General features: G+C 61.1%; 46 protein-coding genes, 4 tRNA genes and 1 riboswitch. Of the genes, 23 read left to right on the top strand and 27 right to left on the bottom strand.

The window, feature by feature from the left end:
* Nucleotides 1-312: 312 nt before the first annotated feature.
* Both ACP151_RS01540 and ACP151_RS01535 read right to left on the bottom strand, forming a co-directional pair.
* Nucleotides 313-388: transfer RNA gene (locus tag ACP151_RS01540), tRNA-Thr, on the bottom strand.
* Between the two features lie 327 nt (nucleotides 389-715).
* Nucleotides 716-1,201, bottom strand: a complete 486-nt coding sequence (locus tag ACP151_RS01535; protein WP_424977057.1) for a hypothetical protein — start codon at nucleotides 1,199-1,201, stop codon at nucleotides 716-718.
* A 165-nt stretch (nucleotides 1,202-1,366) separates the two neighbouring features.
* Between ACP151_RS01535 and ACP151_RS01530 the strand changes: the two genes are divergently transcribed.
* Nucleotides 1,367-2,356 (top strand): hypothetical protein, encoded by a 990-nt coding sequence (locus ACP151_RS01530; protein WP_424977056.1) that lies wholly within the window; start codon nucleotides 1,367-1,369, stop codon nucleotides 2,354-2,356.
* A 118-nt stretch (nucleotides 2,357-2,474) separates the two neighbouring features.
* Here the strand turns inward: ACP151_RS01530 and thiD are convergent, their stop codons facing one another.
* The 7 genes from thiD to thiC are packed head-to-tail and all read right to left on the bottom strand — an operon-like array spanning nucleotide 2,475 to nucleotide 8,451.
* Complete coding sequence (gene thiD, locus ACP151_RS01525) at nucleotides 2,475-3,179, bottom strand: bifunctional hydroxymethylpyrimidine kinase/phosphomethylpyrimidine kinase (RefSeq protein ID WP_424977055.1); 705 nt, start codon at nucleotides 3,177-3,179, stop codon at nucleotides 2,475-2,477.
* Complete coding sequence (locus ACP151_RS01520; RefSeq protein ID WP_424977054.1) at nucleotides 3,176-4,144, bottom strand: ThiF family adenylyltransferase; 969 nt, start codon at nucleotides 4,142-4,144, stop codon at nucleotides 3,176-3,178. The genes thiD and ACP151_RS01520 overlap by 4 nt, the downstream gene beginning before the upstream one ends.
* Nucleotides 4,141-4,746, bottom strand: coding sequence for a thiamine phosphate synthase (locus ACP151_RS01515; protein ID WP_424977074.1), 606 nt, complete (start codon nucleotides 4,744-4,746; stop codon nucleotides 4,141-4,143). Before ACP151_RS01515 ends, ACP151_RS01520 begins: the two co-directional genes overlap by 4 nt.
* On the bottom strand, nucleotides 4,746-5,513 hold the full coding sequence (locus ACP151_RS01510) for a thiazole synthase (RefSeq protein ID WP_424977053.1): 768 nt from the start codon (nucleotides 5,511-5,513) through the stop codon (nucleotides 4,746-4,748). The genes ACP151_RS01515 and ACP151_RS01510 overlap by 1 nt, the downstream gene beginning before the upstream one ends.
* A 1-nt stretch (nucleotide 5,514) precedes the next feature.
* Nucleotides 5,515-5,712: a sulfur carrier protein ThiS gene (gene thiS / locus ACP151_RS01505; protein ID WP_424977052.1), complete on the bottom strand. Its 198-nt coding sequence runs from the start codon at nucleotides 5,710-5,712 to the stop codon at nucleotides 5,515-5,517.
* Nucleotides 5,681-6,649, bottom strand: a complete 969-nt coding sequence (locus ACP151_RS01500) for an FAD-dependent oxidoreductase (protein WP_424977051.1) — start codon at nucleotides 6,647-6,649, stop codon at nucleotides 5,681-5,683. Before ACP151_RS01500 ends, thiS begins: the two co-directional genes overlap by 32 nt.
* On the bottom strand, nucleotides 6,646-8,451 hold the full coding sequence (gene thiC, locus ACP151_RS01495) for a phosphomethylpyrimidine synthase ThiC (RefSeq protein WP_424977050.1): 1,806 nt from the start codon (nucleotides 8,449-8,451) through the stop codon (nucleotides 6,646-6,648). The genes ACP151_RS01500 and thiC overlap by 4 nt, the downstream gene beginning before the upstream one ends.
* Before the next feature lie 121 nt (nucleotides 8,452-8,572).
* Nucleotides 8,573-8,701: riboswitch (TPP riboswitch) on the bottom strand.
* A 213-nt stretch (nucleotides 8,702-8,914) separates the two neighbouring features.
* On the opposite strand from thiC, the gene bioB reads away from it, so the two are divergent.
* From bioB to ACP151_RS01435, 12 genes are all read left to right on the top strand, one after another.
* Nucleotides 8,915-9,892 carry a biotin synthase BioB gene (gene bioB, locus ACP151_RS01490; RefSeq protein ID WP_424977049.1) on the top strand — a complete coding sequence of 326 codons (978 nt, stop codon included), beginning with the start codon at nucleotides 8,915-8,917 and terminating at the stop codon, nucleotides 9,890-9,892.
* Nucleotides 9,892-11,031: an 8-amino-7-oxononanoate synthase gene (locus tag ACP151_RS01485; protein WP_424977048.1), complete on the top strand. Its 1,140-nt coding sequence runs from the start codon at nucleotides 9,892-9,894 to the stop codon at nucleotides 11,029-11,031. Before bioB ends, ACP151_RS01485 begins: the two co-directional genes overlap by 1 nt.
* Nucleotides 11,028-11,669, top strand: a complete 642-nt coding sequence (gene bioD, locus ACP151_RS01480; RefSeq protein ID WP_424977047.1) for a dethiobiotin synthase — start codon at nucleotides 11,028-11,030, stop codon at nucleotides 11,667-11,669. Before ACP151_RS01485 ends, bioD begins: the two co-directional genes overlap by 4 nt.
* Nucleotides 11,666-12,964, top strand: coding sequence for an adenosylmethionine--8-amino-7-oxononanoate transaminase (gene bioA, locus ACP151_RS01475; protein ID WP_424977046.1), 1,299 nt, complete (start codon nucleotides 11,666-11,668; stop codon nucleotides 12,962-12,964). Before bioD ends, bioA begins: the two co-directional genes overlap by 4 nt.
* 2 nt (nucleotides 12,965-12,966) lie before the next feature.
* Nucleotides 12,967-13,581: a pimeloyl-ACP methyl esterase BioG family protein gene (locus tag ACP151_RS01470; protein ID WP_424977045.1), complete on the top strand. Its 615-nt coding sequence runs from the start codon at nucleotides 12,967-12,969 to the stop codon at nucleotides 13,579-13,581.
* Complete coding sequence (gene bioC / locus ACP151_RS01465) at nucleotides 13,581-14,378, top strand: malonyl-ACP O-methyltransferase BioC (protein ID WP_424977044.1); 798 nt, start codon at nucleotides 13,581-13,583, stop codon at nucleotides 14,376-14,378. Before ACP151_RS01470 ends, bioC begins: the two co-directional genes overlap by 1 nt.
* 189 nt (nucleotides 14,379-14,567) lie before the next feature.
* Nucleotides 14,568-15,536, top strand: coding sequence for an ABC transporter substrate-binding protein (locus ACP151_RS01460; RefSeq protein ID WP_424977043.1), 969 nt, complete (start codon nucleotides 14,568-14,570; stop codon nucleotides 15,534-15,536).
* A gap of 395 nt (nucleotides 15,537-15,931) precedes the next feature.
* Entirely contained in the window at nucleotides 15,932-16,897 is a 966-nt protein-coding gene (locus tag ACP151_RS01455) for an ABC transporter substrate-binding protein (RefSeq protein ID WP_424977042.1), read from the top strand.
* Nucleotides 16,898-16,907: 10 nt separating this feature from the next.
* On the top strand, nucleotides 16,908-17,960 hold the full coding sequence (locus tag ACP151_RS01450; RefSeq protein ID WP_424977041.1) for a quaternary amine ABC transporter ATP-binding protein: 1,053 nt from the start codon (nucleotides 16,908-16,910) through the stop codon (nucleotides 17,958-17,960).
* Complete coding sequence (locus tag ACP151_RS01445; RefSeq protein ID WP_424977040.1) at nucleotides 17,960-19,996, top strand: ABC transporter permease; 2,037 nt, start codon at nucleotides 17,960-17,962, stop codon at nucleotides 19,994-19,996. The genes ACP151_RS01450 and ACP151_RS01445 overlap by 1 nt, the downstream gene beginning before the upstream one ends.
* A 122-nt stretch (nucleotides 19,997-20,118) precedes the next feature.
* Complete coding sequence (locus tag ACP151_RS01440) at nucleotides 20,119-20,781, top strand: NnrU family protein (protein ID WP_424977039.1); 663 nt, start codon at nucleotides 20,119-20,121, stop codon at nucleotides 20,779-20,781.
* A gap of 62 nt (nucleotides 20,782-20,843) precedes the next feature.
* Nucleotides 20,844-21,362, top strand: a complete 519-nt coding sequence (locus ACP151_RS01435) for a DUF2478 domain-containing protein (protein WP_424977073.1) — start codon at nucleotides 20,844-20,846, stop codon at nucleotides 21,360-21,362.
* 133 nt (nucleotides 21,363-21,495) lie between these two features.
* Here the strand turns inward: ACP151_RS01435 and ACP151_RS01430 are convergent.
* A tRNA-Tyr gene (locus tag ACP151_RS01430) sits at nucleotides 21,496-21,579 on the bottom strand.
* A gap of 120 nt (nucleotides 21,580-21,699) precedes the next feature.
* Here ACP151_RS01430 and rlmB point away from each other — a divergent pair.
* From rlmB to ACP151_RS01415, 3 genes are all read left to right on the top strand, one after another.
* Nucleotides 21,700-22,476, top strand: coding sequence for a 23S rRNA (guanosine(2251)-2'-O)-methyltransferase RlmB (gene rlmB, locus ACP151_RS01425; protein WP_424977038.1), 777 nt, complete (start codon nucleotides 21,700-21,702; stop codon nucleotides 22,474-22,476).
* A gap of 102 nt (nucleotides 22,477-22,578) precedes the next feature.
* The gene (locus ACP151_RS01420) at nucleotides 22,579-23,028 is read left to right on the top strand and encodes a YHS domain-containing (seleno)protein (protein WP_424977037.1); all 450 of its coding nucleotides are present in this window, start codon (nucleotides 22,579-22,581) and stop codon (nucleotides 23,026-23,028) included.
* Nucleotides 23,029-23,232: 204 nt separating this feature from the next.
* Entirely contained in the window at nucleotides 23,233-23,703 is a 471-nt protein-coding gene (locus tag ACP151_RS01415; protein WP_424977036.1) for a CoA-binding protein, read from the top strand.
* A gap of 215 nt (nucleotides 23,704-23,918) precedes the next feature.
* Here the strand turns inward: ACP151_RS01415 and ACP151_RS01410 are convergent, their stop codons facing one another.
* The 3 genes from ACP151_RS01410 to ACP151_RS01400 all read right to left on the bottom strand — a co-directional run bounded on the left by ACP151_RS01410 (nucleotide 23,919) and on the right by ACP151_RS01400 (nucleotide 25,509).
* A complete protein-coding gene (locus ACP151_RS01410) occupies nucleotides 23,919-24,236 on the bottom strand; it encodes a phosphoribosyl-ATP diphosphatase (RefSeq protein ID WP_424977035.1) in 318 nt (105 codons plus the stop codon).
* Between the two features lie 11 nt (nucleotides 24,237-24,247).
* Complete coding sequence (hisF, locus tag ACP151_RS01405) at nucleotides 24,248-25,009, bottom strand: imidazole glycerol phosphate synthase subunit HisF (RefSeq protein ID WP_424977034.1); 762 nt, start codon at nucleotides 25,007-25,009, stop codon at nucleotides 24,248-24,250.
* 104 nt (nucleotides 25,010-25,113) lie between these two features.
* Nucleotides 25,114-25,509, bottom strand: a complete 396-nt coding sequence (locus tag ACP151_RS01400) for a hypothetical protein (protein ID WP_424977033.1) — start codon at nucleotides 25,507-25,509, stop codon at nucleotides 25,114-25,116.
* Between the two features lie 235 nt (nucleotides 25,510-25,744).
* Between ACP151_RS01400 and ACP151_RS01395 the strand changes: the two genes are divergently transcribed.
* Nucleotides 25,745-26,191, top strand: coding sequence for a DUF302 domain-containing protein (locus ACP151_RS01395; RefSeq protein ID WP_424977032.1), 447 nt, complete (start codon nucleotides 25,745-25,747; stop codon nucleotides 26,189-26,191).
* Nucleotides 26,192-26,258: 67 nt separating this feature from the next.
* On the opposite strand, the gene ACP151_RS01390 is transcribed toward ACP151_RS01395, so the two are convergent.
* Nucleotides 26,259-26,432 carry a hypothetical protein gene (locus ACP151_RS01390; protein WP_424977031.1) on the bottom strand — a complete coding sequence of 58 codons (174 nt, stop codon included), beginning with the start codon at nucleotides 26,430-26,432 and terminating at the stop codon, nucleotides 26,259-26,261.
* Nucleotides 26,433-26,523: 91 nt separating this feature from the next.
* The gene (hisA, locus tag ACP151_RS01385; protein WP_424977030.1) at nucleotides 26,524-27,246 is read right to left on the bottom strand and encodes a 1-(5-phosphoribosyl)-5-[(5-phosphoribosylamino)methylideneamino]imidazole-4-carboxamide isomerase; all 723 of its coding nucleotides are present in this window, start codon (nucleotides 27,244-27,246) and stop codon (nucleotides 26,524-26,526) included.
* Between the two features lie 135 nt (nucleotides 27,247-27,381).
* Between hisA and ACP151_RS01380 the strand changes: the two genes are divergently transcribed.
* Nucleotides 27,382-27,768, top strand: coding sequence for a DUF2147 domain-containing protein (locus ACP151_RS01380; protein WP_424977029.1), 387 nt, complete (start codon nucleotides 27,382-27,384; stop codon nucleotides 27,766-27,768).
* Nucleotides 27,769-27,787: 19 nt separating this feature from the next.
* Here the strand turns inward: ACP151_RS01380 and ACP151_RS01375 are convergent, their stop codons facing one another.
* Nucleotides 27,788-28,039, bottom strand: coding sequence for a WGR domain-containing protein (locus ACP151_RS01375; RefSeq protein WP_424977028.1), 252 nt, complete (start codon nucleotides 28,037-28,039; stop codon nucleotides 27,788-27,790).
* 108 nt (nucleotides 28,040-28,147) lie between these two features.
* On the bottom strand, nucleotides 28,148-28,684 hold the full coding sequence (locus ACP151_RS01370) for a peroxiredoxin-like family protein (RefSeq protein WP_424977027.1): 537 nt from the start codon (nucleotides 28,682-28,684) through the stop codon (nucleotides 28,148-28,150).
* Nucleotides 28,685-28,787: 103 nt separating this feature from the next.
* Here ACP151_RS01370 and ACP151_RS01365 point away from each other — a divergent pair, with 103 nt between their 5' ends.
* Nucleotides 28,788-29,516: an AraC family transcriptional regulator gene (locus ACP151_RS01365; RefSeq protein WP_424977072.1), complete on the top strand. Its 729-nt coding sequence runs from the start codon at nucleotides 28,788-28,790 to the stop codon at nucleotides 29,514-29,516.
* Nucleotides 29,517-29,582: 66 nt separating this feature from the next.
* On the opposite strand, the gene hisH is transcribed toward ACP151_RS01365, so the two are convergent.
* Both hisH and hisB read right to left on the bottom strand, forming a co-directional pair.
* Nucleotides 29,583-30,221, bottom strand: coding sequence for an imidazole glycerol phosphate synthase subunit HisH (gene hisH, locus ACP151_RS01360; protein ID WP_424977026.1), 639 nt, complete (start codon nucleotides 30,219-30,221; stop codon nucleotides 29,583-29,585).
* Nucleotides 30,222-30,223: 2 nt separating this feature from the next.
* The gene (gene hisB / locus ACP151_RS01355; protein ID WP_424977025.1) at nucleotides 30,224-30,811 is read right to left on the bottom strand and encodes an imidazoleglycerol-phosphate dehydratase HisB; all 588 of its coding nucleotides are present in this window, start codon (nucleotides 30,809-30,811) and stop codon (nucleotides 30,224-30,226) included.
* A gap of 203 nt (nucleotides 30,812-31,014) precedes the next feature.
* On the opposite strand from hisB, the gene ACP151_RS01350 reads away from it, so the two are divergent.
* Complete coding sequence (locus tag ACP151_RS01350; RefSeq protein WP_424977024.1) at nucleotides 31,015-31,254, top strand: Lrp/AsnC family transcriptional regulator; 240 nt, start codon at nucleotides 31,015-31,017, stop codon at nucleotides 31,252-31,254.
* A gap of 135 nt (nucleotides 31,255-31,389) precedes the next feature.
* Nucleotides 31,390-31,794, top strand: a complete 405-nt coding sequence (gene fosX, locus ACP151_RS01345; RefSeq protein ID WP_424977023.1) for a FosX/FosE/FosI family fosfomycin resistance hydrolase — start codon at nucleotides 31,390-31,392, stop codon at nucleotides 31,792-31,794.
* Nucleotides 31,795-31,952: 158 nt separating this feature from the next.
* Here the strand turns inward: fosX and ACP151_RS01340 are convergent, their stop codons facing one another.
* The 5 genes from ACP151_RS01340 to ACP151_RS01320 form a co-directional block, all read right to left on the bottom strand.
* Complete coding sequence (locus ACP151_RS01340; protein WP_424977022.1) at nucleotides 31,953-33,305, bottom strand: aminotransferase; 1,353 nt, start codon at nucleotides 33,303-33,305, stop codon at nucleotides 31,953-31,955.
* A 156-nt stretch (nucleotides 33,306-33,461) separates the two neighbouring features.
* Nucleotides 33,462-33,536: transfer RNA gene (locus ACP151_RS01335), tRNA-Gly, on the bottom strand.
* 266 nt (nucleotides 33,537-33,802) lie between these two features.
* Nucleotides 33,803-34,705 carry a NaeI family type II restriction endonuclease gene (locus ACP151_RS01330; protein WP_424977021.1) on the bottom strand — a complete coding sequence of 301 codons (903 nt, stop codon included), beginning with the start codon at nucleotides 34,703-34,705 and terminating at the stop codon, nucleotides 33,803-33,805.
* 114 nt (nucleotides 34,706-34,819) lie between these two features.
* Nucleotides 34,820-35,779 carry a DNA cytosine methyltransferase gene (locus ACP151_RS01325; RefSeq protein ID WP_424977020.1) on the bottom strand — a complete coding sequence of 320 codons (960 nt, stop codon included), beginning with the start codon at nucleotides 35,777-35,779 and terminating at the stop codon, nucleotides 34,820-34,822.
* 143 nt (nucleotides 35,780-35,922) lie between these two features.
* Nucleotides 35,923-35,997: transfer RNA gene (locus ACP151_RS01320), tRNA-Gly, on the bottom strand.
* Between the two features lie 157 nt (nucleotides 35,998-36,154).
* Here ACP151_RS01320 and ACP151_RS01315 point away from each other — a divergent pair.
* A complete protein-coding gene (locus ACP151_RS01315) occupies nucleotides 36,155-36,340 on the top strand; it encodes a hypothetical protein (RefSeq protein WP_424977019.1) in 186 nt (61 codons plus the stop codon).
* A gap of 204 nt (nucleotides 36,341-36,544) precedes the next feature.
* Here ACP151_RS01315 and ACP151_RS01310 read toward each other — a convergent pair whose 3' ends face one another.
* From ACP151_RS01310 to ACP151_RS01300, 3 genes are all read right to left on the bottom strand, one after another.
* Entirely contained in the window at nucleotides 36,545-39,988 is a 3,444-nt protein-coding gene (locus tag ACP151_RS01310; RefSeq protein ID WP_424977018.1) for a pyruvate carboxylase, read from the bottom strand.
* Between the two features lie 322 nt (nucleotides 39,989-40,310).
* Complete coding sequence (locus tag ACP151_RS01305; RefSeq protein WP_424977017.1) at nucleotides 40,311-41,456, bottom strand: alpha-hydroxy acid oxidase; 1,146 nt, start codon at nucleotides 41,454-41,456, stop codon at nucleotides 40,311-40,313.
* An 81-nt stretch (nucleotides 41,457-41,537) separates the two neighbouring features.
* Entirely contained in the window at nucleotides 41,538-43,325 is a 1,788-nt protein-coding gene (locus ACP151_RS01300) for a sensor domain-containing diguanylate cyclase (protein ID WP_424977016.1), read from the bottom strand.
* 239 nt (nucleotides 43,326-43,564) lie between these two features.
* Between ACP151_RS01300 and ACP151_RS01295 the strand changes: the two genes are divergently transcribed.
* Nucleotides 43,565-45,922 (top strand): ATP-dependent helicase, encoded by a 2,358-nt coding sequence (locus tag ACP151_RS01295; protein WP_424977015.1) that lies wholly within the window; start codon nucleotides 43,565-43,567, stop codon nucleotides 45,920-45,922.
* Nucleotides 45,923-46,047 lie beyond the last annotated feature (125 nt).

The raw sequence follows: 46,047 nt of genomic DNA, 5'->3' as shown, positions 1-46,047 counted from the left end.
GAAGTGATGCGTTATAGTTGGACCAGTTCGTTGTTCGATAGCGGGAAGAGGCAGGCTTCGGCATGCCGCCGATCTAACCTACGGGATTCGCAAAGTGAATCCTCTACGGCCTTTGTGCAACAACGCCCCCGCCCAGCGCGGAGCTTTCTCTTTCATGGGGCCATGATTCCGCACCCAGCAACTGGCGGCAGGACCATCCCGGACCATCGCGGAATGCCAAGGTATCGAAAATCAAAGATGGGGCGTTTAGTGGGTTCAGAAAAATTGTCGCCAGCCTAAGGCGCTGATCTATATGGGTATTTCTAAACAAATTGGTGCCCCCACACGGACTCGAACCGCGGACCTACTGATTACAAATCAGTTGCTCTACCAGCTGAGCTATAGGGGCGCCGAGCTGTGAAACTGCGATTAGCATCCTTCGCAGGTGGGTCGCAAGGGGTCTTTTTCGACAAAATGCCAGTTCTGCAAACTTGCTGCAATGAACCTCGCGGAATGGCTGTTGCGGGCATGTGAATGAACAGGGGCGTCCGCCCCCAAAACCGCTTAGGAGCACGTGTGTGAAGAAGGGCGGAACATTCCGGAAAGCACCAAGGAATGGGGCGGTGGAGAGCGCACGCAGCGGAGGGCGACTGCGTGCGACCCGGTGGAATACCTTGGGCCGCACGCAGTCTGCCGCGCCTGATTGACTGTAAAAAAGGGGCAGTGAAGCTCTTGCCTATTGCAGCGGCTGGCCGTTGCGGCCGACTGTCAGCTGTTCGACTGTCAGGTCATCATAAGTCACTTCGACAGAGACCTGCTGGATGGAGTCCAGCGGATAGCCGCGGTAGGGTAGGCCGTCCTCCTCCTGGATCATGTTGGGAAAACCCTCCTCCAGATGGCAGTCCGGCAGCGGCCAGACTTCAGGCGCAGCACCGTTTACGCTCAGCTTGATCTGGGCCAACCCGCAGCGCCAGGACCACAGATGAGTCACATAGAGCAGGTCCTGACCGTCGAATTCGCGCACATGAATCCAATTGGCCTGGGTCGCCGCCAGGATCGGTTTGACCTCCAGCGCAGTGGTGAATCGGCCGGTGGCCTCCTGCGGTTCTGCCGTCAGCGCGGTTTGCGTGGGCTGCTTCGTGGGCGCCTGCACTGCCAGACCGTCTGTGCCGTCTCCGGGCGGCACGGAGGCGGCAAGAATCGCCAGGATCACATCAAACATCGTCTTTCTCCACTCATGGCGCCTTTTGCGTCACAAGGCGCCCAGATTTTCCAATGGCCGGTTGCGCGCTATCCTGTCGGCTTATACCTACCTTAGCAGGCAGTTCTCTTTGCGGCCTTAATGGCAGTCTTAACCGCGCGGCAGAGACGGAAAACGGGGAAAACAATGGCAAATGCCCCATTCAACGTGATGATTGTCGGCCAGGCCGGCCGGCTGCAGTATGAGGCGCTGTTGTTTGCAGCCTCCTTGCGGCATTGCTCTCCGGGCTTTGCCGGACGGCTGTTTGTTGCGGTGCCACAGCCTGGACCGCTGTGGGACAAGGACCCCAGTATCGGCAACCGGGACGTCTTGCAGGCACTGGCGGATCTGGGCGCGGAGATCCTGCCATTTGAAAGCAACGCCTTTGGCGCGGCATACCCCTATGGCAACAAGATCGAGGCGCTGCAGGCCCTGCCGGAGGGCGAACCCTTTGTGTTCTTTGATTCAGATACGTTGATCACCGGCGAACTGTCTGACGTGCCGTTTGATTTTTCTCGTCCCTCAGCGTCGCTGCGGGTTGAGGGCACCTGGCCCAAGCCGACACTCTATGGGCCGGGGTACGCGAGGATCTGGAAGGCGCTCTATGACCGCTTCGGTCTGGATTTTCCGTCCAGCCTTGATCTCAGTCAGCCGGATGAGTTCTGGAAACGTTACCTGTATTTCAACGCAGGTTTTTTCTACGGCGCCTGTCCGCGGGCCTTTGGCTCTCGGTTTCTGGATTATGCCCAGTCGGTCAGAAACGATCCGCCGCAGGAGCTGGCTGGGCAGAGCCTCGACCCTTGGCTGGACCAGATCGTGCTGCCCTTGGTGATCCATTCCTTTGGCGGCGGCCGCGATGCCTTGCCCGCTGGATATCTGGACGGTGCCACCAGCTGCCATTATCGGCTGTTCCCGCTGCTTTATGCGCGTGAAAGCGATCGTGTGGTGGAAGTGCTGCACGAGGTTGCCGCGCCGAACCGGATCAAAAAAGTGCTGAAGGGCTATGAACCGGCCAAGCGCATGATCTTTCAGGGGCGTGGCGAAAAGGTGCGGGCGTTGTTTGACCGCGAAAACCTGCCGCGCCGCGAACAGGCGATCCGCAACCGGATCAAGTCCGAAGGCTTCTGGATGCGCTGAAGCAGGTTTAGACCTGAACCGCCCGTTTTGCACCTCCTGGCCGCTTCGTTTCCGTGCGCGCGGTTTGGTCAGCGGGCAGGACAGTGATCTTGGTCATGCAGCAGGCCTGCGGTTTCACTCAGCAGCGCAGCCAGCGGTGCACGTCCCGCTTGGCGCTGCGGCAGGCGTCCGGCAGGGGGGCGCCTTTGGCCAAATGGCAGGCTATGGCGGTGGCAAGACTGCATCCCGTGCCGCGTTTGGAGACGGCCAGCCGCGATGCCGCAAACGGCGTGACCGTGCCTTTCGCCTCGAACAGCAGGTCAATGCTGTCGTCGCCGGTGCCGTGGCCGCCTTTGACCAGAACGGCCTGCAGACCCTGCGCCAGCAGTGCTGCTGCCTGGGTTTCGGCAGTTTCTCCCGTGCCTGCCAGAACCGCCAGTTCTGCCAGGTTGGGCGTGACCAGCGCGGCGCGGCGCAACAGGGGACCAAACCCGCCGGCCTCCATCAATGTGCCGCCGGATGTGGCCTTTAGTACCGGGTCCAGAACAATTGGCAGCCCGGCAGGCAAAGCCGTGTTTACGGCCTTTGCCGTTGCAGCGGAGCCCAGCATGCCGATCTTCGCGGCCCCGGGCGCCGGGAATATTGAAAGAGCAGCATGGGCCTGTGCCGCCACAGTCTGCGCTGGGCAGGGGTGAATGCGCAGAACAGTTTCGTCGGTCTGGACGGTGACGGCTGTCACCACTGGGCGCAGATGGATAGCCAGCTCGGCCGCCATCGCGGCATCCCGCGTAAGGCCCGCACCGCCGCTGCTGTCGGTGCCGCCGATGGCCAGAATGGCCGTCATACGCTGTCACCTGCCGCAAGCAAAGCCACATTGCCGTACCCTGCCTGCCGCAGATCCTGCGCCGCGCCCCAGGCCCGCAGGCCGCTGTGGCAGCACAATACAATCCGCCCCTGGCGCGGCAGTCCGGTGCCGGGCAGGTCTTGGCGGGCAATCCGCTTGGCCTGCGGCGCTGGCAGCTGCGGTGCTTCGGCTGCAGCACGCAGATCGATCACAGTATCCTGTGCCAAAATCTGAGAGGCGGCAATGAAGGGCAGGGTGTCCTCTGGTTCCTCAGCTCCGTCGAACCGGAACGTGCTTGCCTGCAGCTCTGCGAGCCGGAACACAAACAGCTGCCCTTGCGGCGATGGCTCATGACCCAGCAGTGCCTTTAGGGCTAGCTGGGCCTGAAGGGCGCCGATCATGCCAACGGCAGGACCCATCACTCCGGCGGTCGCACAGGTCGCGGTGCGCGTAGGCAGATCCGGGAACACCGCGCGCAAGGAAGGCGCTCCCCCGCAGAACCCACCAGCATAGCCCGACTGCCCCAGGGCGGAGGCCGAAATCAGCGTCTTACCCTGCCTGAGACATTCATCCGACAGGATATAAGACACCGCAAAACTGTCCGCCGCATCCACCACCAGATCGGCGTCAGCCACCATTTGCACTGCATTGGCGGCATCGAGACGCTGAACCAGTGCTGTGATTTGCAGGTCAGGATTGGCGGCGCGCAAATGCTGCCGGGCTGCTTTTGCTTTGGGCAGGCCGAGGTCTGCCATGGAATAGAGAACCTGCCGGTGCAGGTTGCTCTCCTCCACCGTGTCGCCGTCCACCACGGTGATCCGGCCCACTCCGGCACCGCCCAGGTATTGCAAAACCGGGCAGCCAAGGCCGCCAGCCCCTACCACCAGCACATGGGCGCGCGCCAGCCGGTTTTGCCCGCTTGCCCCCACCTCAGGCAGGATCATTTGGCGCGCATAGCGTTTCATGAAGCTTCCTTGACGCGGCAGGCCTCAGCCCAGTCTCGGGTGCGGGCTTCCGGGTCGTCAGCCAGCTGGATGTCGGTGACCACTGCGGCGCTGTCTGCGCCTGCCGCAAACACGTCTGGCAGCCGCTCCGGCGTCAGGCCTCCGATCGCGACAAGCGGTGTCTTCCCGGCCATCTGCTTCCAGCGCGTGACCCGCTCCAGCCCTTGCGGCTCCCATTTCATCTTCTTCAAAAGCGTTGGGTAAACCGGACCCAGCGCCACATATTCCGGCGCAAGGGACAAGGCGCGGTCCAGTTCTGCCTCGTCATGGGTCGATAGGCCAAAACGCACCCCTTTTCGGCGCAACGCGGCAAAGTCGGCGGTGTCCATGTCTTCCTGGCCAAGGTGGACAAAATTGCAGTTCAGATCCAGCGCTGCCTGCCAATGATCATTCACCACCAGCTGTGCGCCATATACCGCGCAGAAATCCCGTGCCCTGGCAATCTGGCGGCGGATTTCTGCATCCGCTTCGTCCTTGATCCGCAACTGCACCAGCTTGGCGCCTTGGGGCACCAGCAGCTCCAGCCGTCCCACGTGGCCCACAATCAGATAGAACCTTTCCATCATGCGAACTCCGCCATTCCAAGGACAGGTGTCGAGGGCACAGCCATATCGCGGCGTTCCATCGGGTCGGCCTTGTATCCCGCCCGTCCGGCCGCAATTGCCATCGCCATCGCTCGGGCCATTCCAGCCGGATCCCCGGCCTTGGCCACGGCAGTGTTCAGCAGTACCGCATCCATGCCCAGCTCCATCGCCTGTGCCGCATCCGATGGTCGCCCGATGCCCGCGTCCACAATCAGCGGCACCTCTGGGAAATGCGCCCGCATCGTCTGCAGCGCATCCGGGGTGCGCAGCCCCTGGCCAGAGCCGATCGGCGCGCCCCAGGGCATCAGCACTTCACAGCCTGCCTCCAGCAGTTTCTCCCCCACCACCAGATCATCGGTGGTGTAAGGGAAGACCTGAAAACCGTCCGCGGACAGGATGCGCGCGGCTTCTACCAGCCCGAACACATCCGGCTGCAACGTGTCGCAATGGCCGATAACTTCCAGCTTGATCCAAGGCGTATCAAACAGCTCCCGCGCCATACGGGCGGTGGTTACGGCTTCCTGCACCGAATGGCAGCCGGCGGTATTGGGCAGGATGCGGCAGCCGGTCTGCCGCAGGTGCTCCCAAAAGCCGGTGCCGGAGCCGTCGGAGGTTTCCCGGCGCAAGGAGACGGTGATGATCTCTGTGCGGCTTGCTCGCACCGCCTCGGCCAGAATGGCGGGGGAGGGGTACTGCGCCGTGCCCAGCAACAGCCGGGATGTGATGTCTGTTCCGTAAATCTGCATTTCAGCCTCCCTGCATCGGAGCAAGCACTTCCAGCCGGTCGCCTTCGGCCAGCTGCGCATCGCCGCGATTGGCCCGCGCCACAAAGGCGCCGTTCAATGCGGTTGCAACGGCTGGGCTGGTAAACCCCAGCTCCTGCAGTGCGGCTTCCAGGGTGTTGCCTGCGATGTCATGCGGTTTGGCGTTCACGATGATCTTCATCTGTTGTCTCCGGTATCAATCGGGCAGCGGCTTGTTGCGCCATCGCGGGCGCCAGCAGGAAGCCGTGCCGGTAGAGGCCATTCAGGTAAAGCGTGCCGTCCTGTTCGGTCAGCCGCGGCAGGTTGTCGGCAAATGCGGGGCGCAGACCTGCACCGGTTTCCGCTACGCTGGCCTCGGCAAAGGCGGGGTGCAGGGTGAAGGCCGCATTCAGCAGCTCGCTGAGCGAGCGCAGGGTCACTGGGCGGTCCGAGCTGCTCTCGATCATGGTGGCGCCGATCATGAAATGCCCGTCGCCGCGTGGCACAAGATAGAGCGGCATCCGGGGGTGCAGCAGCCGCAACGTGCGGCTGATGTCCACATCCGGGCAGTGCAGGACCGCCATTTCGCCGCGCACCGGACGCAGGCCGGGCAGGGGCGCCGTCATGCCGGTGCAGTCCAGCGTGACGCGGATAGGGGCAGGGGTGCCATAGCGGATCTGTGCCCCCATCGCCTGAACCTTGGCACTGAGGTCGCGCAATGCGCGGCGCGGATCCAGATGTGCCTCCTCTGCAAAGAACAACCCTTGCGCAAACCGCCCCGCCAGGGCCGGTTCCATTGTCGAAATCTCCGCAGTGTCCACACAGCGGTGACCGGATGTGCGGCGGGCGAAACGGGTCAGCTCCGCCCGGTCGCGGGCAGGCGCCACCACCAGCGTGCCGCGCCTGTGGACCGGGGTGATCTTGGACCACCAGTCCGAGGCGCGGCTGCCGAGGGTGATCACTTGCTCTTCGGCGCTTTCGCGTTCGCACCATGGCGCCAGCATGCCGCCGGCAAAACGCGCGACACTGCTGTCTCCGGGGATCTCGCCCCGCTCATAGACGGTGACCGCCGCCCCGCGCTGCGCCAACTCGAAGGCGCAGGCGAGACCGGCAAGGCCTGCGCCGGCGATGGTGATCACTCGGCTGGTTCCACTTTTTTGGCAGGCATGTACAGCTCGCCGCCTTCCCGGAACTTGGCGGCCATCGCCTCCATGCCTTCTTTCTGTGCCTCGGCGCGGATGTCGTGGGAAATCCGCATCGAGCAGAACTTCGGCCCGCACATGGAGCAGAAATGCGCCACCTTATGCGCCTCTTTCGGCAGGGTCTGGTCGTGGTAGTCGCGGGCGGTTTCCGGATCCAGCGCCAGGTTGAACTGGTCTTCCCAGCGGAATTCAAACCGCGCCCGCGAGATCGCATCGTCGCGCCGCTGTGCGCCCGGCAGGCCCTTGGCCAGATCCGCTGCATGGGCCGCGATCTTGTAGGTGATCACACCCACCTTCACGTCGTCTCGGTCAGGCAGGCCCAGATGCTCCTTGGGAGTCACGTAGCACAGCATGGCGCAGCCGAACCAGCCGATCATCGCAGCCCCGATGCCAGAGGTGATGTGGTCATAGCCCGGCGCGATATCGGTGGTCAGCGGCCCCAGAGTGTAAAACGGCGCCTCGTGGCAGCACTCCAGCTGCTTGTCCATGTTCTCCTTGATCTTGTGCATGGCGACATGGCCCGGCCCTTCGATCATTACCTGGCAGTCCTTGGCCCAAGCGATTTTGGTCAGCTCGCCCAAAGTCTCCAGCTCAGCAAACTGTGCCTCGTCATTGGCGTCGGCAATCGAACCCGGGCGCAAACCGTCGCCAAGGGAGAAGGCCACGTCATACTTGCGGCAGATGTCGCAGATCTCGTCGAAATGCGTGTAGAGGAAGCTTTCCTTGTGGTGGTGCAAGCACCACTGCGCAATGATCGAGCCGCCGCGCGAGACGATGCCCGTCACCCGCTTCACCGTCATCGGCACCATGTGCAGGCGCACACCGGCATGGATGGTGAAATAGTCGACGCCCTGTTCCGCCTGCTCGATCAGCGTGTCGCGGAACACTTCCCAGGTCAGGTCCTCGGCGATGCCGTTCACCTTTTCCAGCGCCTGATACAGCGGCACGGTGCCGATCGGCACCGGCGAATTGCGCACGATCCATTCGCGGGTGTTGTGGATGTTGCGGCCGGTAGACAGATCCATCACCGTGTCGGCGCCCCAGCGGATCGACCAGACCAGCTTGTCGACTTCCTCTTCCATCGAGGAGGTGACAGCCGAAGTGCCCATATTGGCGTTGATCTTGACCAGGAAATTGCGGCCGATGATCATCGGCTCGCTTTCCGGGTGGTTGATATTGTTCGGAATGATGGCGCGGCCTGCGGCGATCTCATCCCGGACGAATTCCGGGGTGACGTAATCGGGGATATTGGCCCCCCAGTCGTGGCCGTCGCGCGCGGGCGCCACAGCTTCGCGCAGCTGGTTTTCGCGGATCGCGATAAACTCCATTTCCGGTGTCACGATACCTGCGCGGGCATAGGCCAGCTGGGTCACCGCCTTGCCATCCTTGGCACGCAGCGGGCGCGGCTTTACCGGGAATTCCGGCACCAGACGCGCGCCGCTGGCAAAGCCGTTGTCCTCGGGCTGCACGTCACGGCCATCGTATTCCTCAACATCGCCGCGGTCCAGAATCCACTGGCGACGTAAGCCAGGCAAGCCCTGGCGGATGTCGGTCAGCACCGCCGGGTCGGTGTAGGGACCAGAGCTGTCATAGACCGGCAGCGGTGCCTCGCCTGCGGTGGGGTGTGTGGAGATTTCCCGCATCGGCACGCGGATATCGGGAAACCGTTCACCGCTCACGTAGATCTTACGCGATGCAGGCAATCCGCCTGTGGTGATCTTGGGGTTGGGGACGTTCATTTTGGTGCTCCTCGAAGCCTAAACTTAGAAAAGACACCAGATGAGGTTTGGCTCGGGAAACAGGGGCTGTACCAGGCCCCTTGTTCAGTTTCGCACAGCCGGCGGGATGTACGGGCCCCTTGGCAATGCGCACCTAGCTTCCTACGCCAGTATCAACTGGGTCAGGTTCAAAGGGTCGCGCCGCCGGCTTGGGTTGCCCCGCACCTAAACGCCTCTCAGTCCCCTTGGCGGGACTCCCCTGCGTGCCTATAGGGCTAGGGGAGGTGCCGCCCTCCCGTCAACCGGAATCTTTGTAGATTATTTTTTTATTTTAAAATCAAGATTATAAGACATTTACCGGCAGGTGGTCGGGGCAAATCGCTGCAGCGCAGCTTTGGCGCTTGATCGGCGTGGGGTAAATTATCTATAAAATCGCCAACGCCATCCGCGCATGGCCAACAGGTATACGAGAACAGGAGACAGCATGCTGGACGCTGCACCCATCCGCACCGACTGGACCCGCGAGGAAGCGGAAGAGATTTACAACAAGCCCTTCATGGACTTGCTGTTTCAGGCGCACACTGTGCACCGGCAGTATTTCGACCCCAATCAGGTGCAGAAATCCAAGCTGCTCAGCATCAAGACAGGCGGCTGTGCCGAGGATTGCGCCTATTGCTCGCAATCGGCGCGCAACGGCGCGCAGCTGTCGGCCTCCAAGCTGATCGAGGTGCAGCGGGTGATCGCCGAGGCCAGGAAAGCCAAGGAAGGCGGCGCAACGCGCTATTGCATGGGGGCTGCCTGGCGCTCGCCCAAGGACCGCGATATGGCTGCACTCGAAGCTATGGTGCAGGGCGTCAAGGATCTGGGCATGGAAACCTGCATGACCCTGGGCATGCTGGACGAGGAACAGGTGTTCCGCCTGCGCGACGCTGGTCTGGACTACTACAACCACAACATCGACACCTCCGAGCGCTACTACTCGGAAATCATCACCACCCGCACCTTTGCCGACCGCATTGACACCCTGAACCGGGTGCGCGAAGCGGGCATCAAGGTCTGCTCGGGCGGTATCGTCGGCATGGGCGAGCAGCAGCTGGACCGTATCGACATGATGTTGGCGCTGGCGACGCTGGAAGTGCATCCCGACTCGGTGCCGGTGAACATGCTGATCCCGATCGCCGACACGCCGCTTGCCAATGTCGAGAAGCTGGACCCGATCGAATTCGTCCGCTCTGTGGCGCTGGCCCGCATCCTGATGCCGAAATCGCATGTGCGCCTGTCTGCAGGCCGCACCGATATGTCGGACGAAATGCAGGCGATGTGCTTCTTTGCCGGGGCCAACTCAATCTTTGTGGGCGACACGCTGCTGACTGCTGACAACCCCGAAGAGGACAAGGACCAGCAGCTGTTCGACCGTCTGGGCATCACCGCCATGGCGGTGGGATGTGACGGCAGCCGCTGATGGCGGGCGCCTTCCCGAGGCATGAGAAATCGCTGGAAGCGCTGCGCACGCGCGGGCGCTACCGGCAGCTGATGCCGCGGGACGGGCACGACTTTGCCTCTAACGACTATCTTGGTCTGGCGGGCAGCGATGTGCTGCGCACCGCCGCCGCAGATGCGCTGGCGCGCGGGGTGCCGGTCGGGGCAGGCGGTTCGCGCCTGTTGCGCGGCAATGATGCCGAACATCAGCGGCTCGAAGCCGAGGCGGCTGCGTTCTTCGGCACCGAGGCAGCGCTGTTCATGGGCGGTGGTTTCACTGCCAATCAGGCGATCTTTTCCACGCTGCCGCAGCAGGGCGACCTGGTTCTGTATGACGCCTTGATCCATGCCAGCACCCACGACGGGATGCGGCTGGGCCGGGCTGAGACCCGCAGCTTTGCGCATGGCGATGTCGAAGACGCCGCACGGGTGCTGGCGGACTGGCGCGCTGCTGGTGGCACCGGCCAGGTCTGGATCGCGGTTGAGGCGGTCTATTCGATGGACGGCGATCTTGCTCCGCTGGATGCGTTGATGTCCTTGGCACATTCCGAAGGTGCTGTGCTGGTAGCGGACGAGGCGCATTCCTCTGGCGTGTTTGGCGATCTGGGGCGCGGGTTGGCACATGACATTGCGCACCACCCTAACGTCCTGAGCCTGCATACGTGTGGCAAGGCGCTGGGCGCGTCGGGTGCGCTGATCTGCGGCCAGAACGTGCTGATCGAAACACTGATCAACAAGGCGCGCGGGTTCATCTTTGCCACCGCGCCGTCGCCGCTGAATGCGGCACTGGTGCGGGCGGCCCTGCAGGAACTGCAGCAGAATCCGGGCCGCCGCGAACAGGCCTGGCAGGGGATCACCCATGCCCAGGGCGAGGCCAAACGCCTGTGCGGGCTGGAGAGGGGCCAAAGCCAGATCTTGCCGGTGGTGATTGGCGACGACAAGCGCACCATGGCACTAGCCGCTGCAATGCAGGCCCGCGGCTATGATATCCGCGGCATCCGCCCGCCGACTGTGCCGCGCGGCACAGCGCGGCTGCGGCTGTCGATCACGTTGAATACAGGGGCAGGGGTCATCACTGCGATGTTTGAAGACCTCGCCCGGGAAATGGAGGCCGCCGCATGAGCGCGCTGATCGTGACCGGAACCGATACCGGCATCGGCAAAACCATCTTTTCCGCAGGTCTGGTGCAGGCCCTAGGCGCCACCTATTGGAAGCCGGTGCAATCCGGGCTGGAAGAGGAAACCGACAGCCAAATCGTCGCCCGCTTGTCGGGCCGCCCTGCCTTGCCGGAGGGGTACCTGCTGCAGCTGCCTGCCTCGCCGCATCTGTCGGCCGAGGCCGAGGGGGTGAAAATCGACCCGGATACGCTGGCTTTGCCCGAAGTTGACGGCGTGCTGGTGGCCGAAGGGGCAGGCGGGTTGATGGTGCCGCTGAATCGCGAGGTTCTGTACCTTGATCTGTTTGCCCGCTGGCGTGCGCCGGTGATCCTTTGCGCCCGCACCCAGCTGGGCACGATCAATCACACGCTGCTGTCGCTGAAAGCCCTGCGCGATGCAGGCTGCCCGGTGGTCGGCGTGGCCTTCATTGGTGATGCAGAGCCGGCAGTAGAGGAAACTATCTGCCAGTTCGGCCAGGCGGCGCACCTGGGACGGTTGCCGGTGCTGGGCGAGCTGACCTCTGACGCGCTGGCGGTGGCCTTTCAGGCCAGCATCCGGGTGGATCTGATCAAGGCGGCCCTGGCCCAAGGAGAGATGGCATGAGCGCTGCAGACCTCACCCAGCTGGAGTTCGACCAGCAGCACCTCTGGCATCCTTACACGAACGTCACCAAACCCGGTCCGACATTCGTGGTGAAGGAAAGCGAGGGCATGTATATCACCCTGGACGATGGCACCCGGCTGATCGACGCCATGTCGTCCTGGTGGTGCATGATGCATGGGCATAAAAACCCGGCGATCACCCAGGCTATTCACGACCAGCTGGATACCCTGCCGCATGTGATGTTCGGCGGGCTGACCCATGACCCGGCCATCGACCTGGGCCGAAAACTGCTGGAGATCACCCCCGAAAGCCTCACCCGGATCTTTTATTGCGATTCCGGGTCGGTCTCCGTCGAGGTGGCAATGAAGATGGCAGTGCAATACCAGCACGCTATCGGTCAGCCAGAGCGTAAGGAGTTTGCCACCATCCGCTCCGGCTATCACGGTGACACCTGGAAAGCGATGAGCGTCTGCGACCCGGACACCGGCATGCATCATCTGTTTCAGGGCGCGCTGAGCGTGCAGCATTTTGTCTCCCGCCCGCCGGTTCGCATCAACGAGGACTGGGTGGATGATCCGGCTCGCAACGGGCTGGGCGAGCTGCGCGCAGTGCTGGAAGCCAATGCGCAAAAGATCGCTGCCTTTATCCTGGAACCCGTCGTGCAGGGCACCGGCGGCATGTATTTCTATCACCCGGAATATTTGAACCAGGCGCGGGCGCTGTGCGATGAGCTGGGCATCCTGCTGATCTTCGACGAGATAGCGACCGGCTTTGGCCGCACGGGTGAGCTGTTTGCCACCGATTTCTGCACTGTCGAACCGGATATCATCTGCCTGGGCAAGGGGCTGACTGGCGGCCATATCTCATTCGCTTGCACCATGACCAGTGACCGGGTGGCCGAAGGCATTGGCGGCGGCAATCCCGGACTCTTCATGCATGGCCCCACCTATATGGCCAATCCGCTGGCCTGTGCTGCGGCCAAGGCTTCGCTGGATCTGTTGACCGGACAGGACTGGCGCGGCACGGTGGCGGCCATTGACGAGCAGATGCAGGCAGAGCTGGCTTTGGCGCGCGATTTGCCCAATGTGGCGGATGTACGGGTGCTGGGCGCCATTGGCGTTATCGAAATGAAGCACCGGGTCTCAGCGGATGCAGCCCACGCCCGCGCCCATGAAATGGGCGTGTTCCTGCGCCCCTTCGGCACCAACATCTACACCATGCCGCCCTTTATCACCTCAGCGGATCAGCTGAGCAAGATCACCGCAGGCATGCTGCGGCTGGCGCGGGAGCTGTAAAGATGGAATTCCGCTGGCTCAAACAGAACAATGCGGCAGAAGCCATTGTGGTCTTTGGCGGCTGGGCTGTGGGGCCAGAGGTGTTCTGGCACCTGGACGGCCCGCGGGATGTTCTGTTTGCCAGCGAATACACTGACCTTGATGCTGATCTGCCGGACTTGTCCAGCTATGGGCAGATCAGCCTGTTGGCCTGGTCTTTTGGTGTTGCTTCTTATGCCCATTGGCAACAGGGGCGTCCTGACCCATTCAGGCGGAAAGTGGCTGTGAACGGCAGCCTGCAGCCAGTGAACCGGGGGGCGGGTATTCCGCCGACTGTGTTCCGTCGCACCGTGGAAACGCTGAGTCTGGAAAACTACCAGCAGTTTCTGGCCCGGGTGTTCGGCGCTCCGCAGGACGCCGAGGCACTGGATGTGGAAGCCCGGCGCGCAGAACTTCTGGCGGTCGAGCGTCGTGCCGATGCGCCGCAGATGCGTTTTGACAGGGTTTGGATCAGCTCAGGTGACAAGATTTTTCCGCCTGCCAATCTGGCGCGTGCCTGGGCCGGTCAGAATGTTTCGCATCTGGACGCGCCACATGCGCCGTTTGACCGTTTTGCCCGGTGGGAGGAGCTGTTCTGATGAAAGATATGGCCCCTTTTAACTTTCAGGCCGACCAGAACCGTATCTGCCAAAGTTTCCGGCGCGGGCTGGCAAGCTACCACCGCAGCGCCTCTGTACAGGCGGGGATTGCCGCGCAGCTGGTCCGGTTGCTGCAGCAGCAGGGGGCGCCTGACCGGTTCCAGTCGGTGTTTGAGTTCGGCTGCGGGACAGGGCATCTGACACATCGTTTGCTGGAAAGCTTCAATGTCTCCAAGCTTGTCTTGAATGACCTAGTGCCCGAGGCTGCCGCTGCCTTGCGGCCCGTCCTGGACCGGGCTCCAGTCAAATTCCGGTTTAAGCCCGGCCCGGTTGAGACCTTGCCGCTGCCGCAACAGTTGGATCTGGTTGTGTCAGCTTCAACTGTGCAGTGGATCCAGGATCTGCCGGGGCTGATGGAACGGCTGGCCGCGCAGCTGGAACCCGGAGGCTGGCTGGCCGTTTCGGGCTTTGGCCGTAGCCAGTTTCACGAGCTTGCGGCCTTGGGGTCGCAGGCGGCGGCTCCGAGCTATCTTGATGCGGCGGAGTGGCCGCAGCTCCTGCCGGACGGTCTGACCCTGATGGCAATCATTCAGGAACCGGTGGTGCTTGAGTTCACCAGTGCCGTGGAGTTGCTGAAACATTTGCGCCTGACAGGTGTGAATGGGCAGTCCCGTCAATCCTGGAACCGCAGTCGGCTTCAGGAATTTGAGACGCAGTATCGCAGCCGGTTTGGCCGGAATGGGATGCTGCCGCTGACTTATGATCCTGTGCTGTTGGTGGCGCGCAAGGAAGGCTGAGCCGAACTCGGCGTTCAGATTCCGGGAATGTGTTATGCGCCTTTGAGGCGAGTTTTACGTTTTTTTCTATTCGTAATGCATCATCACCCGCTGTGGCGTTAATCTTTGTCAACACTCGCCTGATATCCCGGATGAAGAGCTGCGCCGACTGCGCGGCATGGGGAATATTGGCAGTACGGGAGTGACGCCATGACATTCAAAGCGTTTGCAGCAGCGCTGGGCGCGCTGGTTGTTTCAGGGGCAGTGCAGGCAGCCGACATGGGCGACGTCGGAACACCAATCCGGCTGTCACTCAACAACTGGACCGGGCAGCATCTGTCAACTTACATTGCTGGCGGCATGCTGGAAGAGGCGGGTTACACAGTTGAGTATGTGAAGGCGGACCCGAACGAGATGTTCGAGGACATTGCCGAGGGCAATGTGCATGCTGCCATGGAGGTCTGGACGACCAGCCGCCCAAAGCCCTACTTCGATGCGCTGGAGGCTGGCGGGGTCGTTGAAATCGGCGACATGGGGCTTGATGCCCGCAATGGGGTGGTGTTCCCGCCATATGTTGCACAGATGTGCCCCGGCTTGCCCAATTGGGAGGCGCTGCGTGACTGCGCGGGCATTTTCTCCAAGGATGGCAAGGGGAAGCGCGGTATCTACTTGGCTTACCCGGAATCCTGGGGCTCGCCTGGCGCCGATCGGATTCTGGCGCTTGGGCTGCCGTTTGATGTCGTGGCGGCTGACTCAGAGGCGGCAATGATCGAAGCCTTCCAGGAGGCTTATCGGGAAAAACGTCCGATCATCTCGACATTCTGGGCACCGCATTGGGCGATGTCCTCTTATGCACTGCAGTTCGTGCGCTTACCCAAGCCGGAACCGGCGTGCTACACGGACCCCGCCTGGGGGCCGAACCCGAACGCCACTGGCGATTGCGACTTTGCGCGCGGGGAAGTGAAGAAAGCGGCCTGGAAAGATTTTGCTGCGCGTTGGCCTGCGGCCTATGAAATCCTGGAGAATTTCCAGCTGAGCATCTGGGATCAGCAGCCCCTTATAGGTCTTGTGGATGCCAGGGGCGAATCCCCGCAGGGCGCCGCCCGCGGCTGGCTGGCAGTGAACCGGGCCAAATGGATGCCGGTCGTCGAAGAGGCCACCGGCAAAGGGCGCTCCTGACACAGGTTCTCACTCATTTTCGCCTTCAGGCGTTCCCGCAGTGCGGGAACGCCTTTTTCATTTACCGGCAGGCTTGAAGCTTTGGGCAAGGCTGCGGTATGGCGGCCCAGAACCCAGTGCTGGCCAGGCGGGGGGCGATTTTGAAACTTGTCCGTTTGCACAAGAATTTGTACCGTCAATTAAAAAAATTCACTTCCATCGCCGCTATTGCTCGACAAAGCGTCGCAAAATGTTCCAGTACTTGCATTATCCCCGGCCACACTTGGCCCATGGGCACGAGTCTGCCAGAACGAGTACGGCCATAAGGTCGGGCAGGTGCTATGAACCGCCGGGTTCCAAAGCCGCGCCAAAGCCGGAAAATGGGCGGCGCAAAAACAATGACAGGGAGTATTGATATGATTTTTAAAGCATATGCGCTGGCACTGGGCGCTGCATCAATAACAGCTGCTGCGGGTATCGCCTCGGCAGCTGAGCTGGGCGATACCAGCAAACCGATAAAACTGGCGGTCAATGAATGGACCGGTCAGCATGTCACCACCCATATCGCGGGCGAGATGCTGAAGGCCGCAGGCTATGACGTGGAATTCGTATCCGCTGGCATGATGAACCAGTTTCAGGCGATTGCCGATGGCGATATCCATGCAACGCTGGAAATCTGGTCTTCCAACGTCTCCGATGAATACGCCAAGAAGGTCGAAGAAGGCACTGTTGTCGAATTGGGGGATCTGGAACTGAATGCCCGCGAAGGCATCGCCTATCCGGCGCATGTGGCGGAACTCTGCCCGGGCCTGCCGGCCTGGGAAGCGCTGAAGGATTGCGCGATGCAATTCGCCACTGCCGAAACCCTTCCGAATGGCCGTTTGGTGGACTATCCAGCGGATTGGGGTACCCCGGGAGCCGACCGCATGACCGGTCTGGAACTTCCTTTCAAGGCTGTGCCTGCTGGCTCTGAGGCGGCACTGATCGTCGAACTGCGCGCTGCGACAGAGCGCAAAACGCCACTGCTGATCACCTTCTGGCAGCCGCATTGGGCGATGTCGGCCTATGACGTACAGTTTGTTGACCTGCCGGCTGGTGAAGACGCCTGTTTCAGTGACCCGGCTTGGGGTCCGAACCCAAATGCGGTCAACGACTGCGACTTCTCGCCGTCCCGCATCTTCAAAGCCGCCTGGTCGGGCACCGCGGAAACCTGGCCCGCAGCCTTTGAGATCCTGTCGAACTACACCCTGGCGGTAGAAGACCAGCAGCCGATGATGGGTGCGGTCGATGTGGATGGTGGCAAGGTCGAGGAGGTCGTTGCCGAATGGATGGCCGCCAACGAGGACAAATGGCGCCCGGTTGTTGACGCCGCCATCAAGTGAGCTTTGCCCTGTGACCGGCTCTGAAACGCCTGCCATCACCTGCCGGAATGTCTGGCAGGTGTTTGGCACCAATGCGGGCAGCGCTTTGAAGGACGCGCTGTCCAGCTATGACGCTGCGGATGATGTGGAGGCTGAGCTGCGCGGCAAAGGGCTGATCCCCGCAGTTCAGAACGCTTCCTTTGACGTCAAGGAAGGCGAGCTGTTTGTGATCATGGGCCTGTCCGGTTCCGGCAAGTCCACCCTGATCCGCTGTATCTCGCACTTGCTGCATGCCACCGGCGGCGAAATCCGCATCGATGGCGAAAACATCGTCGAGGCCAGCCCCAAACGATTGATCGAACTGCGCCGCAAGAAGCTGGGCATGGTGTTCCAGCACTTTGGCCTGTTTCCGCATATGACCGTGGCCGAAAACGTCGCCTACCCGTTGCGGGTGCAGGGGATGAAGAAAAAGCAGCGGCTGGCCAAAGCACAGGAGGTGATCGACCTTGTCGGCCTTGGCGGCCGTGAAACCAATTACCCGCGCGAGCTGTCCGGCGGTCAGCGCCAGCGCGTCGGCATTGCCCGCTCACTGGTTGCGGATTGTTCGGTCTGGTTCCTGGATGAACCGTTCTCGGCGCTGGATCCGCTGATCCGGCGGCAGCTGCAGGATGAATTCCTGGAGATCCAGGCCAAGCTGAAAACCACCATCGTCTTTATCACCCATGACATCAACGAGGCGCTGAAACTGGCTGACCGCATCGCCATCATGCGCGACGGCAAAGTCGTGCAGATCGGCACCCCCGCCGACATCGTACTGCGCCCGGTTGACGACTACGTGCGTGAATTCTCCAAGGATGTGGCCAAGGGCCAGCATGCGCATGTGTCTTCTGTCATGCAGTCCGGGGCACATCATGTCTATGGGGCCGATGATCCTGGGCTGCGCCAGGATATGACGCTTGATGCCGCACTCGCGCGTTGCATGAAGCTTTATGAACCTGTTCCGGTCCGCTCGCCTGACGGTACACTGGTCGGTGTGGTGAACCCTGCAGACCTCGCTGCGGCGTTGCAGGTGGAGCAGGGGTGATGGCAAGTCTTTCGAAAGGCTCCATCGCGGCGTTGATTGCGGCCTTTGTGGGCGCTCTGTGCCTGCTGCTGGAAAGCAACCTGCCGTGGCTGGTGAAATTTCCCGCCGCCTGGGTTTTGCCCGCGACCGACTGGGTCGGGGCCTTTATGGAATGGTTTCTGGCGCTGATCAAACCCGCCGCGCGCAGTTTTTCTGCGTTGATGTTCTATCCGATGGAGGCCGCGAATTATGTGCTGAGCCGCACGCCATGGCCGCTGGTCATCTGCGCCACTACGGCGCTGGCCTGGACATTGGGGGGGATGCGGATGGCGCTCATGTCAGTTGTGGGCCTGGGCTTTGTGCTGGCTTCAGGATATTGGCCCGAAAGCATGAATACCCTGGCGCTGGTCGCGGTTTCGGTGCCGTTGGCGCTGATCATCGGCGGCGGTATCGGCATCCTTGCCAATGAATACCCTCGTATTCGCCAGCCGGTGCAGGCGCTGCTGGACATTATGCAGACTGTGCCGACCTTTGCCTATCTCACCCCGTTACTGGTGCTGTTCGGATTCGGGCCGGTGGTGGGGCTGATCGCCTCTGCCATCTATGCTGCGCCCCCGATGGCACGCAATGTTCTGCTGGGGCTCGAACGGGTGGAGCCGGAGATCAAGGAGGCGGCCATCATGGCCGGCGGCACCCGCCTGCAGCAGCTGTTCCAGTGTGAGATCCCGTCCGCAGGCCAGCAAATTATGGTGGGCGTCAATCAATGCCTGATGGCGGCGCTGTCGATGGTGATCATTGCCGCCGTGATTGGCGGTTTTGACGATATTGGCTGGGAAGTCCTGCTGACCATGCGCAAAGCCCAGTTCGGGCAAAGCCTTCTGGCAGGGTCGGTCATCGTGGTCTTTGCGATCCTGATCGACCGGATGAGCGGCACTTTGACCGAAGACCGGCGCGCCAAACACGACCCGCGTGTCGCCTGGGGTATCCTGGCGTTTGGCGTCGCGGCCAGTGCCGCTTTCTGGGGGAGCGTTCAGGCGCCCGGTTCATACAGCTTGTTCAATCCAGTAGCGGACAGTCTCGACTCTGGCCTGTCGGCCTTCACCAGCGCCAATGCTGAGATTCTGACTGCATTCAAGAATAACGTGCTGTTCTATGTGCTGCTGCCAATTCGCATTGGTCTTGATCAAGCCGTGCTGCCCTTTACCTGGGGTTTTGCCTGGACCCCGGTGATGAGCCTGTGGCTGTTTGCAGCAGGCGCGGCTGCGGGGGCAGTCTTTGCAATCCGTGGTCGTATGGCGCTGGGCGTGATGCTGCTGATTGCAGCGGGTATGCTGGAAACCGGCGTCTCGCAACTGCCCTGGCCCTTTGTTCTGGTCGGGGCAGGAGGGCTTGCATGGGTCGCGGACGGCCGTGGTCTGGCCGCTCTGACGGTGGTGCTGCTGGGTACTATCCTGCTGTCGGGCCTGTGGGAGCGGGCGCTCCTGTCGCTTTACCTCTCCGGCGCGGCTGTCTTTGCCTGCGCGGTGATGGGCGGAGCGATCGGCCTTGCCTCGGCGGTCTCTCCGGGTGTCTGGCGTGTGGTGCGCCCGGTCTGCGACATGCTGCAGACCATCCCGCTGTTCGTGTTCCTGATCCCGGTTCTGATGGTGTTTCAGATCGGAGAATTCTCGGCCTTTCTGGCGATCATCGCCTATGCCATCGTGCCGATGATCCGCTACACCCGGCACGGGCTGGTCTCGACACCTGACGAGATGATCGAGGCGGCCACCGCCTCTGGCGCGACCATATGGCAAATGCTCAAGGATATCCGCGCGCCCTATGCAGCCCCCTCGATCCTGCTGGGGCTGAACCAGACCATTCTCTATGCCTTTGCGATGTTGGTGATCGCGGCGCTGATCGGCACCACCGGCCTTGGCCAATCGATCTATCTGGCGCTGGGGCAGGCCGATGTTGGGCTGGGCATTTCGGCCGGTGCGGCGATGGCCATTCTTGCCCTGATTGCTGACCGTATGGTGCAGGGCTTTGCCGAGGAACGCCGTAAGGCCTTGGGGTTGTAAGCCCGCCCGCATACCCGCGAAAGGGCGCCCCTGCGGCGCCCTTTTTTGATCTGGGGCAACGTAAGGCGCTGCTGGTCGGCCTATAGCTGCACCAGGACAGATCTATGACCGGAGAGACGCCCATGGCCTGGCTTGAATTCACTGCCGCACTGCTGCTGTTCCTGGCCAGCCATGTGATCCCCGTGCGTCCGCCTGTGCGGCCCTGGCTGGTGGGGCGCCTGGGTTTGCGCGGCTATGTCTTTGCCTACAGCCTGCTGTCGCTGGCAATTCTGGCCTGGCTTGTCGTGGCTGCTGCTCGCGCGCCCTATATCGGCGTGCTGCCATCCTGCGGCGTTTTTCGCTGGGCGCCGCTTCTGCTTATGCCGCTGGCCTGCCTGCTGGCGGTGGCGGGGATGATGCGGCAGAATCCGTTCAGTTTCGGCGGGCTGGGGCTGCGGGCCTTTGACCCCGCTGATCCCGGTATCCTGGCCGTCAGCCGCCACCCGCTGCTGGCGGCGATGGCGCTGTGGGCGGGGGCGCATCTGCTGGCCAATGGTGATCTGGCGCATGTCATCCTGTTCGGCCTGTTTGCAGGTTTTGCAGGTGCTGGCATGGCGATCATAGACAAGCGCAAGAAACGCCAGATGGGGCAGGGGGAATGGACCCGCCTCAGCCGCCATACCGCGCGGCTGAACCTGCTGCGGCTGCGACCCTCTGCCGCCGAGGCGGGGCTGGCGGCGGCGGTTTTCCTGGCTTTGCTGATCCTGCACGCACCGGTCATCGGCTATTCCCCGTTGCCATGGTAGGGGTTGACCCCGAACACCGCATCACCACCTATGAAACAAGACGACACTGGAGAGAAGAACCGATGCAACTGGCCTATGTGATGACCGAAGAGCGCGGTGCCACCGATCGATTGATGAGCGAACTGGCAGAAAAATTGCAGGCCAAGGGTATCCGTCTGGCAGGCATCGTGCAGACCAATGTGGAATGTTACGACAAAGAGCTTTGCGACATGGATGTACGGGTGCTGCCCGAAGGTGAAACCATCCGCATTTCACAGTCGCTGGGCGCCGGTGCGCGCGGCTGCCGCCTGAACCCTGAAGCGCTCGAGCAGGCAGTGGGGCAGGTCTCTGCATCCCTGCAAGCCGGCGAAGCTCCGCAGTTGATGATCGTAAATAAGTTCGGCAAGCACGAAGCAGACGGCCGCGGCATGCGCGCCGTAATCGGCGAAGCGCTGGCATTGGGCATTCCGGTGATCTCGGGCGTAAACAAGATGAATGTGGAACCGTTCCAGGCCTTTTCGGATGGTATGGCGGTGGCTGCAGGCCCCGATCTGGACGGGCTGGTTGCCTGGGCGGAACAGGCCGTGGCCGCAACCGCCTGACTCACCCTTTAACATTTGAAATCAAACGAAAAGCCTGCGCATTTTGCGCGGGTTTTTGCTGTGCAAAGCTGTGCGTATCCTGCTCAGCTTACTGCTGAACAACCATCATCACATCTGAGAAAAAGAGAGAAGATGGTGGGCGACCCTGGAATCGAACCAGGCGTGCGTCTCCGCGAGGGAGTTACAGTCCCCTGCCACACCTTGCGGCCTGTCGCCCACTGTCAGTTGCATGTTGCACCTGATGTGGAGGCGTGATTACAAGCAGGCCAAAGGGGCGTCAACAGGAAAATCGCAAGATTTTCAGACGGTCCGCAAATTCTTTCTGCCGGAGGGCAAAATGTCCAAGAAACCCAAATGGGTCGTTGAAAAAGAACAGTCCAAAAAGGCCGCCTCAGCCGAAACTGTATGGCTGTTCGGGCTACATGCGGTGCGCGATGCGCTGATGAATCCTCAGCGCGAAAAGCTGCGGCTGATGGTGACCATGAACGCCGAAGCAAAACTGGCGGACGCGATTGCGGCCTCGGGTGTTGAGGCCGAAGTGATCGATCCGCGCAAATTCAACCCGCCAATTGATCCGCAGTCGGTGCATCAGGGGGCAGCGCTGGAAGTGAAGCCGTTGAACTGGGGCGGGCTTGCCGACAACTGCATCGGCCGCGAGGCACCTCGGGTGCTGCTGCTGGACCGGGTGACCGACCCGCATAACGTAGGTGCGATCCTGCGCTCGGCCGAAGTTTTTGGCGCCAGTGCAGTGATCGGCACACGGCATCATTCCGCGCCGGAAACCGGTGCGCTGGCCAAAACCGCCAGCGGCGCGCTGGAGCGTCAGCCCTATCTGCGGATGCGCAATCTTGCCGATACAATTACCGAACTGCAGGGCATGGGATTCCTTGTGCTTGGTCTGGACGGCGAGGCAGCGCAGACCATTGAGGCTGCGCTAGAGGGCAAGAAACATCTGCCGGTGGCTTTGGTGCTGGGGGCGGAGGGGCCGGGACTGCGCCAGAAGACCAAGGAAACCGTTGATGGGTTGGTCAAGATTGATGCAGCGGGCGGCTTTGGATCGCTCAATGTGTCCAACGCCGCCGCCATTGCCCTTTACGCCTCTATCGGCCGCTGAAGCATCCCGCGCACGGCGCGTTCACATCTGCGTAAGCTGCCTTTGCAAAAACGGTGCGGTGCGGCAAAGTCCTCATGTTGCAGATTTTGAACGGAGTGCGATGTGATCCTGCGTTATGTGTTGATGGTCGCCGCCGTGCTGCTTTTGTCCTTGCCGGTAACGGCGCGGGCTGAGCAGGCGGTGTTTTCCTCTCGTTCCGGAGTGGCCATTGGCGGGTATGATGCTGTTGCCTTCTTTGAGCGCGGCGTCGCGGAGCCAGGTCGCCACACCCATGCGGTGATGTGGAAAGGTGTGGTCTGGCGGTTTTCCTCTGCCCGCAATCAGGCGCAGTTTGAGGCCGACCCGCGCGCCTATGCACCCGCCTTTGGTGGGTATTGTGCCTATGCCATGTCAAAAGGGCTTGTTCATGAAGGCAACCCGCAGCTGTGGGCGATTGTCGATGGAGAGCTGTTCCTGCTGAATAACCGGCGGGTGCATGGTCTCTGGCAAGCTGACACCGCGGAAATGATTGCTTCCGGTCGCATCCACTGGCCCGCGGTCCTGCGAAAGTAGCTTGTCACCTCACAACTGCGTGATGTGGTCTTATGTTTTCAAATGTGTGACCCATATTCAATACAGACTGCGGAATGGAACCACCGCAGATCTTTTTCACTGTCCCTCGTTCCATACCTGGCGCCCGGCAAGTCCGGGCGCTTTTTTGTTCGCAGGCGGCGAATCGATCTAGGCGCGAAGCTGCGGCACGGCTAGGGTCGCGGCATGACAGATTACAGCGACAACCATCTGAAAACGATCCTGCAACGGGCCAAAACAGTGGCCGTGGTCGGCGTGTCGATGAACCCGGTGCGCCCCAGCTATTACGTGGCGCGTTATCTGGGGCTCAAGGGATACCGGGTGATTCCGGTGAACCCCGGTCATGCCGGCAAGATGCTGTTTGGCGAGACCGTGCGCAGCAGCCTGTCAGAGATCAATGTGCCGGTGGATATGGTCGATATCTTCCGCCGCTCCGATGCGGTGCCGCCGATTGTGGACGAGGCGCTGGATGCGTTCCCTGACCTGCAGACTGTGTGGATGCAGATTGGTGTGGAACATGCCGAGGCAGCCGCCAAGGCAGAAGCACGGGGCGTCACGGTGATTCAGAACCGTTGCCCCAAAATCGAATACCAACGCCTGTTCGGTGAGCTGCGGATGGGCGGTTTTGCCACCGGGATCATTTCTTCGAAACTTTGAACCCGCGGCGGGGCAGGTGCTCCCGCCCGCTCCTGCCGTCCTGCCGGACGGCATTCACAGTTGGGCCGGGCGCCGCTGCGCGGCGCAGGTTTCCGCTGTGCGACCCTGATAGGCAAGTCTGCCCGCGGGGGCTTTGCTGATTGAGGTTTAGCACGCGCCAAGGCAAGCCGTGCGCGCGCGGCAGCTGCGCCTCCCTTGGCCTGCAGCTCCGAAGATTACCCTTTGGGGCGTGTGGCTTTCTCGGCGATGCCGCTGAGGCCTTGACGCTCTGCCAGCACTTTCAGGACATCATCCAGTGCCACATCGCGGGCGGCCAGCATCACCAGGAAATGGTAGAGTACATCAGCGCCTTCAGAGGCCAGGCCGGCCTTGTTGCCCTTTGCTGCCTCAATGATTGCCTCAATCGCTTCTTCACCAAATTTCTCTGCGCATTTCTCCGGTCCCTTGGCCAGCAGCTTGGCGGTCCAGCTGGTGTCCGGGTCGGCGTCTTTGCGGGCCAGAATGGTGGCTTCGAGATCGTGCAGCAGGCTCATACCATGCCCCCTCAGTTCAGCCGCATCGGGATGCCAGCGGCGGCCATGTGTTCCTTGGCTTCCTGTACCGTGTATTCGCCGAAGTGGAAAATCGAGGCCGCCAGCACCGCGGATGCGCCGCCTTTGGTCACACCCTCCACCAGATGGTCCAGATTGCCAACGCCGCCCGAGGCGATCACAGGCACGTCGACCGCATCGGAAATCGCCTTGGTAAGCGGCAAGTTGAAGCCTGACTTGGTGCCGTCGCGATCCATCGACGTCAGCAGGATCTCCCCGGCGCCCTTGGCCGTGACCCGTTTGGCAAATTCCACCGCGTCGATACCGGTGGGCTTGCGGCCGCCATGGGTGAAAATTTCCCAGCGGCCCGGTTCCACCGTCTTGGCGTCAATGGCGCAGACGATGCACTGGCTGCCGAACTGATCCGCGGCTTCGGCAATCACATCCGGGTTGGCCACGGCGGCTGAGTTGAACGAGACCTTGTCCGCGCCTGCCAGCAGCAGCGCACGCACGTCGTCCTTGGTTCTGACTCCGCCACCCACGGTCAGCGGCACAAAGCACTGCTCAGCCGTGCGCTGGACCATATCGAACATGGTGCCCCGGTTTTCATGGGTCGCGTGGATATCTAGAAAGCAGATCTCATCCGCACCCGCCGCGTCATAGGCTTTGGCGCATTCCACCGGGTCGCCTGCATCACGCAGGCCGACAAAATTGACGCCCTTGACCACGCGCCCGTCGGCGACGTCGAGGCAGGGAATGATGCGGGTCTTCAGCATGGATCGGGCCTTTCGGTCTGCTTGGCCCGTGGGTACGCAATGACTGCTGGAATCGCAACAGATATGGTGGCGGATGTGCTTTTTGGTCCGGGGCGACAGCGGTTTCAGGGTGCGGTGGCTTTCTTGAGCCGGAACCGGAATGCAAGATCTGCTCCGGCCAGCAGAACAAGCGCTGGGACCAGCGTGGTGACAATGTAAATGAAGCCAAAAAACATCAGGGTATATGCATAGTCTCCAACGGGCCTCGGAATATGAGCGCAGGTGCAGCAGCCCTTGATGGTTCCATCACATCCGCCAAAGGTGAAGACGATCCAGGCGCAGCAATAGACGATCAAAAGCACAACAATCCAAGCGCCGCCATAGCCTGTCCATCGGTTTGCAAATGGCGGGAAAACGGCCCGGCTCGGCAGCCGAAAAACTGAATCGTGCACTGCAAACAGGAAGCAGATCAGAAGCGGCAGGGTGGCAATGATGAAATGCACTGTCAGAAAAATGTCCATCACGAAAATCTTTTCAAAAAGGTTCAGTAATAGCGCCATTTCCGGCATAAGTGCCGGTGCAGAATTGACGTTTTCAACATAGGGAGCCCGGGCAGAAATGGAAGTTTAAGGAGGGCACCCCCTTTGTTCTGTTGTCCAAGCCGCAAAGGTTTGCCGATGCCGAAAACGTGAATTGCCAACCGGGGCCTGTTGCCTTGTTTTCCTCCCATCACCGCACAATTTTGGAGCAGTTGTTATGACAAAAAACCTTATCCTTGCCGGAGCCATCGCCCTCATGTCCGCAATCCCCGCCGCCGCCGAACTGATGAAAGTGCCCAGTCAGAAACCCGTAGCTGAAACCATGGATGCGCTGCAGGCCGCAGTCGAAGGTGCCGGCGCAACTGTCTTTGCCCGCGTGGACCATGCCGCGGGTGCGCAAAAGGTCGGATTGGAGCTGGCGGGCGCGCAATTGCTGGTATTCGGGAACCCGAAACTGGGCACCCCGGCAATGCAGGCCGACATCCGGGCGGGCCTGTATCTGCCGCTGAAGGTGCTGGCCTATGAAGATGCAGAGGGTCAAGTCTGGCTGAGTTACGAGGATCCTGCGGACATGTTCTCTGGCCTCGATATCCCCGCTGATGCTGGTTTCATCGCCAAAATGCAGGGCGCCTTGGGCAAACTGACGGCTGCCGCCTCGCAGTAAGCTGCCTAGGGCACTTGGTTCTCCCGGCGTTTTGTGGCGCCGGGAAGGGCTAAGAGGCTGTAAGCCTTCAGCGACACAAGAAAATACCTGTGATCAGTGCGGCAGGAATCAGCCAGATTACCTGCGCAATGATGCCAAAGAAGGCAAACAGAAGCGCCATATCATAAAGCCAATGCCCGAGCGGCCCGCAGCCAATAGAGCCGGCACCGCTGAAGCTGCATCCGGGCAGGCCGACCTCCATAAGCTTTGCTGCCAAAAGAATGCAGGCCCAGAAACAGACCGGCGCAAAAACAAAGATGATACCGCCTAGGGGTCTGAGCAACGGCAAACTGTTATGCCCTCAGAACCTGCAGCGCCTCTTTCAGATCAATCGCCCCATCATAAAGCGCCCGGCCTGAAATCGCACCATTGAGCGGCGCACCGCAGGATTTCAGCCCACGCAGGTCGTCCAGCGAGGACACGCCGCCGGAGGCAATCACCGGAATGCTGACAGCCCTGGCCAGATCGGCGGTGGCCTCGACATTCGGCCCCTTCATGGCGCCGTCGCGCAGGATGTCGGTGTAGATGATGGCGGCAACGCCTGCGTCCTCGAAAGATTTGGCAAGGTCGGTGACCATCACGTCGGTTTCCTCGGCCCAGCCTTTGGTGGCAACCTTGCCGTTGCGGGCATCGATGCCGACCGCGACCTTGCCGGGGAATTCGCGGGCGGCTTCGCGCACCAGATCCGGGTTCTCCACTGCCACGGTGCCCAGGATGACACGGGCCAGCCCCTTGTCGATCCAACGCGCAATGGTGGCCATATCACGGATGCCGCCGCCCAGCTGCGCGGGCACTTTGGTCTGCTTCAGGATTTCCTCGACCGGGGCGGCATTGACCGGCTCGCCAGCAAAGGCGCCATTAAGGTCCACCAGATGCAGCCACTCGCAGCCTGCCTCGACAAACTCCAGCGCCTGCGCGGCAGGGTTGTCGTTGAACACGGTGGTCTTGTCCATCTCGCCATGCAGCAGGCGCACGGCCTGGCCGTCTTTGAGGTCAATCGCGGGGTAGAGGATCATCCGGGCGGTCCTTCGTGAAATCAAGCTGGCGGTGTTTTGCACAACGTGAGGGCAGATTGCAACGCGACCCGAAGTCAACCTTGCCTCAAAGACCGCATCAGGGACAGGCTGCCGCTAAAACAGGGAGGAAACGGAATGAAACATCTTCTGACAGGCCTGGCTGTTGCCCTGGGTTTGGCAAGCGCGGCCGCGGCGGACCCGGTTCTGGGCGTCTGGAAAACCGAACCGGACGATGGCTCCTATGCCCATATCCAGATGGCCAAATGCGGCAGCGCGGTTTGCGGCAAGATTGCCCGCACCTTCAACAGCGACGGGGAATACCGATCTCCCAATATCGGCAAGACGCTGGTGATCGACATGGTGCCGAACGGGGACGGATCATACGAGGGCAAGGTCTGGCGGCCCTCCAACGACAAGATCTACATCGGCAAGATGGATCTCGCAGGCAGCAGCCTGGCATTGCGCGGCTGCGTTGCGGGCGGGCTGTTCTGCTCTAAACAAACCTGGACACGTGTCCAGTAAACGCCTTGCGGGGCCGCAGTTACAGCAGTCCCAGCTGTACCGGGATCGGCGCAAACCCACGTTTCAGCTGCTGGTCCCGGAAACGCTCGAAAATCGCCTGCGCCTCGGCTTGCGCCGCAAAATAGGTCCGCTTCTGCGCGCCGCCCGGCGCATTCAGCGGCCCAGAGACACGTTCAACACACCAGTCGCCGAACAGCGTCGGCGTCAGGCTCAAGAGGCAATAGCGGTGCTTGCCTTCGGCGTGGTCGTATTTTTCGAAACGGATGTGCAAGAGCGCTGCCGGAATGACAAAAGGTCCGCCTCCGTATGCATCGAAGCGGACCCCTTGTCTATTGTTCAAACCGGTGAATTGTACCGGCCTTGGCGGCAGCGGTGATGCTTACACCTCACCGGTGTATTCGCCGCGCGCCGGGTAATTGTTTGGGATCGCAAAATCCAGTGCCGCGACCAGTTCCGCGAAATGCGGCCGCACAAACGGCATGGTCTGAACAGCGCCGTAATACAGGGTCTGCTCCGGTGTCACCAGGAACAATCCAGGTTCCGAGAACAGCGCAGGCTCTTCAATCCCGATTGAGGTCTTGCCGCGCGAAGTGGAAATATAAAGCCCCCAATCCTTGGCCACAGAAAGCGGCAGATCATAGCCGAACCGCAGTTCCTTTGCTTCGATCTTGTCGGCCATGGCGCGGGTGCGCTCTTCACCGTCAGAGCTGATGGCGATGCAATTGACGCCGCGCTCGGCGAAATCTGCCACCTTCTTCTCAAACTCTTTCAGATAGTTTGCGCACAGCGGGCAGTGCAGGCCGCGGTAAAAACAGATGACCGTGCCGCGTTCTGCGGTTTCCGACGAAAGGTCGAACTGGCCATGGTCCAGCGTCGGCAAGGTTAACGCGGGGGTCTTCTGACGAGGGATCAGCATGTATGTGGTCCTTTTAGGCTATGTGGTGAAGGGTCTTGCTCAATGGTATTGCCCAGTTTAACGTCTGCTAAATCTGAAAAATCTGATGGAAACACCGAAATCCATGGACCGCCTCACGACATTGATGGATCGCTTTCAGCTCGCGGTGCAGGCAGCAGCGCCGGGGGCGGCGAATTTGATCGCCCTGGCGGATGCGGCGGGGGAGCCGGTGCGGATTCTCTATCGCACCCGCAGCCCCGTGCCGGATCCAGTTCCGGGTACGGTCATGTGGGCCGCGCGGGTTGAGTGGTCGGGGCAAAGCAACCCATTTCTGGCTGCGCTGCCGCCGGTGGTCGAATATGAGATCACCGGCAATGTCGAGACACAGGGGCTGGTGCGGTTGATGCGGGACGAGGCAGAGGGCCAGCACTGCGGCGCACAATCGGTGATCAACCGGCTGGGCGAGGTGCTGATGGTGCGCCTTTTGCGCAACCAGATCCAGCGCGGCACAACTGAGCCGGGGCTGCTGGCGGGGCTTGCTGATCCGCGCCTCAGCCGGGCCATCGTTGCGATGCACGATAGCCCGGGCCGTCTCTGGACCAATGCCGACCTGGCCCAGCAGGCAGGGCTGTCATTGTCGCGCTTTGCTGAGCTGTTTGCGGCAGAAGTGGGCGAAACCCCAATCGGCTACCTGCGCCGCTGGCGGCTGATCCTGGCGCGTCAGGATCTTATGCGCGGAGACCGGGTCGAGGCGGTCGCCCGCCGCTATGCCTATGGATCACCAGAGGGCTTTACCCGTGCATTCCGCAAGGCCTATGGCGTCGCGCCGGTGTCTCTGCGGTCTGCTGCGTGACCCCCAAGCCTTCTTTCTGGTCCTAAATACCCCCGCCGGAGGCAACGGCGCATCAGCGCCGTCCTCCTAGGGTTTCCAGGTCAGAAAGTTGCCGATCATCCGCAGCCCGGTGGCTTGGCTCTTCTCCGGGTGAAACTGCATGCCCAGCATCGTGTCCCGGCCGATGACGGCGGTCACGTCGCCAGCATAATCCACATGCGCCAGACGCTCGGCAGCCTGTGTCACGCGGAAATGGTAAGAGTGCACGAAATACACATGATCGCCGCTCTGGATACCGTCAAACACCGGATGCGGATGATCGATCACCAGATCATTCCAACCCATATGGGGCACCTTCAGAGAGGTGTCTGACGGTTCGATCTTGACCACATCGCCGCCGACCCAGCCCAGACCGGACGTTTCCTGGTATTCATGCCCCGTGGTCGCCATCAGCTGCATGCCGACGCAGATGCCCAGAAAGGGGCGGCCCTTCTGCTCCACGGCTTCGACCATGGCGTCATAGATGCCTTTGTGACCGCGCAGCTCAGCCGCGCAGGCCGGAAAGGCGCCGTCACCTGGCAGCACCAGCCGGTCGGCCCGTGCCACCACATCGGCGTCCGAGGTCACCACGACCTCGCCCGCATCCATCTCCCGCGCCATGCGCTGGAACGCCTTCTCAGCCGAGTGCAGGTTGCCGGATTCATAGTCGATGATCGCGGTCAACATGGTTACAACGCGCCCTTGGTCGAAGGGATCGCATCCGCCTTGCGCGGGTCGGTCTCCACCGCCAGCCGCAGCGCGCGCGCCACTGCCTTGAACGCCGCCTCGGCAATATGGTGGCTGTTGAAGCCGTGCAGCTGGTCGATATGCAGGGTGATGCCGCCATGGGTGCTTAAGGCTTGAAAAAACTCGCGCACCAGCTCGGTATCAAAGGCACCGATCTTTTGCGTGGGCAGCGCCACATTCCAGATCAGAAAGGGCCGCGCCGACAGGTCCAGCGCACAGCGCACCAATGCGTCATCCATCGGCAGATGGCATTCGCCGTAACGGCGGATGCCTTTCTTGTCCCCCAGCGCCTGCACCAGCGCCTGACCCAGCGCGATGCCGGTGTCTTCCACCGTGTGATGGTCGTCGATGTGGTAATCGCCCTTGGCGCGGATGGTCATGTCGATCAGCGAATGGCGTGCCAGCTGGTCCAGCATATGGTCGAAAAAGCCGACCCCGGTCTGGTTGTCGTAAACCCCGGTGCCATCCAGGTTGATCTCGACCGTGATATCGGTTTCCGCAGTCTTGCGGGTCACTGTGGCTATACGCATCAGCGGCTTATCCTTCGTCATGCTGCAAGAACTTTTAATCTGCCTGGGCGCTTATAGGGCGGGCAGGGGGTATGGCTCAAGTGCGGCAATGTGCAATGCGGGCAATCTGTTGCAGCAAACCCGGTCCTTTCCCGGCCTATTGCGCCCGGATGCAGCGCATGCGAGCTTGGGCGCAAATCCGTGACCATTCAAAAGGGCCGCCCATGTCCACCTGCGTCTTTGTCCAGATCCGCTGCAAGCCCGGCACCACCTACAAGGTAGCCGAAGAGATCGCCCGGTGCGAAATCCACTCCGAGCTTTACTCCACCAGCGGCAATTTCGACCTCTTGATGAAGCTCTACATCCCGGCTGGCGAGGATGTCGGCAAGTACATCAACGACCAGCTGTTGCAGATCGACGGGATCGAACGCTCGCTGACGACGATGACTTACAAAGTGTTCTGAGCGCCAGACCTCCTGCTTGTCCTGCGGGAGTTTCCTTTTGGGAGGTAGGGGCGGCAATTTCTGTTCCGCGGATTTTGCTGAAATTGCGCGAACGTCTGCTAATGTATCGAGAAACGGTGTTTCGGAGGCAATGCAGTGGTTCAGGGTTTAAGCCATGTGACGTTCATCGTGAGCAATCTTGACAAGATGGAAGAGATACTTACGACAGTCTTGGATGCCAAGAAAATCTATGACAGTGGCGACAAGACATTCTCGCTCTCAAAAGAACGTTTCTTCGATATTGGAGGCATTTGGGTCGCCACTATGAAGGGCGAACCGCTTCCAAAGAAGACCTACAACCATGTCGCTTTCAAGATGGCACCAGGCGACTATGACGACAGACTGCGGCGCATAAAGGCGCTTGGTCTTGAGGTGCGAGAGGGGCGCTCACGTGTCGAAGGCGAGGGGCATTCGATCTATTTTTATGACCACGACAACCATATGTTTGAACTGCACAGCGGCACTCTGGAAGAACGACTAAAGAGCTACGCCGCAACGTGAACCACAGGTTCGCTGCATCCTGAAAAAGAGCACTTTAGGCTCGAAGCAGATCTATTCTGCGTGTGCATCGCTGCAGGCCGCCTTTTGGCGGGCTGCAGCATGTGTGGGAAATGGCGGGACGGTGAAGTGGTTGATGTGCATTTCCGGTCTGGCCTTGATCACCCAGCAACCAGCCCTTTGTCTTTCAGCTCAGCATAGGCCGCATCAATCGCCGCCTTCATCCGGGCCAGCATGTCATCGACCTCATCCTTGGTGATGATGATCGGCGGGCACAAGGCGACCGCATTGCCCGCAACCGCCCGGATGATCAGCCCGTTGGCTTCGCAGGCCTTTTGCGCTGCAGCTCCCGCTGCGCCCTTGTCAAAGCTGGCGCCTGTGGTCTTGTTCGATACCAGTTCCAGCGCCGCGATCAGCCCCTTGCCGCGCACTTCGCCGACCAGCGGGTGATCCGTGAAGATCTTGCGCAGCTGAGCCTGCATATAGGCGCCAACTTCGGCGGCATGGTCAAACAGGTTGTCACGCTCGTAGATTTCCAGCGTCTTCAGCGCCGCGGCACAGGCCGCCGGGTGGCCGGAATAGGTATAGCCATGGCCAAACACGCCGACCTCATTGGTCTGGTCGATCATTGCCTCATACATCCAGCCGGGAATGACGGAGGCGGAGATCGGGAAGTAGGCGGACGACAGCTGTTTGGCAAAGGTCATCAAATCCGGCTTGATGCCCATGGTGGTACAGCCGAAATCGGCACCGGTGCGCCCGAAGCCGGTAATAACCTCATCTGCCCAGACCAGGATGCCGTGCTTTTTCAACAGCGCCTGCAATTTCTCGTAATATCCTTCGGGCGGCACAATCACACCGGACGCGCCGGTGATCGGTTCCACAATCATTGCCGCAATCGTGTCCGGGCCTTCCGCCAGGATCTGCTGTTCCAGATTATTGAGGATCCGGTCGACAAATTGTTCCTCGGTCTCATTGCCCTGACGGCCGGTATAATAATGCGGCGAGTCTGAACGCAGGATCGACAGCGCCTCCAGCGGTGCATCGAAATGCGCCAGATTCGCGGGCAGGGAGGTCAGCGAGCCTGCTGCAACTGTCACACCATGATAACCGCGCTCGCGGGTGATGATTTTGCGCTTCTCCGGCTTGCCGATGGCGTTGAAGTAATAGCGCAGCATCTTTACATGGGTGTCATTGGCGTCTGAGCCGGAATTGCCAAAGAAGACATAGGCATCCTCCACCGGCACCATCGCGCGCAGTTTGTCGGCCAGCTGCATGATCGGCTCATGGGTCTTGCCGCCAAAAGTGTGCGAAAACGGCAGCCTGTGCAGCTGTTCGGTGATTGCATCCATCACCTCGGTATTGCTGTAGCCCAATGAGGTGCACCACAGGCCTGCCAATCCTTCGATGTATTTGTTGCCGTCCGTGTCGTAGACATAAATACCTTCGCCGCGCTCCAGGCACAGCTGCTCTGTCGCGGTGAAATTGGTGGTGGGATAGATGACGGGGGCCATGGCCAAGCTCCTTGTGAGAACCGCTCTTGGGGGCACATTTGCCAATAGCTTTGGCGTGTTTTACGCCCTGCGTCAAAAGAAATTTGATCAAATTAGATCTGCAAGTGGCAGGAAAGCGAAAGGCCGCCCCGAAGGGCGGCCTTTTCGGCTTTCGAATGGAGCGGGCGAGGCGATTCGAACGCCCGACCCTAACCTTGGCAAGGTTATGCTCTACCCCTGAGCTACGCCCGCGCTGCCATTCGATGAGCCGGTGTTTAGGGCTTTCGCAAATCACCTGCAAGAGAAAAAACGTACGCGCGTGCAAGTACCTGTGGATAATCGTTATTCTGGTTGTTTCAATAAGGCGGACAGCCGGTTCTGCAAGGTCTCGCAGTCCTTGATCTCGCAGTCCCAGACGGTCAGCAGCCGCCATCCGGCGGCCTGCAATGCACCAGCATTGCAGGCTTGGCATGCCGGGCACGGGTGTGGGCCTTATTGGTGCTGTGCTGCTTCGATGGTCAGGGGGACGGCCAATCCACGTGATGCCTGGATTGTTCCACCATGCGGGCATGGTAGGCGCTTTCGATCCGGCAGGAAACAAAAGCGCTGGCAGGGCAGGGTGGCAATTCAAGTGCCTTGATCAGCTGAGCATCCTTCTGGCCTTCCAGCAGCACGATCTGTTCTCGCGCCAGAATGTCGCGGGTGCCATGGCCGCCATCGGCACGGATGCGGCGCATGAAATCTTTTTGCTGTGCAACCGCCTCGACCACGTCACGCGGCACAGGGCGGCGCTGGATCAGTCGGAACAACCGTGCCATCCGCTCGTTTCCGGTATCGCCGGCAAAGATCTTTTCCACTGCCGCCTCATCTGCCGTGCGCCAGAAATTCGCTGGATAGGGCTGATCCTTGAACAGCCACAGGATATGGCGGAACCCCTCGGCGGAAACCGTGCGTTTGGCGTCCTTGTTCTGGCCCGCTGTCAGATATTCGGGTCGAGCCATGATCAGGCCCAGATAGCAGCGCGCCCGCACCTCATCCGCTGCCACCAGAAGGCAGGCGCAATTCAGCGCCTCGGTCGGGATCATCCAGTTGCTGCCCATGGTGTGCTTGATGTCCACATCCTGGCCCAGAATTTCGGTATCCAGCCGCCCTTTGCGCAAGCGCAACAGCGCCCGCAGCTCAATTTCGACCCGCGTCCCGATATAGGTCTTTTCGGTCTTCTCCAGCTCTTCATACGCGCGCCGCCCGGTCTTGGGCGTCATGATCACGTCATCGATGCATTGACGCAGCATTTGCGGAACATCGTATTCCAGCGCCAAGGCGCCGCCTGCACGGGTGCGGATGTCTTCGGCCAGCGGAGAAAGGGTGCCGAAATCCGGATGACCCGGAACAACAAGACTGTCAGGAAGTTTCTGTTTCATGACTGATCCAGCCCCGTCGATAGACTGGGTTGCGCCCAGCCCTCACCACAAGGGCGCGTTGCGCACCCGCTTGGGGTCTGGCGCTTCCCCAGGTTCACAATTGAAGGGGAGGCTTTAGGCCCGCACAGCATGCAGTTTAGGCTTGGCAATCGCCGCCTTCAACTCACGCGCCACCGCCTCGGCCACCGGCGGCGGGAAGGCATTGCCGACCTGACGGTAGGCATTGGTCTTGGCGCCGGTGAAATGCCATTCATCCGGAAACCCCTGAATGCGTGCCACCATCCGCACCGTGAGGCGCGGCATGTCATTGTGGAACGGATCCGGCGCCTCATAGGCAATGGTCCGTCCTTCCACGCCCAGGGCAGCCCAGGCGCGCCGCGCCCGGGTCGGCCCCAGATCAGGCCCGCCGTGTTTCTTGGAGCCGCCCACGATGGTCGGTGCGATTTCGTCAGCCTTGGCAGCCCAGTCATCGGCCCCGCGCCAGCCGCGTTCTTTCATCAGGTCGACCAGCGTCGCCCCCACTGTGGGTGGGTTGTGCGGCAGAGGCTCAGGCCAGTTGAACTGTCCCGCAAACTCCTTGCGTAGTGCAACAATCGCCACCCGCGGCCGCAGCTGCGGCACGCCGTAGTCGGATGCGTTCAGCAGCCGCCAGTCGGTTTCATAGCCCAGCTTTGACAGTTGCTTCTTCAGCTTCTCGCGGTAGTCATGGAACACCGCATCCAGGAAACCGCGCACGTTTTCGATCATCACCGCGCGGGGCCGGGTGGCATCCACGATCTCGATCGCATCATCGAACAGGTTGCGCTCATCCTTTTCGCCCAGCTGCTTGCCGGCAACGGAAAACGGCGGGCAGGGCAGGCCGCCGGCCAGCAGATCGATGCCTTTGTAATCGCTCGCAACATCCTTGAATTTGCGCACGTCTTCTTCCAGCACGTTCCACTGGGGGCGGTTGTGGCGCAGCGTAGCACAGCAATGCTTGTCGATCTCGACCAGCGCCGTGTGGTCAAAGCCCGCCGCCTCGAGACCGAGGGCCTGGCCGCCCGCACCTGCGCATAGTTCTACCGATGTCAGCATTCTGCTCTGCCTGTGTATTCGCGTTCTTGCTCTGTTCCTAGGCGGAAAGGTGATTCCGCACAAGGCCCCTGCCCGGGGGCAGGGTATGCGGAAATCCCCAAAAGCGAAAGGCCGCCCCGAAGGACGGCCTGTTCGTTTCCTGATGGAGCGGGCGAGGCGATTCGAACGCCCGACCCTAACCTTGGCAAGGTTATGCTCTACCCCTGAGCTACGCCCGCGCTGCCATCCGGTGAGCGGTGATTTAGGGCGTCCGCCTGCTGCCTGCAAGAGGAAATCCGGCGCCGGCTGAAAAAAATCTTCGGGGGCTGCGACGGAAAGCCAAAGCCCGCGCGTTTCAATTCCGAACAACAAGATATTCCAAGGGAGATTGAAGCAATGCCTTGCAAGGATTACCTGCGGATCGCCAGCCTGGTCGCTGCGATAACCCTGGGAGCACTGGTGCACGGTGGTCAGCACGTCAGCGCACCGCTTGCCGACAGCTGGGCCGGAGCGGTTGAACAGTTGAGGCCGGTTCCGGTTGAAACTGTAATCTTGCCGGGCAAGGCGCTCCGCACCGCCTGACGCCAGGAGGCCCCGTTTTACAGTGTTGGAAACGGCCAAAATTCTGCGAAAAGCCCTGTCACCGACCCGGCGCTGCCCAAGTCCCCCTCCCAAGCCGGAAAGCTGGCAAGAGTTCCTGCAGAAAAGACGCCCGCTCCGGCACAAAGAAAAGGGCGCCCTCCAGCTGGCAGGGCGCCCTTTTTTGTTCGTTTTGGCGTTTGCCTTTTATTCCAGTTCGACGAGCAGATCCTTGGCGTCAATCTGGGCGCCTGCGGTGACGTGCACGGCTTTCACCACCGCATCGCGCTCGGCGTGGATGCCAGTCTCCATCTTCATCGCTTCGATGGTCAGCAGCATGTCGCCTTCGTGAACCTGCTGGCCCACTTGCACGGCGACGCTTGCCACAACACCCGGCATCGGCGCGCCGATGTGGTTTGCGTTGCCAGCTTCCGCCTTCGCGCGCTGCTCGGTCGAGGCTTTGACCAGGCGGTTCGGCACCCGGATCACCCGAGGCTGGCCGTTCAGCTCAAAGAAGACCTTCACTTCGCCCTTTTCGTCGGTTTCGGAAATCGCCTGCAGGCGGATCTCCAGGGTCTTGCCCGGATCGATCTCGGCTGTGATTTCTTCACCCGGCTCCATGCCATAAAAGAAGGTGCGGGTCGGCAGGCTGCGTACCGGTCCGTACTGGCGATGGCGGCCCATGTAATCCAGGAACACCTTGGGATACATCAGGTAGCCGTTCAGGTCCTCATCATCGACGGTGAAGCCTTCCAGCTCTTTTGACAGCTCAGCCCGAACTGCTTCCAGATCCACCGGCTCCAGATGCGCACCGGGGCGCTTCAGGTTCGGGGCTTCGCCTTTCAGCACCTTGGAGACGATCCCTTCCGGGAAGCCGCCCGGAGGCTGGCCCAGGTTGCCGCGCATCATGTCGACCACCGAGTCCGGGAAGGCCACGTCTGTCTCCGGGCTTTCCACCTCATCGCGGGTCAGGCCCTGGCTCACCATCATCAGCGCCATGTCGCCGACAACTTTCGACGACGGGGTCACTTTGACGATATCGCCGAACATCTGGTTCACATCGGCATAGGTCTGCGCCACGTCGGCCCATTTCTCTTCCAGACCCAGCGAGCGCGCCTGCGCCTTCAGGTTGGTGAACTGGCCGCCCGGCATTTCGTGCAGGTAAACCTCGGAAGCCGGCGCCGCGAGACCCGATTCAAAGGCCGCATACTGGCTGCGCACCTGCTCCCAATAGCCGGAGATTTCGCGCACGGCCGCAATGTCGATACCGGTGTCGCGGTCGGTGTTGCGCAAACCCTCGACGATGGAGCCCAGGCAGGGCTGCGACGTGCCCCCCGAGAAGGCGTCCATCGCTGCATCCACCGCATCTACGCCCGCATCCGCTGCGGCCAGAATGGTGGCGCCCGCAATGCCCGAAGTGTCATGAGTGTGGAAGTGGACCGGCAGGCCGACCTCTTCCTTCAGTGCCTTGATCAGCACCCGCGCCGAGGCCGGCTTCAAGAGGCCAGCCATGTCCTTCAGGCCCAGAATATGGGCGCCTGCGGCCTCCATCTCCTTGGCCATACCGACATAGTATTTCAGGTCGTATTTGGAGCGGTTCGGGTCCAGGATATCGCCGGTATAGCAGACGGTGCCTTCGCAGACCTTGCCGGATTCAACAACCGCGTCCATGGCGACACGCATGTTCTCAACCCAGTTCAGCGAGTCAAAGACACGGAACACGTCAACACCGGTCTCTGCTGCCTGGCGCACGAATTCCTGCACCACATTGTCCGGATAATTGGTGTAGCCGACGCCGTTAGAGGCGCGCAGCAGCATCTGGGTCATCAGGTTCGGCATCCGCTCGCGCAGGTCGCGCAGGCGCTGCCAGGGGCATTCCTGCAGGAACCGGTAGGCCACGTCGAATGTCGCGCCGCCCCAGCATTCAACCGAGAACAGCTGGTTCAGGTTCTGCGCATAGGCCGGAGCCACCTTGATCATGTCGATCGAGCGCATGCGGGTCGCCAGCAGGGACTGGTGGCCGTCGCGCATGGTGGTGTCGGTCAGCAGAAGCTGGCGCTGCGCCTTCATCCAGTCGGCCACGGCCTGGGCGCCCTTCTGCTCCAAGAGGTTGCGGGTGCCGTAGGGCAGGTTGCCCGGCTCCGCCAGCGGTGCCCGTGGCTCTTTGAGATCGGCGGCAGGGGCCGCGCGACCCTCGGTCTCCGGATGGCCGTTCACCGAGATGTCGGCGATATAGGTCAGCACCTTGGTGCCGCGGTCGCGACGGCGCTTGAACTGGAACAGCTCCGGTGTCTCGTCGATGAATTTGGTGGTGTATTCATTCGACAGGAAGGTTGGGTGCTTCAGCAGGTTCTCGACAAAGGCGATGTTGGTAGAAACGCCGCGCACCCGGAATTCACGCAGCGCGCGGTCCATGCGGGCAATTGCCTTTTCAGGGGTCTGCGCCGAGGCGGTGACTTTGGTCAGCAGCGAGTCATAATACCGGGTGATCACACCGCCCGCATATGCGGTGCCGCCATCCAGACGGATGCCCATGCCGGTTGCGGAACGATAGGCGGTGATGCGGCCGTAATCGGGGATGAAATTATTGAGCGGATCTTCTGTGGTGACGCGGGTCTGCAGCGCGTGGCCATTAAGGCGGATGTCGCCCTGGCTGGCCTTGCCGGTGGCTTCGGCAATGGTCTTGCCTTCTGCAATCAGGATCTGCGCCTGCACGATGTCGATGCCGGTAACCTCTTCGGTCACGGTGTGTTCCACCTGCACCCGCGGGTTCACCTCGATGAAGTAGAACTTGCCGTCGTTCATATCCATCAGGAATTCGACAGTGCCTGCGCATTCATAATTCACATGCTGGCAGATCTTGCGGCCCAGATCGCAGATCTCGGCGCGCTGTTCTTCGCTCAGATAGGGGGCAGGGGCGCGCTCAACCACTTTCTGGTTACGGCGCTGTACTGAGCAGTCACGTTCATACAGGTGATAAATCTCGCCGTGCTTGTCGCCCAGGATCTGCACCTCGACGTGGCGGGCGCGGGTGATCATCTTCTCCAGATAACCTTCACCGTTGCCGAATGCGGCTTCTGCCTCGCGGCGGCCCTCCAGCACTTTCTCTTCCAGCTCGGCTTCGCCGTGGATCGGCCGCATGCCGCGGCCGCCGCCGCCCCAGGAGGCCTTAAGCATCAAGGGATAGCCGACCTCACCCGCTTCCTTGCGGATCGCGTCCATATCGTCGCCCAGCACTTCGGTTGCCGGAATAACCGGCACCCCGGCCTCGATCGCAACCCGGCGGGCACTGGCCTTGTCGCCAAGTGCGCGCATGGTTTCCGCTTTGGGGCCGATAAAGGTGATGCCATTGCGCGCGCAGGCGTCCACAAAGTCCGGATTCTCCGACAAAAGGCCGTAACCGGGGTGGATCGCATCAGCGCCGCTTTCTTTGGCGACACGGATGATTTCCTCAATCGACAGATAGGCCGCGACCGGGCCCATGCCTTCGCCGATCCGGTAGGCTTCGTCTGCCTTGAAACGATGCAGGCCGAGCTTATCTTCCTCGGCATAGACGGCGACGGTGCGCTTGCCCATTTCGTTGGCAGCGCGCATCACGCGGATCGCGATCTCGCCACGGTTGGCAATCAGGATTTTCTTGAAGTCGGTCATTTCACCCTCGGGGTCCGTGCAAGTTGGTGCAGTGTTAGGCGGATATTAGCGGTACGTACAGACGTAGTTCGGGGTATTTCCGGCATGATGGCGCTCGCATGCGGCCTGTTTTTCCTTCCGGCTCCGTTGTTTTCCTATCGCGGCCACTGATGCCGCCGGCAGCAGGGCAAAAGGCAGAGGCTTGAGAATCCGCTGAAATGTGCACTCGCAGCACGTTTTTGTAACTATTTTTTCCGCACTGCAGCGAAGGGCGCAGTTTTAAACGCGTCATTTCGGCGCATTTCAGGGCGTTGTGCCCGAAATGCTCCGGTTTGCCGGGCAATCAGGAGGTTGTGTGCAGTTGCAGGTTTCGGGCTTCCCCGAGCGTCGAAAGACCCAGCTGCCCCATATTGGCTTCCAGATCTCTGGACAGGATGCTGATCAGATGTTCCGGACCGGCTGTGCCAAGGGCTGCCAGCGCATAATGGAAAGCGCGGCCCAGCATGACAAAGTCTGCCCCAAGCGCCAATGCCCGCAGAATATCAAGGCCGCCCTCGATGCCGCTGTCAAAGATCACCGGGATATCCACAGCCGCGCGGATTTCCGGCAGCAGGCTGATGGCAGGCGGGCAGCCGTCAAACTGGCGACCGCCATGGTTGGACAGCCAGATCGCGTCGGCGCCAGCCTCCTGCAGTCGCCGCGCATCTTCCGCTCTCTGCACGCCTTTGACGACAAACGGTCCGTCCCAGTTTTGCCGTAGCCATTGCACATAGGTCCAGTCCGGCGAGATGCGCAGCAAATAGCCGATATGCGCAGTTGGCGGCAGATTGGCCTGTGCGCCGCTGATGTATTTGTCCAGGGTCCGCATATGCGGCAGGCCGCAGCGCGCCATGCCCAGAGCCCAGGCGGGGCGCCGGGCGATTTGCGCCGCGATCCGGGGTGTCAGGCGTGGCGGCTGTGTCAGCCCGGACCGCACCTGCCGCTCCCGGCGCGAGGCCACCGGCACGTCCACCGTCAGGACCAGGGTTTTGAACCCGGCATCCCGCGCCCGCGCCAGCAGATCGGTGCGGATGCCCGCATCCTTTGGCGGGTAGAGCTGGAACCAGGCGTCCTCACCCAGATGCGGCGCCAGATCCTCAGGCGACTGGCTGGCTACGGTGGACAGGCAATAGGGAATTCTGGCCGCAGCGGCGGTACGGGCCAGAATGCCCTCGGCATCGGGCCAGATCAGCCCGGACATGCCGACCGGCGCTACACCAAACGGCCGGGAATAAAGGGTTCCCAGCAAGTTGGCTGACAAGTCCGGCTCCAGCGGGCCATGCAGCACCGATGGCAGCATGGCGACACTGTCCAACCCGCTGCGGTTTCGCGCCTTGGCAATCTCTGCGCCGGTGCCGCTGTCCAGATACTCCCAGACAAAATGCGGCAGCCGCGCTTTGGCGCGGCATTTCAGGTCTTTCAGTCCGGGGTAGAGCTGATGCAGATCCATGTTTGCATTGGTACCGGGACGGGAAAAAACCGCAAGCGGGAACAGGCTGCGCCGCCGCAGCCCATCTGGGAGGGCAGGCGGTCAGCCTGCCGCACGCTGGTCTTGCGGCCCCTGCATCTCGGGCAGGGCGGCAGGATTGCGTGGTGCCGGGTCGGCGCTTGCGGCGACGCAGACCTGGTTGCGCCCTTTGGCCTTGGCGTCATACAGCGCTTCGTCCGATGCGCGCAGCAGATCCTGCGGCATCGTGCCGTGCGCCGGATAATGTGCCACACCCAATGAAATGGTAATCCGCGGCAACGCTTTTTCGCCGTAGCGCACGACCACATCTTCGACGGCCTGGCGCACCAGTTCCGCCTTGGTCATTACGTCTTCCTGGCTGGCGTTGGGCACAATCAGGGTGAATTCCTCTCCGCCGGGGCGGCAGGCAACCTGATCTCCGTCGCAGGCCTGTTCCAGCACCGAGCCGACCGCGCGCAGCACCATGTCGCCGGCATCATGCCCGTGATTGTCGTTGAACTTCTTGAAGTGATCCACATCGATGGAAATAAGGCTCAGTTTGCAGCCCTTGTCCTGGCTGGCATTGATGAATTTGCGCAGGGATTCTGTCATGTGGCGGCGGTTGAACAGCCCGGTCAGCGGATCGCGCACCGACTGGTCGTGCAGCTGGTCGCGCATCCGTACATTGGCAATCGCCATCGAGATCTGCTCGGCGCACATCTGAGCCAGCTTCTTGCTGCCGATGAACTCCGGGCAGTCTTCGGTGATGGCGCGAAGGTGCATCAGCCCGACAGTCTCGCCATGGGCCAGAATGGGAAAGCAGTAGTAGCTGCGCCCGTCATGCGGTTCCGCATGTTCGCAGACAAAGTCGATTTCGGACGCGCCGTATTCGTAGCTCCGGCCGCGTCGCAGCCCCCAGCATTCTTCCGGATGAATGTGATCCCGGTGGCTGCCGCCGTTCCAGCTGGAGCAGCCGTCCAGCACATCGCGCGAGTTGGAGTAGACATACACACTGCCTTCTGCGGTCGGCAGGATATGGGTCATAAAACGGGCAACCATCTCAAAAAGCTCTTCCAGCGAGCGGCTGGACTGCAGCCATTCGTTCAGCTCCCCCAGCAGCTGCACTTCCCGTGCCAGCCGCAGCTGTTCATCCAGGATCTGACGTTCGTGTTCATTGCGCTGCCGCAGCTGGTTCATGTTGGACCGGTTGGTCTTGAACACAACGTAGACTGCGACGGTCATGGCAAACAGCGCAATCGATGTCAGAACAATCAGCGACAGCTGTGCCCGGCGAATGAAAGTGGCCCGCAGTTCGGTAATGTCGGTATAGAAATCGATGGCCCCGTCGAATTGGCCATTGTGCATGAGGGGCACATATACCTGTGCTACTTCCCGCGTGATGCTGCTGTCATAGCCATTGCTTTGCAAAGGGAAGCCATCGACATCATAGGCGGGAATTGCCGTATGCATGTAATAGACTTCGCCGCGTGCAACATGGGTTGAGAAAAACGCATTGGATTCATACTCGCCGATTTCATCGCTGCGGGAGGACCAGAAGATTTCACCGCCGCTGGTCAACAGCCGGTAGCGGAACACGTCGGTTTCCTCCGGCAGCAAAGTCAGCACGCGGGCATCATGCGGATCAATGCTGCCCTCCTCAAAGGATTCCTCGACATGCGCCATATGCAGAACAACCCGCCGCTGCCAGTGCTGCGCCTGTTTGCGGATATCATCCTCCAGCATCCGGTCAACAATCGGGGCCGGGACCGCAAAGACAGCCCAGGCCGATGCGGCGGCTGCCACTATCAGAACAAAGATCAGCGACATGCTGCGGATTCTTTCCGCCAGGTTTGATCTGAAATCATTTTTCATACGTTGAGTGCCTACGCAGTTGCACGCTGCTGAAGTGGTGCAGCCTTCCGATTGTGCCAGACATTGCTTTCTGCACAGTTAATCCGGCGTATAATCTGGCGTAAGAATTGGGAAAATTGTCTGTCTAACTGCCGTTGCACGCGTATCAGATTGTAACCTGTGCCGTGCGGTGGTTTTGGCTGGAACAGAGTGTGAACGTCCCCTTTCCGCCGCATATGAATCACGCTAGGATCACGCCCATGAGCAGTTTTGACGAAATGGACGCCTTTGAGGGCGCATCGCTGTCATCCCGCGCCATGGCGGCGCGGCCGATGCCGTATATGGACTCGCTGAACCCGGCGCAGCGTGAGGCTGTGGAATGTCTTGATGGCCCGGTGCTGATGCTGGCGGGCGCTGGAACCGGCAAAACCAAGGCGTTGACCACCCGCATCGTGCATCTTCTCAGCACCGGCAGGGCGCGCCCGAATGAGATCCTGTCGGTCACCTTCACCAACAAGGCCGCACGCGAGATGAAGGAACGTGTCGGTAGCATGCTCGGCCAGGCGGTGGAAGGCATGCCGTGGCTCGGCACCTTCCATTCGATCTGCGTCAAGCTGCTGCGCCGCCATGCGGAGCTGGCTGGGCTGAAGTCGAACTTCACCATTCTGGATACGGATGACCAGATCCGGCTTTTGAAACAGCTGATCAAGGCGGCAGGCATTGATGACAAGCGTTGGCCCGCGCGAATGCTGGCCAATATCATCGACGACTGGAAAAACCGCGCGCTGACGCCGGACAAGGTGCCGGTTGCCGATGCCGGTGCCTATAACAGCCGCGGCGCTGAGTTCTATGCCCAGTACCAGACCCGCCTGCGCGAGCTGAACGCGGTCGATTTCGGTGATCTCCTCTTGCATATGGTCACGATTTTCCAGAACCACCCGGATGTGCTGGAGCAGTACCAGCGTTGGTTCCGCTATATCATGGTGGACGAATATCAGGATACCAATGTCGCCCAGTACCTCTGGCTGCGGCTCCTGGCGGGCGCCCATAAGAATGTCTGCTGCGTCGGCGATGATGACCAGTCGATCTATGGCTGGCGCGGCGCCGAGGTTGGCAATATCCTGAGGTTTGAAAAGGATTTTCCCGGTGCCATGGTGGTGCGGCTGGAGCAGAACTACCGCTCTACCGGCCATATTCTGGCGGCGGCTTCCAATGTCATCCGCGGCAATGCCGGCCGTCTGGGCAAGGAGCTTTGGACCGATGCCGGAGACGGCGAAAAACTCCGGCTGATCGGCCACTGGGACGGCGAGGAAGAAGCGCGCTGGATCGGTGAAGAAATTGAAATGATGCAACGCGGCACGCGCGGCCAGGCGCCCATCGGCCTCAACAGCATGGCTATTCTTGTGCGTGCCTCGCATCAGATGCGCGCGTTTGAGGACCGTTTCCTGACCATCGGCCTGCCGTACCGCGTCATTGGCGGCCCTCGTTTCTATGAGCGGCTCGAGATCCGCGATGCGATGGCCTATTTCCGCGTCGTGGTCTCGCCGGATGACGATCTGGCGTTTGAACGCATCGTCAACACCCCCAAACGCGGTCTTGGCGACAAGGCGCAGCAGACCATCCAGGGTATCGCTCGTGAACATGGTATTTCACTGGTCGAAGGCGCCCGGCTGGCGGTGGAAAGCGGCCAGATCAAGGGCAAGGGCGGCGGCGCCCTGCGCCAGTTGGTCGAAGGCATTGCCCGTTGGGGCCATATGGCAGGTGACGCGGACATCACCCATATGGAGCTGGCAGAAATCATTCTGGACGAGTCGGGCTACACAACGATGTGGCAGAACGACAAGAACCCGGATTCGCCGGGCCGCCTGGAAAACCTCAAGGAACTGGTAAAGGCGCTGGAGTCTTTTGAAAACTTGCAGGGCTTCCTCGAACACGTCAGCCTGGTGATGGACAACGACAAACAGGACGCGGACGAGAAGGTCTCAATCATGACTCTGCACGCCGCCAAAGGGCTGGAGTTTCCCGCCGTCTTCCTGCCGGGCTGGGAGGACGGGCTGTTTCCCTCGCAGCGCTCGATGGATGAAAGTGGTCAGAAGGGGCTCGAGGAGGAGCGCCGCCTGGCCTATGTCGGCATCACAAGGGCCGAGGAAATCTGTACCATCTCCTTTGCGGGCAACCGCCGGGTGTTCGGCCAATGGCAATCACAGCTGCCCTCGCGTTTCATTGATGAACTGCCAGAGGAGCATGTCGAGGTGCTGACGCCACCAGGGCTCTATGGCGGCGGCTACGGCGCGGCTGCGCCGGGGGCAGGGCAGGTGAAATCCACCATAGATGAGCGAGTGGCGCAGGCCGACGGCTATAACTCGCCGGGCTGGAAACGGATGCAGGCCCGGGCCGGCCAATTCGGGCTTTCCCAGCCGAAAGAAAGCAAGAACACGGTGATCGATCTCACCGCCACGTCCAGTTTCACCTTGGGGGAGCGGGTGTTTCACCAGAAATTCGGCTATGGCGCTATCACAGGCATTGAGGGCGACAAGCTGGAAGTGGATTTTGAGAAAGCGGGGCTAAAGAAGGTGGTAGCCCGGTTTGTCTCAGCACCGGACGACGTTCCTTTCTGAACAGTTCAGTTGCACCGGCAAGGCCGGCGGATCGGATCGCGCAGCGATCCGATCCGGGCGCAGGCGCGGCGGGCAGCTTTGCTACCCACCGCGCCTGCGCCATCCCCTTTCTTCAGAGGTTCGTG

It is taken from the genome of Leisingera sp. S232, assembly GCF_049800895.1.
In the GTDB taxonomy this organism is placed as follows: domain Bacteria; phylum Pseudomonadota; class Alphaproteobacteria; order Rhodobacterales; family Rhodobacteraceae; genus Leisingera.
This window is presented reverse-complemented; position numbering and strand designations above follow the sequence as displayed.

Bases quoted from the DNA above. Each gene is read 5' to 3' on its own strand.
- ACP151_RS01460 (WP_424977043.1), top strand. From the start codon at position 14,568: ATGACATTCAAAGCGTTTGCAGCAGCGCTGGGCGCGCTGGTTGTTTCA.
- bioD (WP_424977047.1), top strand. From the start codon at position 11,028: ATGAGCGCGCTGATCGTGACCGGAACCGATACCGGCATCGGCAAAACC.
- ACP151_RS01415 (WP_424977036.1), top strand. From the start codon at position 23,233: ATGACAGATTACAGCGACAACCATCTGAAAACGATCCTGCAACGGGCC.
- ACP151_RS01535 (WP_424977057.1), bottom strand. From the start codon at position 1,201: ATGTTTGATGTGATCCTGGCGATTCTTGCCGCCTCCGTGCCGCCCGGA.
- ACP151_RS01455 (WP_424977042.1), top strand. From the start codon at position 15,932: ATGATTTTTAAAGCATATGCGCTGGCACTGGGCGCTGCATCAATAACA.
- thiC (WP_424977050.1), bottom strand. From the start codon at position 8,451: ATGAACGTCCCCAACCCCAAGATCACCACAGGCGGATTGCCTGCATCG.
- bioC (WP_424977044.1), top strand. From the start codon at position 13,581: ATGAAAGATATGGCCCCTTTTAACTTTCAGGCCGACCAGAACCGTATC.
- hisH (WP_424977026.1), bottom strand. From the start codon at position 30,221: ATGTTGACCGCGATCATCGACTATGAATCCGGCAACCTGCACTCGGCT.
- rlmB (WP_424977038.1), top strand. From the start codon at position 21,700: ATGTCCAAGAAACCCAAATGGGTCGTTGAAAAAGAACAGTCCAAAAAG.
- thiD (WP_424977055.1), bottom strand. From the start codon at position 3,179: ATGACGGCCATTCTGGCCATCGGCGGCACCGACAGCAGCGGCGGTGCG.
- ACP151_RS01315 (WP_424977019.1), top strand. From the start codon at position 36,155: ATGCCTTGCAAGGATTACCTGCGGATCGCCAGCCTGGTCGCTGCGATA.
- ACP151_RS01380 (WP_424977029.1), top strand. From the start codon at position 27,382: ATGAAACATCTTCTGACAGGCCTGGCTGTTGCCCTGGGTTTGGCAAGC.
- bioB (WP_424977049.1), top strand. From the start codon at position 8,915: ATGCTGGACGCTGCACCCATCCGCACCGACTGGACCCGCGAGGAAGCG.
- ACP151_RS01340 (WP_424977022.1), bottom strand. From the start codon at position 33,305: ATGGCCCCCGTCATCTATCCCACCACCAATTTCACCGCGACAGAGCAG.
- ACP151_RS01325 (WP_424977020.1), bottom strand. From the start codon at position 35,779: ATGCTGACATCGGTAGAACTATGCGCAGGTGCGGGCGGCCAGGCCCTC.
- hisB (WP_424977025.1), bottom strand. From the start codon at position 30,811: ATGCGTATAGCCACAGTGACCCGCAAGACTGCGGAAACCGATATCACG.
- ACP151_RS01515 (WP_424977074.1), bottom strand. From the start codon at position 4,746: ATGGAAAGGTTCTATCTGATTGTGGGCCACGTGGGACGGCTGGAGCTG.
- ACP151_RS01435 (WP_424977073.1), top strand. From the start codon at position 20,844: ATGCAACTGGCCTATGTGATGACCGAAGAGCGCGGTGCCACCGATCGA.
- ACP151_RS01440 (WP_424977039.1), top strand. From the start codon at position 20,119: ATGGCCTGGCTTGAATTCACTGCCGCACTGCTGCTGTTCCTGGCCAGC.
- ACP151_RS01370 (WP_424977027.1), bottom strand. From the start codon at position 28,684: ATGCTGATCCCTCGTCAGAAGACCCCCGCGTTAACCTTGCCGACGCTG.
- ACP151_RS01305 (WP_424977017.1), bottom strand. From the start codon at position 41,456: ATGGATCTGCATCAGCTCTACCCCGGACTGAAAGACCTGAAATGCCGC.
- hisA (WP_424977030.1), bottom strand. From the start codon at position 27,246: ATGATCCTCTACCCCGCGATTGACCTCAAAGACGGCCAGGCCGTGCGC.
- ACP151_RS01350 (WP_424977024.1), top strand. From the start codon at position 31,015: ATGTCCACCTGCGTCTTTGTCCAGATCCGCTGCAAGCCCGGCACCACC.
- thiS (WP_424977052.1), bottom strand. From the start codon at position 5,712: ATGAAGATCATCGTGAACGCCAAACCGCATGACATCGCAGGCAACACC.
- ACP151_RS01470 (WP_424977045.1), top strand. From the start codon at position 12,967: ATGGAATTCCGCTGGCTCAAACAGAACAATGCGGCAGAAGCCATTGTG.
- ACP151_RS01295 (WP_424977015.1), top strand. From the start codon at position 43,565: ATGAGCAGTTTTGACGAAATGGACGCCTTTGAGGGCGCATCGCTGTCA.
- ACP151_RS01530 (WP_424977056.1), top strand. From the start codon at position 1,367: ATGGCAAATGCCCCATTCAACGTGATGATTGTCGGCCAGGCCGGCCGG.
- ACP151_RS01395 (WP_424977032.1), top strand. From the start codon at position 25,745: ATGACAAAAAACCTTATCCTTGCCGGAGCCATCGCCCTCATGTCCGCA.
- ACP151_RS01510 (WP_424977053.1), bottom strand. From the start codon at position 5,513: ATGCAGATTTACGGAACAGACATCACATCCCGGCTGTTGCTGGGCACG.
- ACP151_RS01390 (WP_424977031.1), bottom strand. From the start codon at position 26,432: ATGGAGGTCGGCCTGCCCGGATGCAGCTTCAGCGGTGCCGGCTCTATT.
- ACP151_RS01445 (WP_424977040.1), top strand. From the start codon at position 17,960: ATGGCAAGTCTTTCGAAAGGCTCCATCGCGGCGTTGATTGCGGCCTTT.
- bioA (WP_424977046.1), top strand. From the start codon at position 11,666: ATGAGCGCTGCAGACCTCACCCAGCTGGAGTTCGACCAGCAGCACCTC.
- ACP151_RS01330 (WP_424977021.1), bottom strand. From the start codon at position 34,705: ATGAAACAGAAACTTCCTGACAGTCTTGTTGTTCCGGGTCATCCGGAT.
- hisF (WP_424977034.1), bottom strand. From the start codon at position 25,009: ATGCTGAAGACCCGCATCATTCCCTGCCTCGACGTCGCCGACGGGCGC.
- ACP151_RS01400 (WP_424977033.1), bottom strand. From the start codon at position 25,509: ATGGACATTTTTCTGACAGTGCATTTCATCATTGCCACCCTGCCGCTT.
- ACP151_RS01410 (WP_424977035.1), bottom strand. From the start codon at position 24,236: ATGAGCCTGCTGCACGATCTCGAAGCCACCATTCTGGCCCGCAAAGAC.
- ACP151_RS01365 (WP_424977072.1), top strand. From the start codon at position 28,788: ATGGACCGCCTCACGACATTGATGGATCGCTTTCAGCTCGCGGTGCAG.
- ACP151_RS01485 (WP_424977048.1), top strand. From the start codon at position 9,892: ATGGCGGGCGCCTTCCCGAGGCATGAGAAATCGCTGGAAGCGCTGCGC.
- ACP151_RS01310 (WP_424977018.1), bottom strand. From the start codon at position 39,988: ATGACCGACTTCAAGAAAATCCTGATTGCCAACCGTGGCGAGATCGCG.
- ACP151_RS01520 (WP_424977054.1), bottom strand. From the start codon at position 4,144: ATGAAACGCTATGCGCGCCAAATGATCCTGCCTGAGGTGGGGGCAAGC.
- ACP151_RS01300 (WP_424977016.1), bottom strand. From the start codon at position 43,325: ATGAAAAATGATTTCAGATCAAACCTGGCGGAAAGAATCCGCAGCATG.